Below are 57,671 nucleotides of genomic sequence, written 5' to 3'. Positions count from 1 at the left end.
GCAGCACGCAGGTGATGGGGTGCGTGGCGAGGGCGTGGAATGGCGGTTCACGCGTGCTGCCGCTGTCGTGGAAGCTCGGCGCAGGGCTGCCGTGGCGGATGGGGGGCGCATGCCGTTGCCATGCTCCGCAGCACACCGCAGGCTCATGCCTCCACTGCGCCGGCCTTGCCGTCTTCGACCACGAAGCGTTTCAACGTCGAGACCGTTGCATCGCGGTCGCGGCGGTCGGAGATGCCTTGCAGGCGGGTTTCCATCCGCCCCGGGGTCAGCGTCACCGAGACATAGCCGCGGGTTTCGCCTTCGGCGTAGTGCACATGCGGATTGAGCGCCATGGTGGCGTGCAGTTCGGCGTTGCTCTGGCCGTCGGAGGTGATCGAGGTGCCGACGAATTCGGTGGCCAGCGTCGCCGAGTCCGGGTCGGCCGGATCTTTCTTCAGGTCGTTCACCCAGTACGAGTGGATGTCGCCGCCCCAGAACACCGGATTGCGCAGCCGGGTCTTGGCGATTGCGTCGAGCATGCGGGTGCGCGTGGCGGGGTAGCCGTCCCAGCCGTCGGTCCAGTGGCCGAATACGCCGTCGCGGCCATGCTGGTTCAGCGGTGCCACCAGCAGATCCTGCGCGATCACGTTCCAGCGCGCCGGCGATCGTGCGAAGGCGCCATGCAGCCAGCGCTCCTGTTCCCAGCCCAGCATGCTGCGGCGTGGGTCGGTGCGTTCGCGGCAGCTGGCGTCCACCACGTGGCCGCCGCGCCAGCCGTTGGCCCGCGGGCAGGGTTGTTCGCTGCGGTACTGGCGCCCATCGAGCACGTAGAAGCGCGCCAGCTGGCCGTAGTCCAGCGCCCGGTAGATGCGCATGTTGGCGCCATGCGGGCGGCTGGCTGCGCGCAGCGGGAAGTGTTCGTAAAAGGCACGGTAGGCGGCCGCGCGTCGGGCCAGGAAGCTGTCGACCGCAATCGAAGGGTCCTGCGACCAGCGATTGGCGTAATCGTTCTGCACCTCGTGGTCGTCCCAGGTCGCCACGCAGGCGCTGCCGGCGTGCAGCGCCTGCAGGTCGGGGTCGGTGCGGTACAGCGCGTAGCGGTTGCGGTAGCCGGCCAGATCCAGGCACTCGCCGCTGCCGTGCGGGCGCACGATCTTCTTCGCCGCCTCGCCGCGGTTGCTGTATTCGTAGATGTAATCGCCGAGGAAGAACACCAGGTCCGGCTGTTCGGCGGCCAGGTGGCGGTAGGCGCTGAAATAGCCCTGCTCCCAGTGCGAACACGACACAAAGCCCAGTCGCGCCGCATCCGGCAACTGGTGCGGCGCCGGCAAGGTGCGCGCGCTGCCGACGGGGCTACGCGCGCCCAGCGCCTGGAAGCAGTACCAGTACGGGCGATCGGCGGCCAGGCCGGCCAGCTCCACATGCACCGCGTGGCCCCAGGCCGGGCTGGCGACGGTCTGCCCCTGGCGCACGATGCGGCGCATGCCCGGGTCGCTGGCCACCTGCCAGCGCACCTGCACCGGGGCGCTCAATCCACCGCGTCCATCCGGCTCCAGCGGGCGCGGCGCCAGCCGGGTCCAGATGACGAAGCCGTCGGCCAGCGGGTCGCCCGCGGCCACGCCCAGGGTGAACGGGTCCGGGCTGCCGCCGGCACGTGCGAACGGGCTGAGCAGTCCGGCGGCCGCCAGCCCGGCGCCAGCGATAAGAAGACGGCGCCGGCCGTGATCCACGGCGGCAGGGGCGTCGCCGGGGCCGGGCAGGGACGATGCGGAGGATGGGGCGATCAAGGACATGGACACAACACGCAATCAGGCGGACGCGACCATGGTGCGACGGGCGGATGTCCGTTCGATGGCAGCGGCACTGCCGTGGCTGACGGCGGCTCGTGCGCCCATATCGACCATCGACCATCGACAGATGGCGGATGGCGGATGGCGGACGGCAGATGACGGGCACGGGGTGTGCCACCGCGGTGGTTGATCCTGCCCACCGCGATGCGCATGCGCCGGTGCAGCCGCCGCTGGCGTGGCTGCAGGCCCTGCGGCATCGCCAGACCTGGACATGTGTGCTGGGCAGGTTCAAGTACGCCAGCTTCCTGCCCACGCGCCGCGTATCGCCACCATGCGCGGTACGCGTGCACCTGCACGCCGGCCAGCTGCGATAATCGCGGCATGAACGATGCCGCACTTGCCCCCGATGTAGCCGCCGCACTGGCGCATGGCCTGCAGGCCCAATCCCTGGATGCGGACTTTGCCGCGCCGTTGTTGCGCTATCTGACGCTGCTGGTGCGTTGGAACAAGACCTACAACCTCACCGCCGTGCGCGACCCGCGCGAGATGGTCACCCGCCATCTGCTCGATTCGCTGGCCATGCAGCCCTACATCGCCAGCGGCACCTTGGCCGACCTGGGCACCGGCCCCGGCCTGCCCGGCATCCCGCTGGCGATCACCCGCCCGCAGCTGCAGGTCACCCTGGTGGAAAGCAACGGCAAGAAGGCGCGCTTCATGCGCGAGGCGCTGCGCCAGCTGGCGCTGGGCAACGCACGCGTGGCCGAGTCGCGCGCCGAAGCGCTGGACGAACCGGCCGCTTACGACCACCTCACCGCGCGGGCACTGGATACGCTGGCCGGCATCATTGAGGTCGGCGGTCACCTGCTGCGCCCGGGCGGCAGCCTGCTGGCGATGAAGGGCATCTATCCGCACGACGAGATCGCCGCGCTGCCCCCCGGCTGGACGCTGGCCGAGGTGCATCCGCTGCAGGTGCCCGGCCTGGAGGGCGAGCGGCATCTGGTGGTGGTGCGCAAGGCAGGCTGAAACGGCCGGCCCGTCCGGCCGCGTGCATTCACTCCCCACTCCCCACTCCCCGCGCTGGGACTTCCGGCCCATGGCAGCTGCCGCCCGGGCTGCCATGATCGAACGTTCGATCCGAACGCAGGCCGCCCGCACGTGACATCTCCTCTCGCCGCCGCACTTTCGCTCGCCCTGCTGGGCGCAAGCTTCGCCGCCACCTCGGCGCAGGCCGCCGCACCGGCACCAGTGGCGCCCGCCACGCTGACCACCGAGCGCCCCGCCGATGCGCGCTTCCGCGCCATCTACGAAAAAGAGTGGCGCTGGCGCCAGGCCGAGACCGGCCAGGCCGACGAAGACAGCGACACCACCGGCGACAACACCCATCTGCCCGATGTCGGCCCGGCCGCGCAGCAGGCGCGCCTGGCGGTATGGGACGGCGTGCTCAAGCAGCTCGACGGCATCGACCCGAAACAGCTCTCGCCCAGCAACCAGGTCAACTACGCCATCTACCGCCCGCAGGTGGAAAACCTCGCCGCCGAAGTGCGCCTGCGCCTGTACGAGATGCCGTTCAACTCGGACAGCTCATTCTGGTCCAACCTGGGCTTCATGGCGCAGCGGCCGATGAAGACTGCCGCCGAGTACCGCGCCTATATCGCGCGCCTGAACGATGTGCCGCGCTACTTCGACCAGCAGACCGCCAACATGCGCGCCGGCCTGGCGCGCGGGTTCAGCGTGCCGCGCGCGGTGCTGGATGGCCGCGACGTTTCCATCGCCACCGTGGCCGAGGTCAAGGATCCCACCGCATCCAGCTTCTACGCCCCGTTCAAGCAGCTGCCGGCGCAGATCCCCGCCGCCGAACAGGCGCAGTTGCGCGAGCAGGCCAAGGCCGCGCTCAGCACGGCGGTACTGCCGGCCTACGCCAAGCTGCTGGGCTTTTTCCGCAACGAGTACATGCCCAAGGCGCGCACCACGCTGGCGGCCGAAGCGCTGCCCGACGGCAAGGCGTTCTATCGCCAACAGATCCGCGAATACACCACGCTGGAACTGACCCCGGAGCAGATCCACCAGATCGGCCTGGACGAGGTGGCGCGCATCCAGGCGCAGATGGACGCGATCATCCGGCAGGTCGGCTTCAAGGGCAGCTTTGCGCAGTTCCTGAGCTTCCTGCGCACCGACCCGCAGTTCTACGCCAAGACCCCGCAGGAGCTGCTCGATCGCGCCGCGTGGATCTCCAAGCGCGTGGACGGGCAGGTCGGCAGGTTCATCGGCACGCTGCCGCGCGGGCGCTTCACCATCAAGCCGGTGCCGGACGATATCGCCCCGTTCTGGACCGCCGGCCGCGGCGGTGCCACCACCTACTGGGTGAACACCTACAACCTGCCGTCGCGGCCGTTGTACAACCTGCCGGCGCTGACCCTGCACGAATCCTCGCCGGGGCATTCGCTGCAGGGCTCGCTGGCGCTGGAGCAGGGCGACCAGCCGGCGTTCCGCCGCGAAAACTACATCTCCGCCTACGGCGAAGGCTGGGCGCTGTACACCGAAAAGCTCGGCCAGGAGATGGGCATCTACGAGACCCCTTACGAGGAATTCGGCCGGCTCACCTACGAAATGTGGCGTGCCTGCCGGTTGGTGATCGACACCGGCGTGCACCACGACGGCTGGAGCCGCGAGCAGGCGCTGGCCTACCTGCGCGACCGCACCGCGCTGAGCGAGCACGAGGTCACCACCGAGGTGGACCGCTACATCTCCTGGCCCGGCCAGGCGCTGAGCTACAAGCTGGGCGAGATCAGCATCGTCAAGCTGCGTGCCGAGGCCGAACAGGAACTGGGCGACCGCTTCGACATCAAGGCCTTCCACGACGCGGTGCTGAAGCAGGGTTCGGTCACCTTGCCGGTGCTGGAACAGCAGGTGCGTGCGTTTATCGCCGAGAGCAAGTCACGCCCGGACGCCGCCAGGCCAAACGCCGCCGCCCCCTGATCCGGCACAACGGTCTGCTCCACGTAGGAGCGGACCCGGCCGCGACGCCCGTCCCGACCCTGGCACCGCCGCGGCCTGGAACATCCAGGTGACCGCTGCCGGCGACCGGCCATCCACACGCTGTGTGCGTGCAGCCGGCATCCCGGCGTGATGCCATTGGTCCGACCCCGACCCCGACCCCGACCCGACCCGACCCGACCCGACCCGACCCGACCCGACCCGACCCGACCGCGTCGCGGCCAGGTCCGCTCCTACCGCGCTGCCGTGCCGGTGCGTGCCCGCCCGCCCATGCGATTGTGTAACTGCCCCGGCCCCGATACGCTGCGCCCATGCTGCTTCGCCGCGCCCGCCTGTTGCACCCCTTGCTGCGCCTGATGGCGTTGGCGGTGCTGGTCATGGGCGTGCTGGTGGCACCGGTGGCTTGCGCGCTGGGCGATGTGCATGCACTGGCGCACGACCAGATGCACCTGGAAGACACCGCGCCGCATGGCCATGACGGCGCCGACGAAGGCGATGCCGGCGAGCGCGACGGGGCCGGCCTGATGCACGCCCTGATGCATAGCGGCTACTGCCACGGCCAGAATCCGGCGGTATTGCCGGCGCTGGCCTGGCTGCCGCTATCCACGCACGCGCAGGCCCAACCCGTGGCCGTGTTCGCGTACTACCGCTCGCACCTGAGCGAGACCGGATTGCGTCCCCCGATCGCGGCCTGATGCATCGCCGGCGGCTGCCGGCCTGTCCATCGATCCCGATTCCGGAGACACCCTCATGTGGTTGCGACTGACGGCACTGGCCGTCTTCGCGGTCGTGCCGTGCGCCATGGCGCAGGGCGCACCGCCCAAACCCGTGCTGACCCTGGACGACGCCATCGCGCGCGTCGCCCGGCAGCACCCCGACCTGCGCCTGGCCGATGGTCAGCGCGCGGTCCTCACCGCCGAGGCCGAGCGCGACGCGCTGCGTCCGCCGTTGCGCATCGGCGCCGAACTGGAAAACGTGTTCGGCACCGGCCCGACCCGCGCGCTGGACCAGGCCGAACTCACCGTCACCCTGGCTGGCGTGCTGGAACGCGGCGGCAAGCTGGACGCACGCCGCACCCTGGCCCAGGCACGCATCGACGCACTGGCCCCGCAACGTGCGCTGGCGCGCCTGGATGTGCTGGCCGAAGTGGCGCGGCGCTATCTGGCCATCGGCATGGCCGCACAACGGCAGGCAGTTGCGCTGGAAACGCTGGCGCAGCGGCAGCGCACCGTCAGTGCCGCGCGCCAGCGGCTGCAGGCCGGCGCCTCGCCCGAATCGGTGCTGCTGACCGCCCAGGCCCTGCAGGCGCGCGCGGAACTGGAACGCGATCGCGCGCAGCAGGAGCTGCTGGCCGCGCGCCGCCAGCTGGCGGTGTTGTGGGGGCAGCGCACGCCGGACTTCGGCGAGGTCACCGGCGACCCGCTGCAGCTGCCGGCGATTCCCGACTTCGAGGTGCTGGCGCAGCTGCTCGATGCCACTCCCGAACTGGCGCGCTTGAACGGCGAGCAGCGCGTGCGCGAGGCGCGGGTGCGGCTGGCACGCAGCCAGGCGCGCCCGGACCTGGACTGGCAGGTGGGCGTGCGCCGGCTCCAGGCCAACGACGCCACCGCAGTGCTCGGCAGCGTTTCGCTGGCCCTGGGCAGCGAAACGCGCGCACAACCGGAGATCCGCGCCGCCGAGGCGGAGCTGTCGTTGCTGGAGATCGAACGCCAATCGCAGGCACTGACGCTCTACGCCACACTGGCCGACGCGCATGGCCGCTACCGCGCCGCGCAGCTGGAAGTGGCGCGGATGCGCAGCGATGTGCTGCCCGCACTCGCGCGTGCCGATGCCGCGGCCGAGCGCGCCTACCGCGCCGGCGCCACCAGTTATCTGGACTGGGCGCAGTTGCAGGCGCAGCGCAGCGATGCACGCCAGCAGCAGCTAGCGGCGGCGCTGGACGCGCAGAGCGCATTGATCGAGATCCAGCGCCTGACCGGGCAGCCATTCGTGGTCGACAACGCTGCGCAGGTGCGGCCATGAGCGCGACGTCCGCTGTGCGCTTTCGCCCTGCCTGCCCGTGTGCGCCGGGATCTGCTGCGCCGGTATCGGTATCGACGTTCGCAATCGCGCCGGCATCCAGCAGTCGCCAGGCGATGCCCGCGCCTACCGCGCAGCCAGAGCGTCCGGCGTACCCCTTCTTCGTTCGTTCGCCCGGCGCAGCGCGTCGGCGCCCACCAGGATGTTCTTCGATGACACGTTTTCTGATCGCGCCGCTGTTGCTGGCGCTGCTGCTGGGCGGCTGCGGCCGCAACGGCGAAGAATCGCATGACCACGCAACGCCCGGTGCCGACGGCGAGGCCGACGCACATGGCGAAGACGCCGAAAAAGGCGCGCACGGCGGGCGCCTGCTGCGCCAGGACGGCGACAGCGTGGAGCTGGCGATTGCCGAAGACGGCACGCCGCCGACCTATCGCGCCTGGCTGTACCGCGACGGCAAGCCCTTGCCGCCCGGCGCCGGCACTGTCGAAGTGCGCTCGACCCGGCTCGGCGGCGTCCACGAAGTGCATCGATTGCGCGCGCGCGACGACGGCAGCCTGCTGGCCGACAGCACGGTCGGCGAGCCGCATTCGTTCGACGTGGAAGTGCGCGCCACCGTGCAGGGCAGGCCGCGTCGCTGGGCCTATCCCAGCTATGAAGGCCGCACCACCATCGTGGCAAAGATCGCGCAGGACGCCGGCATCCGGGTTGCGCCGGTCGGTCCCGGCAGCATCGCCGACCAGCACGAGGTGCAGGGCCTGCTGACGCCGGCAGAAGGTGCGCAGGCGCAGGCCACCGCGCGCTTTCCCGGGCCGGTGCGCAGCCTGCGCGTCAACGTCGGCGACCAGGTGCGCGCCGGCCAGGTCCTGGCCACGGTGGAGAGCAATCTGAGCCTGACCACGTATCCGGTCAGTGCGCCGATCAGCGGCACCGTGCTCGCCCGCAACGCCAGCCTGGGCAGCAACGCCAGCGAAGGCCAGGCGCTGTTCGAAATCGCCGACCTGTCGAGCCTGTGGGTGGATCTGCACATCTTCGGCGCCGATGCCGGGCACATCACTGCCGGCGCACCGGTGACGGTGACGCGCATCAGCGATGGCGTGGTGGCGCAGACCACGCTGGAGCGCGTGTTGCCGGGCACGGCCACGGCCAGTCAGAGCACGGTGGCGCGCGCGGTGCTGCGCAACAGCGATGGCCTGTGGCGGCCGGGTTCTGCAGTGAAGGCGCGGGTGACGGTGGCGCAGCAGCCAGCGGCGATGGTGGTGCCGGTCGGGGCCTTGCAGCAGTTTCGCGACTGGGAGGTGGTGTTCGTGCGGGTGGGGGATGTGTACGAGGTGCGGCCGGTGACACTGGGCGCGCGCGATGCGCAGCAGGTGCAGGTGGTGTCGGGTCTGGCGTTGGGGGATGCGGTGGTGGTGGAGCAGAGCTATCTGGTCAAGGCCGACATCGAAAAGTCGGGGGCCTCGCATGATCATTGATCGCTGCGTTTACGGCTTGCTTCTTCCTCGGCCGCACGCATGTGCGTGCGAACAGCCCTTCCATGCTTCAGTGACACGTGTTCTACGGCATCGACGCGGTCGCGGCGCGGGCGATCACACCAGCAACAGCGTCACAGTCTGCGCGGCAGAGGCCGGGGGCGATCGCGATATTGGCGGAGGTCGGGATCCTGGCTGCAGTGCCGCCGGCCGATGGCAGCCCGCTGCGATTGCACAGGCGTCGTGCGTGCGTACGCATGCACTGATCGGCGTGGCTGCGCACGCCGTTGCGCCGAGTGTGCGCGGAGGTGCGCGCCATGCTCACTGACATCATCCGGTTCGCGATCGCGCAGCGCTGGCTGATGCTGGCGTTGACGGGGGTGTTGATTGCGATCGGCGCGTGGAGTTTTTCGCGCTTGCCGATCGATGCCACGCCCGACATCACCAATGTGCAGGTGCAGGTCAATACGGCCGCGCCGGGGTATTCGCCGTTGGAGTCGGAGCAGCGGGTGACGTTCCCGCTGGAGACGGTGCTGGCGGGATTGCCGGGGCTGGAGTCCACGCGCTCGTTGTCGCGCTACGGCTTGTCGCAGGTCACCGCCGTGTTTGCCGATGGCACGGACCTGTACTTTGCGCGGCAGCAGGTGGCCGAGCGGTTGCAGCAGGTCAAGTCGCAACTGCCGGCCGACCTGGAGCCGCAGCTGGGGCCGATCGCCACCGGCCTGGGCGAGATATTCATGTACACGGTCGAAGCCAAACCGAATGCGCGCAAACCCGATGGCAGTGCGTGGACGGCCACCGATTTGCGCACCCTGCAGGATTGGGTGGTGCGCCCGCAGTTGCGCAACGTACCCGGCGTGACCGAGGTCAACACCATCGGCGGCTATGCGCGGCAGATCCATATCACTCCGGATCCGGCACGCCTGGTCGCACTGGGCTTCACGCTGGACGACGTGGCGCGCGCGGTGGACGCGAACAATCGCAACATCGGCGCCGGCTATATCGAACGCAACGGCCAGCAGTTCCTGGTGCGGGTGCCGGGGCAGGTGGATGACATCGCCCAGATCGGCGCGATCGTGCTGGATCGACGCGAGGGTGTGCCGATCCGGGTGCGCGATGTGGCGCAGGTCGGCGAGGGCCGCGAGTTGCGTACCGGTGCGGCCACCCAGGACGGCAGCGAAGTGGTGCTCGGCACGGTGTTCATGCTGGTCGGTGCCAATAGCCGCACCGTGGCGCAGGCCGCAGCGCAGCGGCTGGAAGTGGCCAATGCCAGTCTGCCGGCCGGCGTGCAGGCGGTGCCGGTCTACGATCGCACCGCACTGGTGGACCGCACCATCGTCACCGTCGCCAAGAACCTGATCGAAGGCGCGTTGCTGGTGATCGTGGTGCTGTTCCTGCTGCTGGGCAACGTGCGCGCGGCCCTGATCACCGCGGCGGTGATTCCGCTGGCGATGTTGTTCACCCTCACCGGCATGGTGCGCGGTGGCGTGTCCGGCAACCTGATGAGCCTGGGCGCGCTGGATTTCGGCTTGATCGTCGATGGCGCGGTGATCATCGTGGAGAACTGCCTGCGCCGCTTCGGCCAGGCGCAGCTGCGCCTGGGGCGGGTGCTTGAGCGCGATGAGCGTTTCGAACTGACCGCCGAGGCCACTGCCGAGGTGATCCGTCCCAGCCTGTTCGGTCTGGGCATCATCACCGCGGTGTACCTGCCGGTGTTCGCGCTGACCGGTATCGAAGGCAAGATGTTCCACCCGATGGCGATCACCGTGGTGCTGGCGCTGACCGGCGCGATGCTGCTGTCGTTGACCTTCGTGCCGGCGGCGATCGCCTTGTTGCTCGGCGGCAAGGTGGCCGAGCACGAAAACCGCGCGATGCGCTGGGCGCGCGGCGTGTATGCGCCGTTGCTGGATCGCGCGCTGCGTCACGGCCGTTGGGTCGGTCTCGGTGCGTTGGCGGCGGTGGCGCTGTGCGCGGTCCTGGCCACGCGCCTGGGCAGCGAGTTCATCCCGAACCTGGACGAGGGCGATATCGCGCTGCATGCCTTGCGCATTCCCGGCACCAGCCTGGAACAGGCCATCACCATGCAATCCACGCTGGAAAAACGCATCAAGCAGTTTCCGGAAGTGGCGCATGTGTTCGGCAAGCTCGGCACCGCCGAAGTGGCCACCGATCCGATGCCGCCGTCGGTGGCCGATACGTTCCTGATCATGCATCCGCGCGAACGATGGCCGGACCCACGCAAGCCCAAGGCGCAACTGGTGGCCGAGATCGAGCAGGCGGTGAAGCAGCTGCCCGGCAACAACTACGAGTTCACCCAGCCGATCCAGATGCGCATGAACGAGCTGATTTCCGGCGTGCGTGCGGACGTGGCGATCAAGGTCTACGGCGATGACCTGGACACGCTGGTCACCCTGGGGCAACGCGTACAGGAAGTCGCCAGCACGGTGCCGGGTGCGGCCGACGTGAGCCTGGAGCAGGCCACCGGCCTGCCGATGCTGGCAGTGGTGCCCGATCGCGCCGCGCTGGCCGGGTACGGGCTCAATCCCGGCGTGGTGCAGGACACGGTGGCGGCGGCGGTGGGTGGGCAGGCGGCCGGGCAGCTGTTCGAAGGCGACCGCCGTTTCGACATCGTGGTACGCCTGCCGGAAGGCCTGCGGCAGGACCCGACGGCGTTGGCCGATCTGCCGATTCCGCTGCGCGGCGATGGCGAGCGTGCCGATGCCGACGAGTCCAGTCGCGCGGCCGGTTGGCGCAGTGGCGAACCGACCACGGTGCCGCTGCGCGAGGTCGCCAGGGTCGACACCGTGCTCGGGCCCAGCCAGATCAACCGCGAGGACGGCAAGCGCCGCATCGTGATCACCGCCAACGTGCGCGACCGCGACCTGGGTGGATTCGTCGCCGAGGTGCAGCAGCGCGTGCGGGCCGAGGTGGTGCTGCCCACCGGCTACTGGATCGGCTACGGCGGTACCTTCGAGCAACTGATCTCCGCCGGCCAGCGCCTGGCCTGGGTGGTGCCGGGGACCTTGCTGCTGATCTTCGCGCTGCTGTACTGGTCATTCGGCTCGCTGCGCGATGCGCTGGTGGTGTTCAGCGGCGTGCCGCTGGCGCTGACCGGCGGTGTGGTGGCCTTGGCGCTGCGCGGCCTGGCCTTGTCGATCTCCGCCGGCGTCGGCTTCATCGCGCTGTCGGGGGTGGCGGTGCTCAACGGCCTGGTGATGATCGCCTTCGTGCGCAGCCTGCGGGCCGAGGGCCTGTCGCTGGAGCAGGCACTGCGCGAAGGCGCGCTGAGCCGTCTGCGCCCGGTGCTGATGACCGCGCTGGTGGCCGCGCTGGGCTTCGTGCCGATGGCCTTCAACGTCGGCGCCGGGGCCGAGGTGCAGCGCCCGCTGGCCACGGTGGTGATCGGCGGCATCGTCTCGTCCACCCTGCTGACCTTGCTGGTGCTGCCGGTGCTGTACCGCTGGCTGCACCGCGAGCGGCCGGGGCGGCTTGCACCGAAGGCGGTTGGTTGAGACGTGACACGATCCCGGCAGGCGCGTCTGCCGGGATCCGATGGCCGCAGCCTCAGTCGGCGGTGGATAGGCAAGGGGTGCCGGGCGCCAGGCGGCACACAACGGTGGTGCAGGCTAAGTGCTTGCGGCACAAGGAATTGCCGTGCATAATGCGCGGCTCGCTGTGCCCGGATCGCTCCGGATGGCGGCACCCAGCGCGATGGGGTTGCCGGCTTGTTCCCAGCGTAAGTTCTTGATTCCCAACGTTGCGTGGCAGCTTGATGCTGTCGGGGCCGCCGCTCCCCAGGCTATGGGTGGCAATTCATTTATCGAGGTGCGTAATGTCCCGCGTATGCCAAGTGTCCGGCAAGCGTGTGCAGACGGGTAACAACGTCTCCCACGCAAACAACAGAACCCGTCGTCGCTTCCTGCCCAACCTGCATGAGCGCCGCTTCTGGGTCGCCAGCGAGAACCGTTGGGTGAAGCTCCGTGTCTCCGCGCATGCATTGCGCACCATCGACAAGAACGGGATTGATGCCGTTCTGAAAGAGCTGCGTGCGCGCGGCGAAAAGGTCTGAGGAGTAAGCAGTCATGGCAAAAGGCAAGCGTGACAAGATTCGTATGATTTCCTCGGCCGCTACCGGCCACTTCTACACCACGGACAAGAACAAGAAGAACACTCCGGGGAAGATGGAAATGATGAAATACGACCCGGTCGTGCGTAAGCACGTGATGTACAAGGAAGGCAAGATCAAGTAATCCACCGATTACCGATCTGCATCCAGCAAACACCCGCCGCAAGGCGGGTGTTTGCGTTTGTGGAGTGTTGCGGGGGTTGATCGCAACACTGGTGTAAATCCGCACACGTCCTGGGCCACTCCACCTCGGCGGACTGCATCCCCTCTCCTGCGGGAGAGGGGTAGGGGTAAGGGTATGGGGCGAAGCCACCCGCAGTGGTCGCAGTAGCACAGGCTTCGCACGCACACGCATCCGCCACTTCGGGGCACCTTCTCCCGATGGGAGAAGGGAACACCGCTACAGCCCGCGTGCGCGCAACTGCGCATCCAGCCGCGGATACACCCGCCGCGCATTGCCTTCGAACACCTTGCGCCTGTCGGCGTCGGACATCGCCAAGGCATCGATATAGCGCTTGGTGTCGTCGAAATACTGGCCGGTCTGCGGGTCGATGCCGCGCACCGCGCCCACCATCTCCGAGCCGAACAGGATGTTGTCGATGTCGATGACCTCGAACAGCAGGTCGATGCCGGGCTGGTGATACACGCAGGTATCGAAGAACACATTGCGCATCACATGCGTGGACAGTGGCGGCTTGCCGAGCATGTCGGCCAGGCCGCGGAAGCGGCCCCAGTGATACGGCACCGCGCCGCCACCGTGCGGGATGATGAAGCGCAGGTCCGGGAAATCGGCGAACAGATCGCCTTCGAGAAACTGCATGAACGCGGTGGTATCGGCGTTGAGATAATGCGCACCGGTGGCGTGAAAGTTGGCATTGCAGCTGCCCGACACATGCACCATCGCCGGCACGTCGAGCTCGACCATTTTCTCGAAGAACGGATACCACGCGCGATCGGTCAATGGCATGCCGTTCCAGTGGCCGCCGGACGGGTCGGGGTTGAGGTTGCAGCCGACAAACCCAAGCTCGGTGACGCAACGTTCCAGCTCGGTGATCGATTGGGCGATCGGCACGCCCGGCGACTGCGGCAGCTGGCACACGCCGATGAAGGTGTGCGGATACAGCTGCACCACCCGCGCGATCAGGTCGTTGCAGTGACGCGTCCACACCTGGCTGACCGCCTCATTGCCGATATGGTGCGCCATGGTGCTGGCGCGTGGCGAGAAAATCGTCATGTCCGCACCGCGCTCGCGCAGCAGGCGCAGCTGGTGCTGCTCGATGCTTTCGCGCAATGCGTCGTCGGAGATGGACGGATACACCGGCGCGGGCAGGGCCGGGTCGTCGTAGTGCGCGATCTGCGCCTTGCGGAAGGCGTCATGCGCCGCGGGCGCGGTGGTGTAGTGGCCGTGGCAGTCGATGATCATGGCAGGGGTCTTCTCGGGGCAGCGGGATCAGGGAGCAAACGACCACGTGCGCGGGAGGCTGACCCACACGGCGCGCGGAACCTGCAGGTGCCCACGTAGGTTGCGGTCCGCGCATGGATGCTCAGCCGCAGGTCGTTGTGGCAGGTGGTGCCGGCCACGCCGCAAGGCAGGCGCAGGGAGCGGGCCTGGCACTGGCGATGGCCATCGATCCAGCCCGCTGGCGCATCCATCCGTTCAGCCATACAGCTGCCCATCGAACAGTTTGCGTGCGGTGCGCAGCACCGCGGCACGCACCACCTCGCCGTGCGCGTCTACGGTGATGACGCAGCTGCTCGCACCGCTGGGATGTTCGACCTCCAGCTGCTGCGTGCTGCCGCCGGGCAGCTGCGCCAGCGCATGGGCGGGCGAACCGGGCAGCAGGCAGGCGGTGGCCACGGTGACGGCGCCGAGGACGCCGATCGAGGCATGGCAGCGGTGTGGAATGAACGAGCGCACGCTGATCGCGCCGCCGTGGCGCGGGGCGGCGACCAGCATCATCTTCGGCACGGTGGCCTCGGCGACATCGCCCAGCCGCATCAGCGGGCCGGCCTGTAGACGAAGCGATTGCAGGCGGCTTTTCAGCGCAGCGTCGGCATCGAGCGTGCTGCGGTCTTCGTAACCGCTGATGCCGAGATCGCTGGCGCGCAGCACCACGCAGGGCATGCCGTTGTCGATCAGCGTGGCCTCTACGCCATCCAGAAGATCGACACGGTTGCCGGTGGGCAGCAAGGCGCCACACGAGGAGCCGGCGATCCCGGCAAAGGCCAGTGCAATCGGCGCGGCGGTGCCGGGCACGCCGTCGATGCGGGCGTCGCCGTCGTAGCGCACCTGGCCGCCGGGCGTCTGCACGCTGGCGGTGGCCAGCGTGCCGGTGTTGCGCATGAAGATGCGCACCTCGGTCTCGCCATCGCGTGCCGGCAACAGGCCGCGTTCCAGTGCGAACGGCGCAACCCCGGCCAGCATGTTGCCGCAGTTCTGCGCGTCGCTGACCTGTGCCTGTTCCACCGACACCTGCAGGAACAGATACTCAACGTCGGCATCGGCGCGCGCCGAGCGCGACACCACCGCCACCTTGGAGGTCAGCGGGTCGGCGCCGCCCATGCCGTCGATCTGGCGGACATCCGGCGAGCCGTAGGCGCGCAGCAGGAAGGCATCGCGCGCGGCGCGCTCGCCCGGCAGCTCGTCGGCCAGGAAAAAGCCGCCCTTGGAGGTGCCGCCGCGCATCCACATCGCGCGTACGTGCTCAGACATAGCGCAGGCCCTTGGCCGCCAGGCGTTCGCGCATGGCGTAGATGTCCAGGCCCAGTTCGCCGCGTGCCAGGCGCTCGCGTTTGAGCAGCTCGCGCGCCTCGCGCGCCTGCGCTTCGGCCAGCACGGCGGCAGCGGTGGCGCGTGGCACCACGCAGACGCCATCGTCGTCGGCCACCACGACATCGCCCGGTTGCACCAGCGCGTCGGCGCAGACCAGCGGCACGTTGACCGAACCCAGCGTCTCCTTGATGGTGCCCTGCGCGCAGATCGCGCGGCTCCAGGCGGGAAACTGCATCCCCGTGAGGTCGCGTACATCGCGGACCCCGGCATCGATGACCAGCCCGCGGCAGCCACGCGCCTGCGCCGAGGTGGCCAGCAGATCGCCGAAGTAGCCGTCGCAACAGGCGCTGGTTGGCGCGACCACCAGCACGTCGCCAGGCTGCAGCTGCTCGATGGCCACATGCATCATCCAGTTGTCGCCGGGCGGGATCGATACGGTGACGGCGGTGCCGGCGATGCGGCAGCCGGTGTAGATCGGGCGCAGCCGATGATGCAGCAGGCCGCTGCGCCCCTGCGCCTCGTGCACGGTGGCCACGCCGGCCTGCGCAAGCCCGTCGACGATGGCCAGCGGGGTGCGCTCGATCCGGGTGACGACCTGGCTCATCCATCCATCCTCGTTAGGAGTGCGCCGAGTCTGTGCGGCGATCGCCTGCTGGCTCAAGATTCATTTGAGGTATGCATATTGGTTTTGCTTATAGTTAGAGCATGCCGCCGACTCCCGAGCCGAACCTTCGCCATCTGTACGCCCTGGCCGTGGTGCATCGGCTGGGCAGCATCAGCGCGGCCGCGCCGCAGGTGAACCTGTCGCAGCCGGCATTGACGCAGGCGGTGGCGCGGCTGGAACAGCAGCTCGGCGCGCGCCTGTTCGAGCGGCATCCGGGCGGCATGGTCGCCACCGAGGCCACGCAGCTGCTGGTGCCGCGCATCGAGCGGGCGTTGGCGCAACTGGGGCGCGGCATCCGGGTGGCACGGCGGGCGCTGCGGCTGCCGGCGCGCCCCGGCCTGGAGCGACGGGTTTCGCTGGGGCAGCTGCAGGCGTTGGTCGCGGTGGATGTGGCGGGGAGCTATTCGCTGGCGGCGGCGCGCGCCGGGGTCTCGCAGCCGGCGATCTACCGCGCGGTGCAGTCGCTGGCCGATGTGGTCGAGGTACCGCTGACGGTGCGTCGCGGCAAGACCGTGCAAGCCACGCCGGTGGCCACGCGGCTGTTGCGGCAGGTGCGCCTGGCGCTGGCCGAATTGCGCGCCGGCCTGGACGACGTTGTCGGGTTGCACTCGCAGCATGCCGGCCGGATCGCGCTGGGGGTGATGCCGTTGGCGCGGGCGATCCTGCTGCCGCAGGTCCTGGCGCGGTTTGCGCGCGCGCATCCCGGTGCCAGCGTCAACGTGGTCGAAGGCCCGTATGCCGAATTGCTGGCACATCTGCGCGAGGGCGGGCTGGATCTGCTGATCGGTGCGCTGCGCGAGCCGTTGCCGCTGCGCGATGTGCTGCAGGAGCCATTGTTCGACGACGAGCCGGTGATCGTGGCGCGTAGCGGGCACCCGCTGGCCGGGCGCACCTATGCGTTTGCGCAGCTGCTGGACTATCCCTGGGTGATCGCCACCACCGGCACGCCGGTGCGCGCGCGCTGGGAGCGCATGTTTCGTGATCAGCAGATCGAGCCACCGGCACTGCGCATCGAATGCGGCGCGGAACTGACCATCCGCGGGCTGCTGCTGGAAGGCGACTGGCTCACGCTGATGTCGCGCGACCAGTTCCTGTTCGAGCGCCGCGCCGGGTTGCTGTGCGAGATCGGCCGCGCCGGGCCGCAACTGCGCCGCCAGATCGGCATGACGCTTCGCAGCGACTGGCATCCCACCCGCGCGCAGTCGGCGTTCGTGCAGACGCTGCGGCAGGTCTGCGCCGAGCGCGTGCAGCCGGCCGATGCACAGGGCGGGCCGTTTCGCTATTGCGTGCCGATCGACGCGCCCGCCCCGTTGCGTTCACACACCGGGCGGTCAGAATCGGAACCTTCTTGAGAACGGATTGCTGATGCTGCCTGACTGGTTGCAAGGGACCTGGCTGCTGGCGCTGGACTGGGTGATTCGCCTGGCCGCGCTGTTGTGGATTCCGGCCCGCACCACGCCCGGTGCAGCGCGTAGCTGGTTGCTGCTGATCGGCTTCGTGCCGGTGGTCGGCCTGCCGCTGTATCTGCTGTTCGGGCATCCGTGGCTATCGCGGGTGCGGGTGGAACGCCAGGCCACCGCCTCGCAGGTGATCCGCGAGCAGCAACTGCCGCTGCATGCCTTGCGCTGGACCCCGCAGGCGGATACCAGCAGCGCCGAGGTGGTGCCGCTGATCGAACGCCAGGGCGATTTCATGCCCACGCTGGGCAATGCGGTGGAGTTGCTGGACGACTACGCGCAATCGCTGCAGGCCCTGGTCACGGCGATCGACACGGCGGAAAAGCGCGTGCACCTGCTGTATTACCTGATGTTCGACGATGCGGTGGGCGATGCGGTGGTCGCTGCGCTGCAACGCGCCAGTGTGCGCGGCGTGCGTTGCCGCGTGCTGCTGGATGCGGTGGGTGCCAAGCGCGGTCTGCGCCATTACCGCAAGCGGCTGCAGGATGCTGGCGTGGACGTGCTGGCGGTATTACCCGGCGGCCTGCGCTGGCGCCGCAGCGGGCGCATGGATCTGCGCAACCACCGCAAGATTGCGGTGATCGACAACCAGGTGGGTTTCGTCGGCTCGCAGAATCTGGCCGAGGCCGGCTTCATTGATGGCGTGCCCAATCGCGAGCTGGTGGCGCGCGTGCGCGGGCCGGTGGTCAATCATCTGGAAGCGGTGTTCGCCAGCGACTGGTTCACCGAAACCGGGCAGCGCCTGGACGTGTGGCCGGACGCACCGGTCTGCGAGGCCAACATCGCCACGCAGTTGCTGCCCAGCGGGCCGGCGTATCCGTTCGAGAATGCACGCGATGCGATCAACGCGGTGATCCATCTGGCGCGCCGCAAGGTGGTGCTGGTGACGCCGTACTTCGTTCCCGACGAAGCCTTGCTCAGCGCCTTGCGCATCGCTGCGGTGTCCGGCGTGGATGTGCAGCTGATCCTGTCGGAGAGCAACAACCAGGTCCTGGCGGCCTGGGCGCAGGAGGCGTATTTCGAGGAGCTGCTGCGCTGCGGGGTCAAGATCGCGCTGTACCGCCCGCACTTCCTGCATGCCAAGCACCTGAGCATGGATGAGGACATCGCACTGGTCGGCTCGATCAACCTGGACATCCGCTCGTTCGCGCTCAATGCCGAGATCGGCATGCTCTGCTACGACCGGGGCGTGGTGCAGCGGCTGCGTGCGATCGAGCAGGATTACCTGGCCAACGCCCGCCAGCTGGACCTGGAGCAGTGGCGCACGCGCCCGGCCTGGCGCCGCAGCCGCGAGGGCATTGCACGCCTGGCCGATGCGTTGATGTAGACCTTGCGTGTGTTGCCCGGTTCACGCGGTGCAGTGCCCGGTGGAGCGTGGGTGGTGCCTGCGATGGCAGGCGTCATGCTGGGTGCAAGCGTGGGCCAGCAAGGCCTTACCGGGTGCGGGCGTGCCCGCGCTGCAACTGATGCCTCAGGCGACCTCTATTGGACGGGCGCGGCAGTCGACCGGTCTGTCTGCACGGTGCTACCCCGGCCATTGCGGCGGGCATGGCCACTGTCATCGGTGCGACGCGACGCATCGCCTACAATTACCGGATGAATGAACTGCGTGATCCCGGCGATGCAGTGATCGCCATCGTTGGCGGTGGCGCATCCGGTGTGCTGGTGGCGCTGCAGCTGCTACGTCAGGCCGTGGCGCCGCTGCAGATCGTGCTGATCGAGCCGCACGCGGTGCTGGGCGAGGGCGTGGCCTACTCCACCACGCGGCCGGAACATCTGCTCAACGTGCCCGCCGCGCGGATGAGTGCGTTGGTGGAGGCACCGCAGGATTTCGTCGATTACCTGCGTGCGCACAGCTGCTGCCCGGAGCTGGAGGACGCGCAGCTGCCGCAGCACTTCGTCGGGCGTCGGCACTACGCGCCTTACCTGCGCAATCGCCTGCAGGCTGCGCGTGCGCAGGGTCCGGCGACGCTCACCGTGCACGGCGCCCGCGTACAGACATTGCAATGCGATGCCGATGGCGCGCTGTTGCAGCTCGACGATGGACAGACCCTGCAGGCCACCAGCGTGGTGCTGGCGGTAGGCAATGCGTTGCGGCCGTTGCCACTGCGCGGGGCCACCGGCCTGTCGGCAGCGCAGCGGGTGGAAGCCTGGGATACCGAGGCGGTCGCCGCGTTGCCGCAGGAGGCGGCGGTGTGCATCGTCGGCTCGGGACTGAGCATGGCCGACACGGTGGTAACGCTGGCCGCGCAGGCGCATCGCGGTGCGGTACACGTGGTATCGCGGCATGGGCTGCTGCCGTTGCCACAGGTGCACTGCGTTGCGGCGGACTTCGATCCGCAGCCGTTGCTGGCGCTGCCGCTGCGTGCGCGCATGCGCAGCGTGCGGCAGCATGCGCGGGTTGCGATGGCGCAAGGCCTGCCCTGGCAGAGCGTGATGGAGCGTCTGCGCCCGCTGAGCCAGGCACTGTGGCAAACGCTGTCGATCGCCGACCAACGCCGCTTCCTGCGCCATGTGGTGCGCTATTGGGATGTGCATCGCCACCGCATCGCTGCGCCGGTGCATGCGCAGTTGCAGGCGATGCGCGCGCGCGGGCAATTGCAGCTGCATCGCGCGCGGCTGGAGGTGGCGTACCAGGCCGGTGCCTGCGTGCGGCTCAGTGCCGGCGCCAGTGCCGGGCATCCGCTGCAGCTGGATGTGCAGACGCTGGTCAACGCCACCGGCGTGGAAATGCGCGTGCAGGCGATGCGCAACCCGCTGCTGCAGCAGCTGCTGGGGCAGGGCATTGCGGTCGCCGGGCGGCATGGCATCGGGGTGGATACCGATGCCGATGGCTGCCTGATCGATGCCGATGGGCGCGCCAATCCGCGGCTGCGGGTGATCGGCAGCCTGCGGATCGGTTCGTTGTGGGAGAGCCTGGCGGTACCGGAGCTGCGTGAGCAGGCAGCGGCGATTGCGCGGGATGTGTTGGGACTGCTTGGGCGGTGATTGATCGGCGTCGCTCCCTTCTCCCGCCGGGAGAAGGTGGCGCGTAGCGCCGGATGGGGGCGCCTCAGACATCTACCAGTGCCTGCAGTGACAAACGCGTCGCCACGCGCCTTCGGACGTGATGCACCGGCTGCTTTGCCTCGTACCCTCACCCCGACCCCCGCTCCGCTCCGCGCCCGGGCCCGGGTTCGGGCGCGGCCCACGTCTTGCGACGCGGGCGATCCAGGACACGCGCGCCAATGGCGCGCAAGCGGCGCCTCTTCGCCCCACCGGGAGAGGGGCCTTACGTCCTTCTCCCATTGGGAGAAGATGCCCCGCAGGGGCGGATGAGGGCAGGGCGCAGCCCCGCATTCCCAACCGCTTCATCGCAATCTCAGCCGCAGCGACGCCACAACCGGTAAAATACGGCGGTGGATGTCTCTCATTTGCTCGATCATTTAAACCCCGCCCAGCGCGAGGCCGTTTCCGCGCCGCCGGGGCATTACCTGGTGCTGGCCGGCGCCGGCTCCGGCAAGACGCGCGTGCTGATCCATCGCATCGCCTGGCTCAACGAAGTCCAGGGCGTGCCCAACCACGGCATCTTCGCGGTGACCTTCACCAACAAGGCTGCCGGTGAAATGCGCCACCGTACCGACCTGCAGCTGCGCAACGGCAGCCGCGGGATGTGGATCGGCACCTTCCATGGGCTGGCGCATCGGTTGCTGCGCCTGCACTGGCAGGACGCGCGGCTGCCGGAAGGCTTCCAGGTCATGGACAGCGACGACCAGCTGCGGCTGGTCAAGCGCGTGGTGCAGGCGCTGGAGCTGGACGAGGGCAAGTATCCGCCCAAGCAGATGAGCTGGTGGATCAACGAGCAGAAGGACGAAGGCCGCCGTCCGCAGCATATCCAGCCCGAGCCCAACGACGACTGGACCGAGGTGCGCCGGCAGGTGTACGCGGCCTACCAGGAGCGTTGCGACCGCTCCGGCCTGCTGGATTTTGCCGAGTTGCTGCTGCGCGCGCATGAACTGCTGCGCGACACCCCGGCCTTGCTGGCGCATTACCGTGCGCGCTTCCGCGAGATCCTGGTCGACGAGTTCCAGGACACCAACGCCATCCAGTATGCCTTCGTGCGCGTGCTGGCCGGCGAGACCGGGCATGTGTTCGTGGTCGGCGACGACGACCAGGCCATTTACGGCTGGCGTGGTGCCAAGGTCGAGAACGTCCAGCGCTTCCTGAAGGACTTCCCCGGCGCGCAGACCGTGCGGCTGGAGCAGAACTACCGTTCCAGCGCCAATATCCTGGGCGCGGCCAATGCGGTGATCGCGCACAACCCGGACCGCATCGGCAAGCAGCTGTGGACCGATTCCGGCGACGGCGATCCGATCGACCTGTATGCGGCCTACAACGAGGTCGACGAGGCGCGCTATGTGGTCGAGCGCGCCCGGCAGTGGGTGCGCGACGGCGGCAGTTACGGCGAAGTGGCGGTGCTGTATCGCAGCAACGCGCAGTCGCGCGCGCTGGAAGAAGCGCTGATTTCCGAGCAGCTGCCGTACCGCGTGTACGGCGGCATGCGCTTTTTCGAGCGCGCCGAAATCAAGGATGCATTGGCGTACCTGCGCCTGCTTACCAACCGCAGCGACGATGCCGCGTTCGAGCGCGCGGTCAACACGCCCACGCGCGGCATCGGCGATCGCACGCTGGATGAAGTGCGCCGGCTGGCACGCGCCAATGCGTTGTCGCTGTGGGAAGCGGCGATGTTGTGCACGCAGGAAAACACCCTGGCCGCGCGCGCGCGCAATGCGCTGGCCACGTTCCTGAGCCTGGTCGGCCAGCTGCATGCCGAAACCGGCGACATGGAACTGGCCGAACGTATCGACCATGTGCTGATGCGCTCGGGCCTGCGCGAGCACTGGGCCAAGGAAAGCCGCAGCGGGCTGGATTCGGAATCGCGCACCGAGAACCTGGACGAACTGGTGTCGGTGGCCTCGCGCTTCACCCGCCCGGACGATGAAGACAGCCAGGGCATGACCGAGCTGGTGGCCTTCCTGGCCTACGCCTCGCTGGAGGCCGGCGAAGGCCAGGCGCAGGCCGGCGAAGAAGGCGTGCAGCTGATGACGCTGCATTCGGCCAAGGGCCTGGAATTCCCCATCGTGTTCCTGGTCGGCCTGGAAGATGGCCTGTTCCCCAGCGCACGCTCGCTGGAAGAAAGCGGCCGGCTGGAAGAAGAGCGGCGCCTGGCCTATGTGGGCATCACCCGTGCGCGGCAGAAGCTGGTGCTGTGCTACGCCGAATCGCGGCGCATCCACGGCCAGGACAACTACAACGTGCCCTCGCGCTTCCTGCGCGAAATCCCGCGCGAGCTGCTGCACGAGGTACGCCCGAAAGTGCAGGTCTCACGCACCGCGTCGCTGGGCGCGACGCGCGGCGGCCCGGTACACGGCGTGGTCGAAGCCGCACCGATCAAGCTCGGTGCCAATGTCCAACACCCCAAGTTCGGCGGCGGCGTGGTCGTGGACTATGAAGGCGCCGGCGGGCATGCACGCGTGCAGGTGCAGTTCGACGACGTCGGCGCCAAGTGGCTGGTGATGGCCTACGCGAATCTGACGGTGGTGTAGGCGGGGCGTGCAATCGCTGCATTGCCGTGGTGTGCTCGTTAGGCGGCGGCCGCGTCCCGATCTGGCCGGACAGTGCCATCTGCACTGCCGGCAGCATTGGTGCATCGCCCGATGCATTCACTGCGGCATCCGTGACACCCTTGCGTTCGAATCGAACGCAGGCAGACCCACGGCCCGATGCGCACCGAAAAACACAAGATGCTGGCAGGCGAGCTCTACAACGCTGCCGATGACCAACTGCAGGCCGACCAGGCGGCCGCGGCCGACTGGATGGCGCGCTACAACGCCAGCGCCGCGCAGCCGTCTGCCCACCGGCACGCGCTGCTGGTCGAGCGCTTGGCCGAGGTGGGTGCAGGCGCGGTGATCCGCCCGCCGTTTCATTGCGACTACGGCTACAACATCCGCCTGGGCGCCGGCGTGTTCCTCAACTTCAACTGCGTGATCCTGGATGTCTGCGAGGTCAGCATCGGCGAGGGCACGCAGGTGGGCCCGGCGGTGCAGTTCTATGCCGCCGACCATCCGCGCGACGCGGCAGGACGCGCCAGCGGGCTGGAGTTCGGGCGACCGATCCGCATCGGGCGCAACGTGTGGATCGGTGGCGGTGCGATCATCCTGCCGGGCGTGTGCATCGGCGATGATGCGGTGATCGGCGCCGGCGCGGTGGTCACCCGCGATGTGCCGGCCGGCGCGACCGCGCTGGGCAATCCGGCGCGTATACGTGCACGCCGCGACGCTGCTGATGCAGCGCCAACCGATTGAATATTGCAGCAACCCGCGTGGCGGCATTGATGCGGATCAAGGCGTGTGCCGCAGCGGACTGTCAGGCTGATTCCACCGGCAGCCAGGCCGGTCATCCAAGGAGGTCACCATGTACAAACGTATCCTGATCGCCATCGATGCGTCCGAGTTGTCGCATCGCGGGTTGTTCCAAGGCCTGGAGTTGGCCAAGGCCACCGGTGCCAAGGTGGACATCGTCACCGTGTCCGAGCCGTGGGCGATGGGCATGTACGACGCGATGGGCTGGAGCGTGGGCTACGAGGCAAGTCCGGAGTACCGCAAGGAACGCGAAGCTGCCGCAGAGAAGATCCTGCGCCCGGCGCTGGAGCTGGCAGCCGCGGCCAATATCAAGGCCACCTCGCGCCACGTGCTGGACCGCTTCGCCGCCGAAGGCATCGTGCAGACCGCCAAGGAGTGCAACAGCGATCTGATCATCATGACCTCGCACGGCCGCCGCGGCATGCGCCGCGTGCTGCTCGGCAGCCAGACGGTGGAAGTGCTCACGCACAGTTCGATTCCGGTGCTGGTGATCCGCTGATCGCCGGACGTCTTGCTGCGCAGGACCACCTGCAGCGCATCGCGCGCTCAAATCGCACATCCTCTTGGCAGCACGTCTTTTCGTAGGAGCGCGCCCGAGCGCGACGAAGCGTTACCGGCAACATCCCATCGCGCGCAGGCACCGCTCCTACGCCGATTGAATCAGCGTTCCATCGGCTCCGGCCGAGCTGCGAGCCGTGTGGCGTGTGCAAGACGCCGTAGCGCCTCGGGATGCAGCAGGTCGCGATCCAGCAAGGCTGCGGAGCGCACCGGCGGCATGCCGGTACGCACCGGCGCGTCTTCCCGGAGCGGCTGCGGGCTCAGCTCGCGCATGAAGCGCCATAGCGGCATGGCGTGCCCGCGACGTGGCGCATGCGTCGGCCGCGCGGCACGGCACTGGCGGCGCCACTGCACCGGCGGCATGCCGAAACGCTGCTGGAAACAGCGTTGGAACTGGCGCTCCGATGCAAAGCCCACCTCGTACAGCAACCAGGTCAGGCTGCACTCCGGGTAGGCCTGCAGATAGCGGTGCGCGGTGCACAGGCGCCGCTCGCGGATATGGCGGGCCACCCCGCCACGCGACTGGAACAGCCGGTACAACGACGCACGCGACACCGCGAATGCCTGCTGCAGGGACTCGGTACCGAGCTCGGCTTCGCCGATATGCTGCTCGATATAGGCCAGCAGCTCGCTCATCAGCGGCGCGTGCGCCTCCACCGATGCGGGGGCCTGCGGGACGATGGCATTGTCATAGCCGGTGTTGCTCATGCGGGTGCTGCCTGCGGCCCGCTCCCCGGGGCCTGTCATCTGACCAACCGAGAAAAGCGGCGCCAGGCCATCACCGCGTTTCGTGAACCCGGCGCTGCGTCACCCATCGGTGCGATCGATGCCGATCCAGGCCAACCGGCCGGCCCCTTCCTCGATGCACCGCGGCGCTGGAAAGCTGCATGGACCCTGCCTGTGCCTTGGGTGGCGGCCAACGCAAAGCCAATCGCAACGGCATCGCATCGAGGTCAGGGTTGGGAAGGCGCTGGCTGGAGAAAATGCAGCATGGCAGGCTGGCCGTTGCGCGGGATGCTTGGGTACCAAGCCCCGGCTGATCGAGCGAGCTAAACCGTTTGGTTTTGAAATGCCCACCCGATCGCCAATGCGGGATACTGGGTTCTCACGCAGGCGAGATGGCCCGATGTCCGAGCTGCCGATCACCGAGTTGTTGCAGGCCTGGCAGCGCGACGAACCCGGCGCGGGCGATGCATTGGCGCGGCAGGTGTACACGGCGCTGCGCGAGACCGCGTTGCGGGCGCTGCGGCGCGATGCACGCGCGGGCTTGCAGGCGACCGAGCTGGTACATGAGGCGTGGATGCGGCTGGAGCAGGGCCAGCAGGGGTTTCAGTCGCGCGCGCATTTCTATTCGGTCGCCGCGCTGCAGATGCGCCATCTGTTGGTGGATCTGGCGCGGCGGCAGGCCAGCGCCAAGCGGCTCGGGCAGGCGGTAACGTTGACGATCAGCCTGTCCGATGGCGCGCCGCGGCCGGAGGCATTGCTGATGGTGGCCGACGCCTTCGACAAGCTGGCGCGCGTGGATGAGCGCAAGGCCAAGGCATTCGCGCTGACCGAACTGGTGGGTTTCAGCGTGGCCGAGGCGGCCGCGCAACTGGAGGTATCGGTGCCGACGCTGGAGCGCGATCTGCGCTTTGCGCGGGTGTGGCTGGCGGCGCAGCTATGAGCATTGCCGCCACCTCCTGGCAGCGATTGGAAGCCTTGTTCCATCAGGCCTGCCAGCTGCCGGTGGACGCGCGCCAGACGTTCGCGCGCGCGCAGGCCGGCGAGGACGTGGGGCTGCGCGATACATTGCTGGCAATGCTGGCAGTGGAATCGCAGGCCACGCTACGCGTCCGCGCACCGTTGAAACAGGCCGTGGCGGCGTTGCGCGCGCCATTGCCGGAACTGCCGGCCGGTACCCGCTTCGGTGCATGGGCGATCGACCGTCTGATCGGTGCCGGTGGCATGGGCCAGGTATACCTGGGCCATCGCGCCGACGGTGCGTACGAGCGCGAGGTGGCGATCAAGCTGGTCGGCGCCGACGCGTTGGATGTGCAGGGCCGCGCGTTGTTCGAGTTTGAATGTCGCTTGCTGGCGCAGATGGTGCACCCGGCGATCGCGCAGATCCACGACGTGGGCACCGACGCGCACGGCCGCCCGTACCTGGTGATGGAATACCTGCGCGGCGAGCCGATCACCTGGTGGTGCGATGCGCATCTGCTGTCGCTGCAGGCGCGTGTGCTGCTGATGCTGCGGGTCAGCGAAGCGGTGCAGCATGCGCACCAGAAAGGCGTGATCCATCGCGACCTCAAGCCCGGCAACGTCTTGGTCAGCGACATCGACGGGCGGCCGATGCCGGGCGTGATCGACTTCGGCATCGCGATCGATGCGGCCAACCCGGCCATGCGCTTCGCGCAGGGGCGCGGCACGCCCGGCTACATGAGTCCGGAACAGGCGCGCGGCGCGCAGGACATGGACGCACGTAGCGACATCTATGCACTGGGCGCGATGTTCTATGAGTTGAGCTGCGGGCTGGCGCCGGTGGCCGGGCGCGATGGGTTGCCGCAGCCACCATCGCAACGCGTGGCGGCGGTACCGGCCGACGCGCGTGCGCGGATCTGCGCGGCACGCGCGACCACGCATCCGCGACTGCAGCAGCAACTACGCGATGGCCTGGATGCGATCGTGTTGTGCGCGTTGGCGCCGGAGCCTGTTGCACGCTATGCGTCGGTATCGGCCTTGATGGACGACCTGCATCGCTGGCTGGACGGGTATCCGCCACGCGCCCTGCAGGCAGGCCATTGGTTGCGCGTGCGCAAGTTTGCCCAGCGCCACCGCAGTGGCGTGTTGGCTGCCGCCCTGGTGTCCACTGCGCTGATTGCCGGCCTGGGCGCAACGTTGTGGTCGCTGCAACATGCTGCGCGCGATGCGCAACGCGCGCAGGTCACCGGCGATTTCATGAGTTCGGTATTGTCCAGCGTGGATCCGGGCATTGCGCAGGGTCTGGACAAGACGCTGATGCTGCGCGTGTTGCAGCAGGCGTCGCAGCGTGCCGCGCGCGAGCTGGCCGACCAGCCTGACGCGCGTCTCCAGGTGGAGCTGACGCTGGGCCGCACGCTGATCGCGCTTGCCGACTATCCGCAGGCGGCGGCGCATCTGCGGACTGCGCATGCACTGGCGCAGCGCAGCAAGGGCGCTGCCAGCCTGCAGGCATTGCAGGCAGCGTCGATGCTCGGCCAGGCGCTGACTGGCGCCGGCAAGGCACGCGAGGCCGAACAGGCGCTACGCCAAGGCATGGCGCAGGCAGCGCACGGCAACGCGAGGCAGCAGGCGCTGGGCAATGAGATGCGTGCGTGGCTGGCGTGGACGCTGCGCGGCCAGGGCCGCATGCGCGATGCACTGATGGAGGGCCGGCATGCCTATGTCGCTGCCGTGGCCAACATGTCCACCACTGCCGACCAACGCATCGACGCGGGCAATGTTTATGCCGGCATTCTGGCCGACGTCGGGCAACTGACCCCGGCGATTGCGTTGCAGCGCAGCCTGCTGCGCGAGCGGGTTGCCGCACATGGTCCCGACCATCCGCTGGTCGTGCCGATGCGCAACAGCCTGGCCATGTTCCTGCTGATGCAGCGCGATTTTGCCGCAGCCGAAACCGAACTGGCCGCGCTGCTGCGCGTCACCGGCAAGCTCTATGGCGATAACGCCGCCGATACCTTGATGGTGGAAGGCAACCTGGCCCATGCATTGCGTCAGCAGGGCAAGCTGGCCGAGGCCGGCCCGCATTACCGCGCCGCGATGGAGCGTGCGCGCACCGTGTTCGGCGACGATGCGCAAGCCACCATCACCTACCGCAGCAACCATGCCCTCTGGCTGCTGGATGCCGGGCAGGTGGATGCCGCATTGGCCGAACAACGCGCATTGCTGGCCTCGTCCCTGCGTGTGTTGGGCCGGGGGCATCCACAGACCGCCGAGATCCTGCGCGGCATGTCCGAGGCCGAGCGCAGGCTCGGCCAGCGGGCTGCCGCGCGCGCTCACGCACAGCAGGCCTTGCAGATCCTGACCGGCATCTACGGCGATGCCAAGGAGCCGTTGCGTGCCGCACGCCTGACCTTGGCGCAGGTCACCCCGGCCAGTGCGCCTCCTGCCACTGCCAGCGCACCGCACACGGCCGCGGTTGCGCAACGCTGAGAGCCCGTGCCGGGTTGGCCGGGTGCCACCGGCCGAGCGTGGCTGCCACTGCAAAGGTTGAAGCGTGGCCCTGCATGTCGCGCGCCTGACAGGCCTGGACGCGTGCCCGATGATCGCCGGCGAGGCACCGCCTGTCGGCGTGTCGGAGGTCGGGCCTGAGTCCCAGGGCACTGACCGTACTGATCGGCGGCCTGCCCGCGACGCGCATCGTCGGCCTGGCGATGCACCTCGGCCCCCGTCTGGCAGCGTGGCCGGCGTGCCCATCGCATCAGCCGGCATCCGGACCGTCACCGCAGTCGGGCACGCCGCCGGCCTCCATCAACGCCACCAGTGCCGCTGCCGGCCTGCTCGATCCAGCCACGCCTCCGGCTCACCGTGCCGGCCTCCGCCGTTGCCGTCGGCGGGCAGCGCTCGGCCGGCCACAGCGTGGGGGTTGCAGATCTGTCCACCAGCGGCACCCGCCCCGGGCCTGACCCGCACCGACCCCGCGCACCAATTCGCCGCCGCAACGCCACAAGGTGCCGTCACCGGGACCAGCGACTGAAGAGCCAATGGACCGACAGCCTACGATTCCCGATTCCCGATTCGATCCCGAATCCCGAATCACCAGCTATACAGCTTCCAATACACCTTGTTGACCTTGTCCCTCTCGGCATCGGTATGCCCGTCGTGATCGCGGTCGTACAGGAAGTAGGGCGCCCCGCGTGCAGGCGTCACCCGCACCATTTCCAGCTGGCCGTTGACGCGGTACTCGTCGACCTTGTCGCCGTTGCCCATGGTCTTGCTGGTCACATCCGCGCCGGCCGGCACATCGCCGACCGCACCGCTGGTGGCGCAGCCGCCGAGCAGCAGTAACGGCAGCAGCAAAAGACTCGCTCTGATCATTGTCGTCATCCGTTCTAGGTCGTCGGCCAGTATGCGCTGGCAAGGTGTAGCGTGGGCGTGCAGCGTAGAATTGGCGCATGAGCAGATTAGTCCTGATCGACGGGTCCAGTTACCTGTACCGCGCGTTCCACGCGCTTCCGCCGCTGACCAATGCCCAGGGCGAGCCCACCGGCGCCTTGTTCGGCGTGGTCAACATGCTGCGCGCCACCCTGAAGGAGCGCCCGGCCTATGTCGCGTTCGTGGTGGATGCACCGGGCAAGACCTTCCGCGATGACTTGTATGCCGACTACAAGGCCAATCGTCCGTCGATGCCCGACGACCTGCGCGCGCAGGTGCAGCCGATGTGCGACATCGTGCATGCGCTGGGCATCGACATCCTGCGCATCGATGGCGTGGAAGCCGACGATGTGATCGGCACGCTGGCCCTGCAGGCCGCCGCCGATGGCCTGAGCGTGACCATCTCCACCGGCGACAAGGACTTCGCCCAGCTGGTCCGCCCGGGCATCGAGCTGGTCAACACCATGAGCGGCAGCCGCATGGATTCGGACGCGGCGGTGATCGCCAAGTTCGGCGTGCGCCCCGACCAGATCGTCGACCTGCTGGCGCTGATGGGCGACACCGTGGACAACGTGCCCGGCGTGGAAAAGTGCGGCCCCAAGACCGCCGCCAAATGGCTGGCCGAATACGAGTCGCTCGATGGCGTGATCGCCAACGCCGACAGGATCAAGGGCAAGATCGGCGAGAACCTGCGTGCCGCATTGCCGCGGCTGCCGCTCAACCGTGAGCTGGTCACCATCAAGACCGACGTGACGCTGGCCAGTGGCCCGCGCGCGCTGGACCTGCGCGAGCCCAACGCCGAGACGCTGGCGGTGCTGTACGCCCGCTACGGCTTCACCCAGGCGCTGCGCGAACTCGGCGGCGCCGCTGCCCAGGCCGGCCTGCCGACCGAGCCGATGGCGCTCGGCGCCGCCGCCAGCGCCCGCACCGAACCCGGCCGCGCCCGCGGCACCGGCTTCGTGTCCGGCCCGGTCAGCGCCCCGGTGGAGGTGGACCCGGCACTGTCGGCACCCGGCCAGTACGAGACCATCCTGACCCAGGAACAGCTCGACGGCTGGATCGCGCGCCTGCGCGCCGCCGGCCAGTTCGCTTTTGATACCGAAACCGACAGCCTGGATCCGCTGCGGGCCGACCTGATCGGCCTGAGCGTGGCCGCCGAGCCCGGCCAGGCGGCGTATCTGCCGTTCGGCCACAACTTTCCCGGTGCCCCGGCCCAGCTCGACCGCGCCCAGGCGCTGGCGCAGCTGGCGCCGCTGCTCACCGACCCTGCGGTACGCAAGCTCGGCCAGCACGGCAAGTACGACCTGCACGTGATGCGCCGCCACGGCATCGCCCTGGCCGGCTATAGCGACGACACCCTGCTGGAAAGCTTCGTGCTCAATTCCGGCAGCGCCCGCCACGACATGGACAGCCTGGCCAAGCGCTACCTGGGCTATGACACGGTCAAGTACGAGGACGTCTGCGGCAAGGGCGCCAAGCAGATCCCGTTCGCCCAGATCAGCCTGGAGGACGCCACCCGCTACGCCGCCGAAGACGCCGACATCACCCTGCGCCTGCACCAGGTGCTCGGCCCCAAGCTGGCCGCAGAACCCGGCCTGGAGCAGGTCTACCGCGACATCGAGATGCCGCTGGTGGAGGTTCTTGCACGCATCGAGGCCAACGGCGTGTGCGTGGACGCGGCCGAACTGCGCCGCCAGAGCGCGGACCTGTCCAAGCGCATGCTCGCCGCCCAGCAGAAAGCCACCGAGCTGGCCGGGCGCAGCTTCAACCTGGATTCGCCCAAGCAGCTGCAGGCACTGCTGTTCGACGAGCTCAAGCTCCCCGCGGTGGTCAAGACGCCCAAGGGCCAGCCCTCGACCAACGAAGAGGCGCTGGAGGCCATCGCCGACCAGCACGAGCTGCCACGGGTGATCCTGGAATACCGCGGCCTGACCAAGCTGCGCAGCACCTACACCGACAAGCTGCCAGAGATGATCCATCCGCAGTCCGGGCGCGTGCACACCAGCTACCACCAGGCCGGTGCGGCCACCGGGCGGCTGTCCTCGTCCGATCCGAACCTGCAGAACATCCCGATCCGCACCGAGGACGGCCGCCGCATCCGCCGCGCCTTTGTCGCCCCGGCCGGGCGCAAGCTGATCGCCTGCGACTATTCGCAGATCGAGCTGCGCATCATGGCGCACCTGTCCGGCGACCCCGGCCTGGTGGGCGCGTTCGAGTCCGGTGCCGACGTGCACCGCGCCACCGCCGCCGAGGTGTTCGGCCGCACCATCGACACCGTCAGCGGCGACGAGCGCCGCGCCGCCAAGGCGATCAACTTCGGCCTGATGTACGGCATGAGCGCCTTCGGCCTGGCCCGCCAGCTCGGCATCGGCCGAGGCGAGGCGCAGGACTACATCGCGCTGTACTTCAGCCGTTACCCGGGTGTACGCGACTTCATGGAGACCACCCGCCAGCAGGCGCGCGACAAGGGCTACGTGGAGACGGTGTTCGGCCGCCGGCTGTATCTGGACTTCATCAACGCCGGCAGCCAGGGCCAGCGTGCCGGCGCCGAGCGCGCCGCCATCAATGCGCCGATGCAGGGCACCGCCGCCGACATCATCAAGCGCGCCATGGTCAGCGTGGACGGCTGGATTGCCGACCACGCGCAGCGCGCGCTGATGATCCTGCAGGTGCACGACGAACTGGTGTTCGAAGCCGAGACCGATTTCGTCGACACGCTGCTGAGCGAAGTGACCGCGCGTATGTCGGCTGCTGCTGAATTACGCGTGCCGCTCGTGGTCGACTCGGGGGTTGGCGACAACTGGGATGAGGCGCATTGATGCAGTAGTGGCGCCGATATGCTGAACGCGCAGACCAGACATAATGCATATCGGACCTGCGCCGATGGAATGAATAACCGCTAAATTCTACATTTTTTTAACAGGTATCTTCACGATCCATCAATGTAGAAAATGGTGTTATATCCCTCGACGGGCGCAACGCCTGTCGTCAGATCTCTCCCATCCCCTGGAGCAGATCTCGGAACGGAAACTACTCCCCAAGTTTCCGTTCCCTGGCCCCGCCGACCTCCCCCTGGTCTGCGGGGCTTTTTATTTTCGGCGTCGAATTATTTTGCTACGCAACATAACCGGTTCAGCGCATTGCACATTGACCGGTACCGTTGGTAATCACAAATTTAAATGGGCTGTATTAATTCAATTAATCAACACAGCGTTTCATCAGTACCGTGTTCTTTATCTAGATTCAGCCCAGCCAGTCGCGCGGTACCAGATAGTCCATCAGCCGCGCCTCGGCGCTACCCGGTTCCGGCGTAAAGCCATATTCCCAGCGCACCCGTGGCGGCAGGCTCATCAGGATGCTTTCGGCACGCCCGCCACTTTGCAGGCCGAACAGCGTGCCGCGGTCGTAGACCAGGTTGAACTCCACGTAGCGGCCGCGGCGGTAGAGCTGGAACTGGCGTTCGCGTTCGCCGTAGGGCGTGTCCTTGCGGCGCGTGACGATCGGCAGGTAGGCATCCAGGAAGCCGTCGCCGACCGCGCGCTGGTAGGCGAAGTCGCGTTCGAAATCCTGACCCAGGTCGTCGAAGAACAGCCCGCCCACGCCACGGGTCTCGTTGCGGTGACGCAGGAAGAAGTACTCGTCGCACCAGCGCTTGTGCGCGGCATAGCGTTCCTCGCCGAACGGCACGCACAGTGCCTGCGCGGTGCGGTGCCAGTGCAGCACGTCCTCGTCGACCGGATAGAACGGGGTCAGGTCGAAGCCGCCACCGAACCAGGCCGCCACCACTTCGCCATCGCGCTCGGCGCGGAAGTAGCGCACGTTGGCGTGGGTGGTGGGAACATGCGGATTGTGCGGATGGAACACCAGCGACACGCCACAGGCGCGCCACGTCGCCCCGGCCAGCTCGGGCCGATGCGCACTGGCTGACGGCGGCAGGCGCGAGCCGGACACATCGGAAAACCCGATGCCGGCCTGCTCGAACACCGCGCCATTGCGCAGGATGCGGGTGCGTCCGCCTCCGCCTTCCTCGCGTTGCCATAGGTCTTCGGCAAAACGCGCGCTGCCATCGATGGCTTCCACGGCAGCGCAGATACGATCCTGCAGGCCGGTCAAATAATCGCGTACACGGTCGAATTCGTTCATGCCACGATTCTAAGCGCTGCGTCGCGCTTCTTGCAGTCGGGCAAACGCGCCCGTTTGTCGCAGGGCGAGGCGCTGCGTCGTGTGGGGATCGGGCGCATGAGCAGCCAGGCTTTGCTGCCTCGTCTCACACCAGGCTTCACGCCTGGCGTTTCCCGCTCGGACTGGGCGGTGTGGGCGAGGCAGAAGCACGAGCAAAAGCAAAAGCAAAAGCAAAAGCAAAAGCAAAAGCAAAAGCAAAAGCAGAAGCAGAAGCAGGGCGTTGATCTGCTGGTTTGCTGCAGGGCCCTTGCCCGCCTACCATCGCAGGACACGCCGCAAGTAAGTCCATGTAGGCTCTTACGCGGCCTCCATGCCGCGTAAGGTCCCGCGACGGTAGGCGGGCAAGGACCTGTCGAGATGGCCGGTGTACATGGAAAGAGCAGAAGCGGGGGTGGCGGTCGGGCCAAGGTCCCGCGGCGGCGGGCGGGCAAGGACCAGTCGGGATGGTCGGTGTGTATGGGCAAGAACAGAAGCGGGGTGGCGGTTGGCCAAGGTCCCGCTGCGGCGTGCACGGACCATCGGGGATGGTCGGTGTGCATGGCCGGGGGACGCAGGCCAACTTCAACCAGCGATCATGCCTTGCGCGAGGCCGTAAATTCGGCGCGCACCGCAGGCGTGCACAACCGCCATGCCAGCGCCGCGTGGAGACAGCCGATCGCCAGTACGCCCAGGCCCGTCAGCAGCAGCGCCGCCTGGCGTGTTGCCTGCAGGCGTGCCTGCAGCTCCGGCCACTCGGGGCTGTGCAGGACGTCGGCCGGCAGCATCGCCTGCACGCCCTCGAACACCGGCCCGATCAACGCCAGGCCGCCGACATTGAGCAGCCCGGTCACCAGCAACACCGCTACGAATCCGACCCGGGCCCACTCGCGTCGCTGCAGCAAGGCCCAGCTCAACCATGCGAAGGCGACCGACAGCACCACGCCTACGACCGACAATGACACGGCATGATCGATCAGCCACTGCAACGAGGCGGGCAGGGTGATCCCTTCGGGCAGGCCCAGCGTCGCCGTGTCGGGCATCAGCGCGATCATCACGATCTGCAACAGGTTGGACATCGCACTGACGACGCCCAGCAACAAGGACACCCACGCCAGCGGCGTGACGAAGCCGCCGCGTGGTCGGGAGGCCGGTGCCGGCGTGCTCATTGCAGCGAGGCGATATGGGCGGCCACGGCGGCCTGGCCCGGAGGATCCAGCGCTGGCTGCAGTTGCGCGTACCAGCCCGGCAGCGCGTCGGTCGGCAGGCACTGGCGCAACAACGGTGTGCTGCGCTCCAGGAAGGCGTCGAGGAAGGGCAGCCCGCGCACGTAGAGGAAGTGGCTGTCGGTGATCGACATTCCGGCGTAGGCCTCGCGCAACCACTCCAGATGCGGCAACGCGTGTGCGCCGTGACCGGCGCGGGTCAGCGCGGTGAGGAAACTGGTGCGTGCGGTAGCCGGCGAGGTGGAACGCTCCTGCGCGTTCAAATCATCGAAGGTCAGCAACCACTGCTCGCCACGATCGATCTCGTTGCACATCACCGAGGTGGTCGCCAACTGCAGTGCGTTGTGTGCGGTGGGTTCGAGCTCGTACAGCGCCAGCCAGTGCGGATACGCTTCGTGATAGCGGTCCAGCGCACTCAGCGCCAGTGCGCACAGGCGTTGCGCGTCGGCACCCAGGTGCAGCTGCGCCTGCGCAGCGTTGTAGGCGCCCAGCTGATCGCCGCGCTGGAACAGGGTCAGTGCGGGCTGCAGTGCCGGGTCGATCTCGACGTCGGTCGCGGTGTCGTCGGCTGCAGCCGCCGGCGCTGCGGTGGGTTCGGTTCGGGGCGTCGTGGCCACCGGGGTCTTGCGTCCAAACAAACGGTCCCACAGGCCCATCGCGATTACCTTCTGCACGCCGCGGAAGTGGAGACCGCTGCGGTGCCGGCGGCGCTCCGGTCGGGCGGCGGGCCGGCAGAGGGGAGCGCAATGCGCCAGCGATCTGCCGATCCTGCGCCAAGCTTAGAGCTAGTTGCGTACGTGGAGGTGAGTACCGACATGGTGTCGCGTGGCATGCGTAACGCAGTGGCGCATCACGCATGCGACGTGGCTGGCCTGCAGCTTGCTGCAGGATGCGGATGCTGCCGCTGCGACATGTCATCGGCCGGACGATGTACCACCCATCGCCCGGTCGCAGCGCCATGGGTTACGGCTTCACCTGCTCATTGAACAGCTTGAGGATGCGCTTGTATTCGTCCAGCCACGAATCGGCGCGGGTAAAGCTGTGGCGTTCCAGCGGATACGGCGCCACCTGCCAGTTGTCCTTGTGCAGCTCCATCAACTTCTGGGTCATGTCGACCGAGTCCTTGAAGAACACGTTGTCGTCGATCATGCCGTGCGCGATCAGCAGATGGTCGCGCAACCCGTCGGCGTAGTTGATCGGCGATGAGGTCTTGTACGCGTCGGGGTCGAGCTCGGGCGTGTTGAGGATGTTGGAGGTGTACTCGTGGTTGTACTGCATCCAGTCGCCGACCGGACGCAGCGCCGCGCCGGCCTTGAACGTGCCGGGGCTGCGGAACAGCGCCATGTAGGTCATGAAGCCGCCGTACGAGCCGCCGTAGATGCCGGCGCGCGCACGGTCGCCCTGCTTCTGCGTCACCAGCCACTCCAGCCCGTCCAGGTAGTCTTCCAGCTCCGGATGGCCCATGCTGCGGTAGATCGCGGTGCGCCAGTCGCGGCCGTAGCCTTCCGAGGCACGGTAGTCCAGGTCCAGCACGATGTAGCCCTGCTGCACTAGCAGGTTGTGGAACATCTGCTCGCGGAAATACGGCGTGTAGCGCTGCGAGACGTTCTGCAGGTAGCCGGCGCCATGCACGAACATCACGATCGGATACTGCTTGCCGGGCTCGGGGTTCTGCGGCCCGTAGTACTTGCCCCAGACCGTGCCGGCGCCATGCCGGGACGGCACCTGCACGTACTGCGGTGCGATCCACGGCTGCGCCTTGAAGGCGGGGGTGCGGGTGTCGGTCAGCAGCGTGGCCTGGCCGCCTGCGGCCGGCACCACCGCCAGCTGCGGTGGCAGGTAGCTGCCGGAATAGCGCACCAGCAATTGCTGCCCGTTCGGCGACAGACGGAAGCCTTCCACGCCATTCAAGGCGGTGACTTCGGTGAGCTGGTCGCTGCGCAGGTCCAGCTTGCACACCTCGTAGTCGCCCGGCCATGTCTGATTGCACAGAAAGAACATGCCGCTGCCGTCGGCGCTGGGTACCGGCATCGATACTTCCCACTTGCCGCGCGTGCGCTGGCGCGGCTTGCCGTTGCCTTCCACGGTGTACAGCTGCGAATAGCCGGATTCTTCCGACAGCAGCCACAGCGTGCGGTTGTCGGGCAGCCAGCCGAAATCGTTGAAATCCCAGTTGATCCAGGCGCTGTCGCTCAGGCGATGCCGCGGCTGCAAGGTGGCATTGGCCAGATCCACGCTGGCGATCCAGCGGTCCTTGTTGTCCACCGCGCGAATCTCCACCGCCACATTGCGCCCGTCATTGCTCCAATGCACCGCCGGCCCGCTGCCGTCGCCATCGCTTTCCACACGCACGGCGCGGTTGCCCTTGAGCGGATCTTTCCTGGCGGCCTTGCGCAGCGCGGCCAGCGGGTCGGTGGCAATGCCCGGCAGCGTGTCGAACGACAGCGCTCTGGCGGTGCCGGCGCTGACATCCACCAGCCACAGCGCATGCGCCACCGGTGCATTGCGACCGACGCGGGTGCGCACTTCCTGGAATTCCTCGTAACCGGATTCGGTCACGTACTTGGGCATCTTGCCGGCCTGGCCCTCTTCGGCGCCCTTGGCCTGGGTGACCACCAGCAGATGGCGGCCGTCCGGCGACAACGCGCTGTCGACGATCTCCACCTCATCGCCCAGATACACCGGTGCCGCCGCACGGGTGGCATCGGCGCGGCGCCAGGCGTCTTCCTGCGCGCGTAAGGCATCGCGCTGCTCACGATCGCGCCGCAGTGTGGCCAGCGTGGCCAGCTGCTGCTCGCGCAACACGTCGGCCTTGGGTGCAGCGTTGGGATCGCGCTCGGCCTTGACCACCGCAACCTGCGCGGTGCCGGCGTCGGCGCGCCAGTGGTACCAGTTGTTGCCCGCGCGCCAGATCGCACCGCCATCGCTGGCGAACTGCGGCCGCGATTCGACCTCGTTGCTGCGGGTCAGCTGGGTCAGCGCGCCGGAGCGCAGGTCGCGCAGGAAGATGTCGCCATTGCGCGCAAACAGCATGCGCTGACGGGTCGCATCGTAGCTCGGGTTATCCGCATCCAGGCCGGCACGGGCGTTGTCGGCCACGCGTTCGGCAGTGCCGCCGCCGGCGCCCTGGCGGTAGGTGTCGCGCACCGGCGAGCCATCGCGCTTGAGCAGGTATTGCACCTGCTTGCCGTCCCACTGCCACCAGGCCTGATCCACCGACGGCCCGATCCAGTCCGGATCGGCCATCACCTGTTCGATGGTGAGCGGTGTGGCGGACTGCGCGTGCGCGGTGACAGCCAGCAACAACAAGGACAGCGGCAACAATCTGGGCATCGGTAACGACTGGACGCAACAAGGAGCGGACAAGCCTAGCAGCTCGCTTCCATCGGAGGCTTGGGCCACAGGTCATGGACGTGGGGCGGTGCGTGCGTCATCGACGAGGCAAGGCATTCGCCGCTGGCGGACGCGACCAGCTGCGGTGCGCGCATGTCGGCCGACGCCAGCGCATCGTCGCGATGCACTCCACGCCGCGCGCCGCGCCAGCAGCGACGTGGAGCCTGGGTCATGTACGCCTTCGGCCAGCTTCGAACCGCCGCCACCGCCGCGTAGCGGGAAACCTCCCGACTTGCCAGCAGCGCAGGTGGCGGCCAAGCTAGCGCGCTTTTGCGATTGTCGGTTCCCATGTCCAGCCTGCCTGTTCCTGCCGTTTCCCACCCGATGGCCGTCGGCGCGCCCGGCCGGCCGCTGGCCTGGCGCGCGGGGCAGTCGGTCGACCTGGCCACCTTCATCGCGCACGTGCACGGCCTGGCGCAGCAGCTGCCGGACGGTCGCCACGTGGTGAACCTGTGCGAGGACCGCTATCGCTTCATGGTTGCGTTCTATGCGTGCGCGCTGCGCGGCCAGGTGTCACTGCTGCCGTCCTCGCGCGCACCGGCCGTGGTCGGCGAGGTGCAGGCGCGGCATGCTGATGCGTACTGCCTGGGCGATCTGGCGCTGGAGCTGGCGCCGCCGCGCTACTGGCAGTTGCCGGCCGAGTTGCCGCAGGCCGCGGGCCCAATCCCGCAACTGGCCGACGATGCCCTGGTGGCCATCGGCTTTACCTCCGGCAGCACCGGCAGCCCGCAACCCAACCCCAAGACCTGGGGCAGCTTCCTGACCAGCACGCGCCAGGACCTGGTCGCGCTGGAAAGCCTGTGGGCGCACACAGACGCGGTGCCGCACGTGGTCGCCACGGTGCCACCGCAGCACATGTACGGCATGGAATTGTCGGTCCTGCTGCCGATGGTGACCGCACTTGCGGTGCATGCGGGCCGCCCGTTCTTCCCGGACGATGTGGCGCGCGCGCTGGCCGATGTTCCCGCCCCGCGCGTGCTGGTGACCACGCCGGTGCATCTGCGCGCGCTGGTGGAATCGGGCGTGGCGTTGCCGCCGCTGGTCGGCATCGTCTCGGCCACCGCGCCGTTGGCGCAGGACGTGGCCGCTGCCGCCGAGGCGCGCTTTGGCGGCGAGGTGCGCGAGATGTTCGGTTCGACCGAAACCTGCGTGTTCGCCGTGCGCCGCACCGCGCTGGAAGCGGCATGGACACCGCTGCCCGGCGTCCGCCTGGAAACGCAGGCGGCAGGCACCTTGGTGCACGCACCGCATCTGGCCACGCCGGTGCTGCTGGCCGACATGATGGACGTGGCCGCCGACGGCCGTTTCCAGGTGCGCGGCCGGCAGGCTGATCTGCTGGAAATCGCCGGCAAACGCGCCTCGCTGGCCGATCTCACCCGTCGCCTGCTGGCCATTCCCGGCGTGATCGATGGCGTCATCGTGCAACTCGCACCCGACCCCGGCCAGGCGGTCGGGCGCATCGCCGCACTGGTGGTCGCCCCGACCCTGGACGAGGCGCAGATCCTCGACGCCCTGCGCGTCAGCGTCGACCCGGTGTTCCTCCCGCGCCGCCTGCGCAAACTCGCCGCACTGCCACGCAACGAAACCGGCAAGCTGCCACGCGATGTGGTGCTGGGTTTGCTCAACGGCTGAGCGATACTGCGCATAGTGCTCAGGAGAGGTCGAAGTGGAAAAAGGACGTCTGGCCGCCGCGCTCACAATTGCAGTCTGCCTGGGAGGCTTGTTTGTACTGCTGTCCAGCGGAATTGTCCCCAAAGACACCGCTAAATCGACGACTGTATCTACAGCCTCGCCCGCGCAACCGTCAGCACCGCCAAAACGCGATTGGACTTCAACGCCACTGCCGCCGCAGGGTACGCCGCTGCGCAGCGTTTTTGCCGATTTGCGCCGCCGCGCCGAGATGGGTGATCCTCGCGCGGCCTGCCGATTGGCAGCGGAGTCACAGAGGTGTGAGAATCTTCATGAGCAAGTCGCCTCGTACGACGAGCAATTGTGGAAGCTCAAGCAGGCTGGACGTACTGCGAGTGCATCCGCACGAGCCGGCCTGTCGTCCAATGAGACATCGCTAGAAGCGATTGGCGATAGTCTGCTGAATCAAGTAAAGGACTGCGAAGGCGCTCCGCAACTTTCGTCCGCAGAGCGTGTAGCCCTGTGGCGGCAGGGCGCTCTGGCAGGGCAGCCTGCGGCCTTGGCAAACTACTCAGTGGGCAACGCATTCAAATACCGCGAGCTGCTCGAAGTAGCTCCGCAGTTGGAGCGTTATCGTCGCGAGGCGGAAGGCATGGCATTGCAGGCTGCCGCAAAGGGAGATCTACGGACATCGCTCGTCTTGGCCGCGGCATACTCGCCTCGTCGCGACAGTGGAGATCGTGTTTTTCTGGCGCAAGTCGTAAAGCCGGATATCTCGCGTTCGCTGGCGCTTTATCGGCGTGGAGGGCAGCTGTTACCTGCCAACTCTCCTGCACAGACCCGCAGTGTCATCGACGACAACATAGCCTGGCTTCAGCAGCGGGCGAGTCCTGCGGAGCTGGCGCGTGCCGACGCACTGGCTGGGCAATGGTCACGCGAGTGGTCATCCGTAGTGGCAAACACGCCGACAGAGCTTATCGTGGAGGCCGATGGCGGCGTTGCGAGCATGGGGCCAGCGCGATGCAGCCAATGACTCACCCATGCACCCCGTCGATCTCCACCGCCAGCTCGTCGCGGCAGATCACCGCGTGCAGCAGCAGGCGCGGCACCGCATCGCCGAAGCGGGCGTCCAGTGCCTGGGCAACCTTGGGCAGGTCGTCCTGCTCGCGCACGTAGACCTTCAGGCGGGTGCCGGCGCCGAACTGCGTGGGCAGGGCCGGGGCGTGCTGGCGTGCGGCGCCGAGCAGGGCGTCGAAGTTGGCGAAGGTTTCTTCCAGCTGCGCCAGCAGCTGGCCGGTGTGCATCGAGGCATGCCCGACCACGGCGGCGGTGCCCGACAGCAGCAGCGGCATGTCGCTGCCGGCCGGCGGCAGCATGGCGCGCGCGAAACTCGGCGGCTGCGGGCCGTACTGGCGCGGGTAGTTGTAGGCGCTGACCTGGCGCGGATTCTCCAGCGGGGTGCCGGCATCGCTGGCGGCCAGCCAGTAGATCTGGATGATGCGCTCGGCATCGCAGCGGCCCACCGCGGTGGCGGCCGGCAGCTGCGCAGTGTCGAAGGCGCCCAGGCCGCGCGCACGGCCCACGCAGAACTGCCGGTAGCGTTCGCGGTCGCCACTGCCCAGGGTGATGGCGTCCAGATAGTTCCAGATACGCAGCAGGCGCGGCGTCTGGCTGCCGGTGACGAAGGCGGTGATTTCCGCATAGGCCTTGGCGGCGGCGGTTTCGATATCGACATCCTGCTCGTCGATTTCGATCACGCCGAACTGCAGGCGGCCGTCACTGGCCCAGGCGATGTTGCCATCGCGGCCGCTGTGCACGGCTGCATCGCTGCGCCACACCTCCAGCATCTCGGCCTGATACGGCTGCAGCGGCACGCGCAGGTAGCGCGGGTCGTCCAGGCGTGGCGCCGCGGTGCCGAAGCCGAACACGGCCAGCACCTGCGGGTCGGCCAGCAGTGCGGACGGGGCGGTCTGCTCGACATAGTCGACCTGCAGACGGGGATGGCGCACGCTGTGCGTGGTCTGGGCCTGGGAAGCGGTCATCGGGTGTCCCGTCGTTGCGTGTCGCGTTGCAAGGTCTCGCCGTCGAAGCCGAGCGTGGCCTGACGTCGGCGTTGGCGCCAGGACTGCCAGGCGCGCGGCATCATCGACAAGGTGGTCAAGGCATAGATGGCGCGGAACGCGCGCAGGCGCAGCCGCACCCTGGGGCTGTCGAACACGTCGCCGGCCAGCATCGCCACCACCGCTTCTTCGATCCGCCAGGTGTTCTGCGGTTGCGCGAACAGGGCGCGCATGGTCGGCGAGGTGAAGCGGTAGATGAACCACTTGAACTCGTCCACGCCGCGCCTGAGTTCGCGCTGCAAGGCGCGCTGCAGTTTCGCCTCGTGCTGCGGCATGCGCAGGGCCTGGTCCACCATCGCCGCACCGCGTTCGGCGCTGTGCATGGCCAGGAACACGCCCGACGAAAACATCGGGTCGACGAAGGTGTAGGCATCGCCCAGCATCAACCAGCGCGGGCCGGACATGCGCGTGCATTCGTAGGCGTAGTTGCCGGTGGCATGCACCGGGGCCACGCGTTCGGCGCCGAGCATGCGCGCGTTGAGCTCGGCATTGAGCGCGAGCGTGCGCATGAAAAAGCCCTCGCTGTCGCCCTTGCGGGTCTTCATGTATTCCGGGTAGCAGACCGCGCCCACGCTCATGATGTCGTCCGGCAACGGAATCAGCCACATCCAGCCATGTGCGTGGCGGTAGATGCTGATGTTGCCGGCATCCTCGCCCGGCCGGCGCGCCACGCCGCGGAAGTGGCTGAACAACGCGGCCGACTGATGTTTGGCATTGGCGCGTTTGAGCTTGAAGCGGGTGCCCAGGAAGGTATCGCGGCCGCTGGCATCGAGCAGATAGCGCGGGCGGAACCGCTGCACCCCGGCCACGCCTTGCGCCTGCAGCACCGGCTGCTGCCCGTCGAACTCCACCGCTTCGACCTTGACCTGATCGCGCGCATCCACGCCCACCGCCCGCGCGCGCTCGAACAGCACCTGGTCGAACTGCGCACGTGGCACCTGGAAGGCGAAATCGGCCTTGGCATCGAGCGCATGCGAAAAACGAAAGGTGTTGTAGCCGCCGCTGTCATTGGGAAAGTCCGCGCCGCGCTTGAGCACGCCGATGTCGCGCACGTCCTCCAGCACGCCCAGGCGTTCGAGAATCGGCACGTTCATCGGCAGCAGCGACTCGCCGATATGGAAGCGCGGATGCTGCGCCTTCTCCAGCAAGGTCACCTGCCAGCCCTGCTGGGCCAGCACGATCGCCGCCGTACAGCCCGCCGGCCCGCCGCCGATGATCAGGACATCCGGGCACTCGGGCCCGGGAGCCGGCCCGGCTGCCGGCATGGCGGTCGGGGTGGGGCGAACAGCAGTGGAAGTCATCCTGGAACGAACCTGCAGCGGGCGAGCGTCATGCAGTCATGATAGCCTGACCGGCGGCCCGGACAGGTATGCCGGCCGCCGAATCGCTGTTGCAGAACGATCGACGCCATCGACAATGCGGCCGCAAGGCAGCCGCGGCGAGTGCTCGGAATCGGCCGGCACGGCAACGTACACTGTGTTGCGCAATCGCCCACGCCGACCTGACGGTTGTCTGTGACGCTGCGGTGGTTGTGCTGAAGTCCCTCGCTCTGATCCTGTCGCCCGACCCTCACCTGGAAGCTCTCTGGATGTCCTCGCAAACCGCTGCCGAACGTGAACTGGCCGAACTCCTGGTCGAAAGCCTGAACCTGGAAGACGTCCAGCCCGCCGACATCGATCCGGAGGCGCCGTTGTTCAATACCGGGCTGGGGCTGGATTCGATCGACGCGCTGGAACTGGCGCTGGCGATCAGCAAGCGCTACGGCTTCCAGCTGCGCTCGGACAATGACGAGAACCGTCGCATCTTCGCGTCGCTGCGCGCATTGTCGGCGCATGTCCAAGCCAACAAGACCGTCTGACCTGCCAACTGCAGCGCCTGCCGATGCGCCCCCGTGGGTGCTGGGGCTGGGCGTGCTGCTGGCGGTGGCGTATTCGCCGCTGGCGCATTGGGCCAACGCCAGCCATCGCCCGGACCTGGCAGTCATCGCCGGGGCCTTGCTGGTGCTGATGGTGCTGATCGAACCGATGGTCGCGCGCCGCGCCTGGGCCTGGGCGCTGGCCGTGCTGACCTTGCTGGGCCTGAGCGCGTTGTGGCACTCGCCGTACGCGATGCTGGTGCTGGCCGCGCCGCCGGTGGTGTTCACCGGCTGGATCGCCTGGTTCTTCGGGCGCAGCCTGCGCCGCGGGCGCACGCCGCTGATCAGCCGCATTGTCGAAGGGCTGTATCGCCAGGCCGGCATGCCGATCAGCCCGGAGCAATACCGCTACACGCGCCGTCTCACCCTGGCCTGGGCGTTGCTGCTGTGCGCGCTGACCCTGGTCAACCTGGTGCTGGGCCTGTGCGCCGAACCCAGTGGCGTGCTGGCGCAACTGGGCTACGCCTCGCCGCTGCCGATCAGCGACGCGCGCGCGTCGTTGTTCGCCAATCTGCTGGCGTACGGGGTGGTTGGCGGGTTCTTCGTGGGCGAATATCTCTTGCGCGGCCGCTGGTTTCCACAGCGCCCCTATCGTAATCTGCCAGACTTCTTGCGCCAGATGGCGCGGCTCGGGCCGGAATTCTGGCGCGATCTGCTGCGCTGAGTGCGTGGCCAGGGCAGCGACGTACGTGCACATTTTCGGGGACAAGACAAAAATGCCGTTGGCAAGGATGCCGTCGCGCCTGGCGTGGGCCGTGTTCAATCTGCTGCAACTGGCCTTCACGCTGACGTTTACCGCTGGCGGAATCGTCTATGCCCTGGTGCTGCTGGCGATCACGCGCGATGCCGACCGCCTGCTGCGCATGGGCGCCTGGATGTGGTCGCCGGTGCTGTTTCGCGGCGCCGGCGCCAAGGTGATCGTGGAAGGCCGCGAGCGCGTGGACTGGTCTAGGAATTATCTGTTCGTCAGCAACCACCAGTCGGTCATCGATATCTGCGCGTTGTTCTACGCCTTGCCGGTGCCGCTGCGGTTCCTGCTCAAGGACGAGATGCTCAAGGTGCCGTTCGTGAACTGGTATGCGCGGGCCACCGGCATGCTGTTCCTGGACCGCGACAGCCGGCGTGCCGGGGCGATGGTGCGCCGGCAGGCAGCGGCGCTGCTGCGCGAGGGCAAGCAGTTGTGTCTGTTTCCCGAAGGTACCCGCAGCCGCAGCGGCGCATTGTTGCCGTTCAAGGCCGGGCTGTTGCAGGCCGCTATCGATGCTGGCGTGCCGGTGGTGCCGGTGGCGCTGGATGGCTGCGGCAAGGTGCTGCCGGTGGAGGGTGTGTTCAGGGTGCGCCCGGGCATCATCCGTGTGCGTATCGGCGATCCGATCCCGGTGACCGGGCCGGATGCGCCGGACCGCCAGCAATTGACCGAGCAGGCACATGACGCCGTGGCTGCGATGCTTCAACCCAGGATTTGAGTTGCCCGCTTATGGATTTTGTCGTGCCGCATGATCATCCCTGCCTGCCCGGGCACTTTCCGGGGCGTCCCGTGGTGCCTGGCGTGGTCGTGCTCGACCATGTACTGCAGGCGGTGGAAGCCGCCCATGGCCCACGCGCGGCGGCGCGCCTGCCGCAGGTGAAGTTCGTGCGGCCGTTGCTGCCGGGGCAGGTGGCATCGATCACGCTGGACGGCGTCGGCCCGCGCTGGCGCTTTCGCGTGCAGCGCGCCGACGAGCTGCTGGTCAGCGGCGAACTGGTGGCGGAGGCGGCGCAATGAGCAGCCAGTGGAAGCAACGTCCCGAAGGCGGCGGACGTTTCGCGCTGTGGCTGATCCGCGGCATCGCCCAGTACGGCGGGCGCGCGGTGGGACGCGCGCTGCTGTACCCGATCACGCTGTACTTCCTGCTGGTGCGTGCGCCCGAGCGCAGCGCCTCGCGTGCCTATCTGACCCACGTGCTGGACCGCCCGGCCACGCTGCGCGACGTGGCGCGGCATATCCACACCTTCGCCTCGACGATTCTGGACCGTGTGTACATGCTGTGCGGGCAGATGCAGCGCTTCCGAGTCGACATCACCGGGCTGGATCAGCTGCATACGCAGATGGACCGCGGCCGCGGCGTGCTGATCTTCGGCTCGCACCTGGGCAGCTTCGATGCGCTGCGCGTGCTGGCCACCGAGCGGCCGGACGTGCAGGTCAAGGTGGTGCTGGACAAGGCGCACAACCGCGCCATGACCGAGCTGCTGGGCGCGCTGAATCCGCAGCTGGCGGCCAACATCATCGATGCCGGCATGGACGCGACCTCGATCGTCATGGCGATCAAGGACGCCACCGATGCCGGCGCGCTGGTCGCGCTGCTGATCGACCGCCCGCGCGAGGGCGACCCGGCATTGCCGGCGATGTTCCTCGGCCGCAACGCGATGTTCCCGACCTCGCCGTGGCTGATCGCCGCAGCGCTCAAGGTGCCGGTGGTGCTGGCGTTCGGCCTGTATCGCGGCGGCAATCATTACGAGCTGGCGTTCGAGACCTTCAGCGAAGGCCTGGACGTGCCACGCCGCCAGCGTGCGCCGGTGCTGGCGGTACTCATGCGCGATTACGCGGCCAGGCTGGAACATTACACCCGCTACGCGCCGTACAACTGGTTCAACTTCTACGATTTCTGGAACACCCACCATGCCGATGTGCCGCACCCTGCCGTGGATGCTGATACTGCTGTTCAGCGCCGCACCGCTATGCGCCGCACCGCCTGAGACGCTGGACGTGGGCCAGGTGCTGCAGCGCCTGGCACGCCCCGCACCGGTCAGTACCGAGTTCGTCGAACTGCGTGGTTCGGCCCTGCTGAAGACGCCGCTGCGCGTGCAGGGCCACTACCGGCGTCCGGACGCACAGACGCTGGTGCGCGAGGTCAGCGCACCGTATCGCGAGACCACCACGTTGCAAGGCGACCAAGGCGTGCTGGAACGCGAAGGCAAGGCGCCGCGGCGTTTTGCGCTCAGCCGCGTGCCCGAGCTGGCCGGCTTGAAGTCCGGCTTCGGCGCATTGCTGGCCGGCGACCGCGCGCTGCTGGAGCAGCACTACCGCATCAGCGGGCAGGGCCAGCTGCAATCCTGGGCATTGACCCTGCAGCCCAAGGACGCCGCTGTCGCCAGGCAGGTCCGCGAGTTGCGGCTGTACGGGCGCAATGACGAGTTGCGCTGCATCGAAAGCCTGCCGGCCAAGGGCGAGGTGCAACGCACGCTGCTGGCCGGTGCCGCGCGCGAGGCCGCACGCGTGACCGATGCGGCGGCGCTGACCACGCTGTGCCACGGGTCGGGCGCGTGACGCAGCGCGCCTGCGGCGCCAGCAAGGCGCCCGCACAGCCCGATGCCGCGCGTGCGGCCGGTGGACGTTCCGCTGGCACCGCGAGGCTTGCGCATGGCGTTTAAATTGAATGCCAACCGCCGCATCGGCCTGGCGCTGCTGTGGCTGGCCTTGCTGGCGGTGGCCGGGTTCTGGTTGAGCGAGACGCTCAAGGTCACCGGCGACCTGCGCAAGTTCATGCCCGCCCCGCGCACGCCGGCGCAGAAACTGCTGATCGAGGAACTGGGCGAAGGCCCCGGCTCGCGCCTGTTGCTGATGGCGCTGTCCAACAGCGACCCGGCCACGCTGGCCGCGCAGTCGCAGGCACTGCAGCAGGCTCTGGCCGCGCAGCCGCAACTATTCGAGCTGGTCGGCAATGGCGGCAGCGCGGGCCTGGATGCGATCCCCGAGCGCCTGCTGCCGTATCGCTATCTGCTCAGCGACAGCTTCGACGCCGCGCCGCTGGATGCGCACACCCTGCAGGCAGCGTTGCAGTCGCGCGTGCAGGATCTGGGCTCACCTGCCGCTGCGATGGTGGAGCCGTTGTTGCCGCGCGACCCGACGCTGGAAGTACTGCATCTGGCCGAAACCCTGCAGCCGGCCGCGGCGCCGCAGACGCGCAACGCGGTGTGGTTCGACCGTGCCGGCACCTCGGCCTTGCTGATCGTGCAGACGCGCGCAGCCGGCTTCGATCCCACCGGCCAGCAGCTGGCCTACGACGCGGTACGGACGGCGTTTGCCAAGGTCAGCCAGGGCACCTCGACGCAGCTTGTCCTGACCGGCCCCGGCGCCTTTGCGGTGGAAATCACCGCGCGCACGCAGGGCGAGGCGCAATGGATCGGTACGCTGGATACGGTGGGGCTGGTGCTGTTGCTGCTGGTCGCCTACCGCAGCTGGAAGATCCCGGTGCTCGGCGTGCTGCCGTTGGCCAGTGCCGGCCTGGCCGGTCTGGGCGCGGTGGCCGTGTTGTTCGAGGGCGTGCACGGCATCACCGTGGCATTCGGCTTCACCCTGATCGGCGTGGTGCAGGATTACCCGATCCACCTGTTCAGCCATCAGCGTCCCGGCCTGGATCCACGCGACAACGCGCGCCATCTGTGGCCGACGCTGGCCACCGGCGTGGTGTCGACCTGCATTGCCTATGTGACCTTCCTGTTTTCCGGGGTGGACGGCTTGCGGCAGCTGGCGGTGTTCACCATCGCCGGGTTGGCGACCGCCGCGATCACCACCCGGTGGCTGTTGCCGGCGTTGATCGACCCGGCGCCGCGCGACTACGCCGATTCGCGCATCCTCGCCGCGCTGTGGCGTGGCATCGCGCGGCTGCCACGGCCGCGCATCAGTCTGGCGGTGATTGCGCTGATCGGCATCGCGGTGATCGCGTTTGCACCGGGGCAATTCTGGCAGAACGATCTGTCGAAGCTGACCCCGGTGCCGCCCAAGGCGTTGGCGCAGGACACGCAGCTGCGACAGGAACTGGGCGCCCCCGACGTGCGCTACGTGCTCGCATTGCCTGCCGCCAGCGACGAGGCAGCGCTGCAGGCCAGCGAGCAGTTGCGCCCGCGCCTGGATGCGCTGGTGCGCGACGGCGCGCTGACCGGTTACGACATGGCCGCGCGTTATCTGCCCAGCATCAAGACCCAGCGTGCGCGTCAGGCCGCGTTGCCGGATGCTGCGCAAGCGCGCGCATTGACCGACAGTGCGGTGGCCGCCACGCCGTTTCGCAGCGATGCGTTTGCGCCGTTCCTGCAGGACCTGGACGCTGCCAAGCGCGCCGCGCCGCTGTTGCCGAAGGACCTGGCCGGCTCGCCGCTGGCGACCTCGGTCGGCGGGCTGCTGCTGGGGCGCGGCGATCGCAGCACCGCGCTGGTGTCGTTGACCGGCCTGCGCGATCCGTCGGTGGTGGCTGCCGCCGTGCAAGGCAGCGGCGCGCAATTGCTGGATCTCAAGGATGCCTCCGAATCCCTGGTTGCCGCCTATCGTGGACGTGTGCTCGGCGCGCTGGGGCTGGCTGCGCTGCTGCTGGCGGTGACGGTGGCAATCGCGTTGCGCAGCCCGCGCCGGATCGTGCGCGTGTTGCTGCCGATGGCGCTGACCACGGTGCTGATCCTTGCGATCCTGCGCGGCATGGGGGTGGAGCTCAACCTGTTCCACCTGATCGCGCTGATCCTGGCGGCAGGCCTGGGCCTGGATTACGCGCTGTTCTTCGACCATGCCGGCGACGATCACGCCGACCAGTTGCGCACCTTGCATGCCTTGATCGTGTGCAGCCTGATGACCTTGCTGGTGTTCGCGTTGTTGGCTGCCTCCAGCATCCCGGTGTTGCGGGCGATCGGCAGCACGGTGGCGTTGGGGGTGTTGTTCAATTTCATCCTGGCCTTGCTGGTATCGCGCGAGCCCGCGCTGGAGCGCGCAAGAAGTGGAGGTGCACATGCAGGGACGTGACGCGATTGCCGCCTTGATTCCGCACCAGGGCAGCATGTGCCTGTGGGAAGAGGTGGTCGACTGGGATGCGCAGCGCATCGTGCTGCGCAGTCACGCGCATCGCAGCGACACGCATCCGTTGCGCGCCGATGGCCGCTTGCGTGCGCTGCACCTGTGCGAATACGGCGCGCAGGCGATGGCGGTGCATGGCGGTTTGCTGGGGCATGATCCCAGCCAGCCAGCGCGCCTGGGCATGCTGGTCGCCCTGCGAGGCGTGGAGTTGCATCTGGCCTATCTGGACGACCTTCCTGCTGCGATCGAATGCGAAGCAGTGGTATTGATGCAGGCCGACGACAGCCAGCAATACAGTTTTCGCCTGACCCACCAGGGGCAGTTGCTCGCCGAAGGCCGCGCCACGGTGATGCTGGTCGCCGGGCGGGCCCTGTAGGAGCGCGCTTGCGCGCGATGAAGCGTTACCGTTGAAGCCTCATCGCGCGCAAGCGCGCTCCTGCCGAATGTGGGCGATCGATGCGGGCGGTCTATTCCTGCACTTGCTGCCAGTCGTTAGGATGAGGCTCTTTCCGCCGTCATTTCTGCGGCTTCCATCGAGGCGTCCATGAGCACATCCATTCCACAGCGCCGCGCGCTGGTCACCGGCGGCAGCGGCGATCTCGGTGGTGCGATCAGCCGTCACCTGGCGGCGCAGGGTCGCCATGTGATCGTGCACGCCAATCGCAATCTCGCCCGCGCCGACGCCGTGGTCGCAGCGATCGTGGCCGACGGCGGCAGTGCCCAGGCGGTGGCGTTCGATGTGGCCGATGCGCAGGCCAGTGCAGCGGCGCTGGCAAGCCTGCTGGAGGTTGGCCCGATCCAGATCGTGGTCAACAATGCCGGCATCCACGACGATGCGCCGATGGCCGGCATGAACGCCGAACAGTGGCATCGGGTCATCGACGTGTCGTTGCACGGGTTCTTCAACGTCACCCAGCCGTTGCTGCTGCCGATGGCGCGTACGCGCTGGGGCCGTATCGTCAGCGTGTCGTCGGTGGCGGCAGTGCTGGGCAATCGCGGGCAGACCAACTACGCCGCGGCCAAGGCCGCCTTGCACGGCGCCAGCAAATCGCTGTCGCGCGAGATGGCCAGCCGCGGCATTGCCGTCAACGTGGTCGCGCCGGGCGTGATCGAAAGCGAGATGGTCGGCGAAAGCTTCGCGCCGGAGGTGATCAAGCAACTGGTGCCGGCCGGCCGCGTCGGCAAGCCCGACGAAGTGGCCGCATTGGTTGCGTTCCTGTGTTCGGAGGCAGCTGGCTATATCAACGGCCAGGTCATCGGCATCAATGGCGGCATGGGCTGAGAGCCGCTGATAGAACGACGATGCCTCCCCCCAGGTAGGCGCGGCTAGTGTGGTTCCCATCAGCGCACGACCAGGTTGGCAGGTGCGGTGTCCTCGCCGCTGTGAGCTTGCTGCAGGGCCCTTGCCCGCCCACCATCGCGGGACACGCCGTGAATCCGTCCATGGAGGCTCTTACGCGGCATCCCTGCCGCGTAAGGTCCCGCGACGGTGGGCGGGCAAGGACCGGGCGAGATGGGTGGTGTGCCTGTGCAAGCAATGCACCTCGCGCGGCCGTTCGATGCGTTGCGGTTTGATCGGCGTCCGGCATTTGAATCAAGCTGGCGCGGATCCAGAAAAAACGCGCCGTCGCCGGCGCGGTCTTCAAGCTCACGCTGCGTCGGCGTACCAGGCGGCGGTGAGGATGGGTTCGCCGACGGCATTGGCGGTCAAGGCGTCCAGTCCATGGTCCGGCAGTCCGGCATGGCGCTGACGCGCCTTGTGCAGGATCTCGCGCGCCAGCACCGCCATCTGCGCGACGTTGCGGTGGATGCGCGCGGCAAAGGCATCGTCGTCGAGGGTGTCGTGCAAGGCGCCGTTGAGTTCGTTGAACCAGCCGATCAGGTATTGATCGAGCAGGCGCCCATCGTCGCTGGCCAGGCCTTGTGCAGTGTTGTGCTGGCCCCAGTCGTGCAGCACGCGCTGCATCGCCAGATTCATGTCGCGCGCGTAGAAAAAATCCGCCTTCATGCGCGAGAGCAGGCTGAGGTCGGCGATCCGTCCGCTGCAGAACAGCGGCGCCAGCAGCGACCAATAGTAGGTGTAATCCCAGATCACCTTGACCGGCATCACCTGCGCATCGCCGAACAGGGCGTACTGATCCTGATACAGGGTCAGGGTGTTTTCGTAGAACGAGAAATACAGCTGCTGATACAGCTCGACATACGGGCTGAGCGATCTGCCGGCGCGGTCGCGGCCGATCAGTTCGCAGATGTAGGTATTGGAAATTGCGATGAAGTCGCTGCCGGGCGAATAGAACGGGTCCAGGAACAACCCCGCTTCGCCGGTCAGCGCCCAGCGCTGCGGCGAGAACACCTGCGTGCAGCCATAGGAGAAGTTGCGCAGGAACAGGAAGTCCTGCAGCCGGTAGTCGGCCTTGTCGAGCGTGGCGGCGACCTGCGGCTGATGCGTGCGCAGCCAGTTCATCGCCTTGTCGTGGGTGTTCATCGTCTCCAGCGGATGCATGGCCGCATCGCAGACGATGCCCAGCGAATGCGCGCCGGAGGAGAGCGGAATCAACCAGAACCAGTAGCCCGGCCCGCACATGTGGTTGGTCGAGCGCCAGCGATCCGGCGGCGTGCAGCGCTGCAGCCAGCTGCTGTCCTGCGACCAGCCATTGGGGTCAATCAGGCCTTCCACGCGCCACCACACTGCATTGGCGTCGTGCGCGTTGTCCTGCGCCAGGCCGAGCTTGCGCTTGAGCAGGCCGGCGCGGCCGCTGGCATCCACCACCCAGCGTGCGCGCAGCGTGCCGGCCTCGCCTGCGCGCTCGTAGCGCACGGCGTGGTCGGCATCGTCATCGGCCAGGTCCACGCCCTTGACGCTGCAGCCGTCGACAAACGTGATGCCCTGCGCGCGGGCGCGCTCGCCGAGGAAATTCTCGAAGCGGCCACGGTCGATCTGCCACGACGGCGTCGGCAGGATCTGGCTGACGCCCAGCTCGGTGCAGCGGTCGATGTCCTGGCGCCTGTCGGAAAAGAAGAAGCGGAAACCGAACTTGCGGATCTGCTCGGTCTCCAGGTGCTCGCGCAGGCCCAGCACGTCGGCGAAATAATGTGCGCCGATTTCCACCGTGGATTCGCCGACCTTGAACGCGGCCTCGCGCACCGGGTGCGCACGGCGCTCCAGCACGGTGATCGCCAGTTCGGGGTCGCGCTGGCGCAGCTGCAGCGCCAGGCTCAGGCCGGCCAGGCCACCACCGGTGATAACGACATCGGCACGCTGTGCATTCATGGGGATGGCTTGTTGGTGGTGACCGCAGGCACAGTAGCAAATTCGCCGTCGGCGTCGTCGATCAGCACCGGGTTGGCGCGCACGCGGCGGTATTCGCGCCAGATATGCCCATAGCTCCAGGCCTGCACGACCACGTGCGAGGTGATCTCCCACAGGTCGCGCACCAGCCGGAAATGGCTCTTGCGGAAGGTGCCCGGCGAGGTGCCGGCGTAGCGGGTTTCGATCGGCACCGCGACCACGCGCGCGCCGGCCTGGCGTGCGGCGGAAATCAGCAGCTGCGCTTCGAACACGAAGCCTTCGCCGGGCACGTCGGGCAGGGTGAACACCGAGGCCGGATACAGGCGCTGGCCGCTCTGGCTGTCGACCAGCTGGAAGCCGCAGGCCCAGGCGATGCCCCAGTCGCCGAAATCGTTGCCGATGCGGCGGATGGTGGGCTGGGTGGCGCGCTTGCGCATGCGTGCGCCGACGATGACACAGCCGGGGTGGCGGTTGGCCGCGGCCAACAGGCGCGGGAAATCGGCCGCCTTGTGCTGGCCGTCGCCGTCCATGGTCATCACGGCGCGCATGCCCATCCGCTGCGCCTGCGCAAACCCGCTGCGCAACGCGGCGCCCTTGCCCTTGCGCTGCGGATGCCGGATCAGGGTGATCGGCAGGTCGGCGATGCAGTCGGCGGTGCCGTCATCGGAGCCGTCGTCGATCACGATCACGTTCGAGCAATAGGTCAGCGCATCGTTGACCACTTCGCGGATGCGCAGCGACTCGTTCAGGGCCGGCACCAGGATCGCGGTGTCCTCGCGGGTCAGCGGCTGCCGGCTCACTGCTGGACCTCCAGCTGCAACACCCGGCCCGGGCCGGCGTACAGCGCCACGCGCTCGCCGCCAGCGGCGAGCAGGTCGAACAACGGCAGCATCGGCGCCATCGCATTGCCGGCGACCTGCCGCGACAACGGGCCCTCGCCCGATGTTGGCGTGCCGTCGTCCAGCCACGCCCGCAGCTGCGGCTTGCCGGCCTGGCCGGGGGCGCCCAGCACCAGCGCGCCGCCGAGCAGCCCCTGGCTGGGTGCGACCCGGCCCAGCGGCCCGACCGAGCGGGCGTCGTAGCCGGCCAGCAGCACCGCGTCCATGCCGGCGGCGCGTTGGACCAGCGCCTCCAGCAGGCCCTGCGCGAAGCTGCCCAGGCTGGCGCTGATCGCCGTGGCCGGGGTCATCGCCCCGGCGCCGATGGTCCAGTAGCCGGCCGCGGCGTTGTGCACCGAGTTGTGGAACTTGGTCGGCGAGATCGCCAACGGGTCGCTGGCCAGCGTGGTGCACATGTAGTCGGAGATGGCCAGATCGCCATAGGTGGAAGTAAAGATCGACGGCAGGCTGGCCGGCGCGCGGCCGGCGGCGTGACAGGCGGCCAGCGCCGCTTCCAGCGAGACCGCCACCGTGTCCGGTGCGCGGCGTCGTTCGTTGGCGGCCAGCAGCTGCGGTGCCGGGCGTGCCCCGGTGTCCTGCAGCGTGCCGTCACGGACGAAGGCCGCCGCGGCGTCCCAGCTCGGCAGGCCCTGGGTCCAGAAGCCGATTCCCTCGATGGTGGCAGCCAGCATCAGCGGGCCCGCCCGAACAGCAGCGAACAGTTGTTGCCGCCAAAGCCGAAGGAGTTGTTCATGGCGTAATCGATCTTGGAATGGGCATTGTCGAAACGGATCTGCGGGCCGCAGGCCGGGTCGGGCACGGCGCTGTTGAGCGTGCCCGGCAGCACGCCGTCGCGCAGCGCCAGCAGCGCGATCACCGATTCGACGATGCCGGCCGCGCCCAGGGTGTGGCCGGTCCAGGCCTTGGTCGAACTGGCGTGCAGGGTGGCGGGGAAGATCGCCGCCACCGCGACCGCCTCCACGCTGTCATTGGCCGGGGTGGCGGTGCCGTGCAGGTTCAGATAGCCCACCGCATCGGCGTCCAGGCCGGCGCGATCGAGCGCATCGCGCATCGCCAGCTGCGCGCCCAGGCCCTGCGGATGCGGGGCAGACATATGGTGCGCATCGCTGGATTCGCCATAGCCGTACAGCCACAGGGTGGCGTGCGGTGCGGCAGCGGTGCGTTCAAGCAGGGCAAAGCCGCCGGCCTCGCCCAGGCTCAGGCCGACCCGGCGCGCATCGAACGGCTGGCACAGCTCCGGCGCCACCACCTGCAGCGAGTTGAAGCCGAACAGCACGCTGCCGCACAAGGTATCCACGCCGCCGACCAGGGCGGCATCCACCACCCCGACATCGATCAGGCGCGCGGCCTGGGCGAACACCTTGGCGCTGGACGAACAGGCGGTGGCCACGGTCACGCTGGGGCCGCGCAGGCCGGTGGCGTGCTGCACGAAGTCGCCCAGCGAGTGCGGGGTATGCACGATCGGGCGATCCAGATCGTCGGGGAAGCGTGCGCCGTCGGCGTCTTCGACCAGGCGCGTATAGGCCTCCTCGCTGGCCCCGATGCTGGAGGTGGAGGTGCCGATGATCACCGCCACGCGCTCGGCGCCGTAGCGCTGCGCGGCAGCCTGCACGGCCTCGGCCATGCCGTCCTGCTGCAGGGCTAGCCAGGCCAGGCGGTTGTTGCGGCAGTCCCAGCCTTGCAGGGGGGGCGGCAGGACGACGTCTTCCACGCCCTCCACGCGGCCGATCCAGCAGGGCAGCGGCTGCGGGCCGAAATCGTTGCGACGCATGCCGCTGCGGCGAGCGGTCAGGGCAGCAGCCTGGGCATCGAGCCCGGCGCCGAGCGCGGTGGTGGAGGTAAAGGCGGTGACGGCGACCGGGGCCATCTGGGACGGATGCTGCGCTTGGCTCACGGTGGTCTGCTGGCAAAAAGTGGGCTCAGTATATCGATGGCGGGTCTGCCTCCCGTCGATGGCGCAACTGAACGTGCCGGTCATGTCGCTGACGGGGCAGGACTTTTCGCGTGCTGCCGCGCTTTCGCCATCGGCGCAATTGGGACACAATCCTGCGACACACTTGCCGATCGAGCGCGACCACGCGCGCATGCACGCCTACGTCTATAAAAGCCAACGCAAGCAGGACACCTTCGTCTATCTCGCCACGCGCGACGACTTCTCCGGTCTTCCCGCCGCCGTGCACGCGCAGCTGGCGCCGTTCGCGTTCGTGCTGGAGGTGGCGTTGACGCCCGAGCGCCGCCTGGCGCAGGCCGACGTGGCCACGGTGCGCGACGCACTTGGCAAGCATGGCTTCTATCTGCAGCTGCCCAAGACGGTGGTGCTGGCGGGCGAGTGCGACTATGACTGAGGCCGCACGGGCCGCACGCGTGCGGGCCGCAGCGCTGGCCGGGGCGGCCGGCGTGGCGTTGTCGTTGCTGGGCGGCATCGGCGGCGGCGTTGCCGCGGTGGCGCTGTGGCTGGCACAGCCGGCGTTCGCGCTGGCGGTGTCGTGGGCGCGCGGTACCCGCGCATTGCCCAGCCCGCCGCGCGCGGTTGCGCAGGCCCTGCCGCCGCTGCTGACGGTCTGGGGCGTGGGCCTGCTGGCGCTGGCCGCCCTGATCAGCTGGCCGCTGACCGCCCTGCGCGACAGCGGCAGCCTGGCTGCCGCGTTGGCCCTGAGTGTGGCGGTCAGCGCTGCGCTGCTCGGGCTGTGGCGGACCTGGCCGCTGTGGGGCGAGGTCGAGCGCGATGGCGGCGCCCTGGCCCCGCGCTGGCATGCGCTGGCGACGCAGGAGTTGCACGCCTGGCGCGGCCTGCTCGCCGCTGCCCTGGTGCTGGCGATGTGCACGCTGGTGGTGGCGCTGGCCTGGCCGGGCTGGCTGTCGAGCAGCTTGCGCTGGAGTCTGGCGATCGCCGCCAGCGTGCTGCTGCCGGCCGCCCATCTGCTGTTGCAGCGCACCGCCGCGCCGGGACGCAGCGACGCCCCGGCGGCGCTGCAGGCGGCCGATTTCTTTTCCGAAGCGGCGGCCGAGCCGCGTCCGCTGGAGCCGGTGGCCCAGCACCAACTGGTGCCCGAGCTGTTTGAGGCCGCGCGCAGCGGACGCGTGGACCGCGCGCTGCAGTTGCTCGATGCCGGCGCCGACCCGCAGGCGATGCCGCTGCCGGAGTGGCGCGACCAACGCAGCCTGCCTGCGCTAGCCGCGGTGCTGCCGGACCTGCGCCTGCTGCGCGAGCTGATCGTGCGCCGTGTCGACGTCAACCAGCCGCATCGCGGCATGACGCCATTGCTGGCCGCCACGCGCGACAGCTGGCACGGTCGCCCGGACGCGGTGATGACGCTGCTGGCCAACGGCGCGGACCCGCGCGCCAGCGACAACGACGGCAATACGCCGCTGCATCACGCGGTGCGCAGTTCCGACCCGGGCGTGGCCGCGCTGCTGCGCGATGCCGCCGCCGAGCTCGATGCGCTCAACCACGAAGGTCACTCGCCGCTGGCGATGGCCTGCCAGGTCGGCAACTGGCGGCTGGCCAAGTTCCTGCTGGAACGCGGCGCCCACTCCGAACCGGACGGCGGCGCGCCGGTGCTGCTGGCGGCGGCCGGCACCGAGGAAGACGACCCGGCCGGCGTGCAACTGCTGCTCAAGCACAAGGCGCGCGTGGATGCACGCGATCGTCAACGCCGCAGTGCCCTGCACGAAGCCGCACTGGCCGGGCACGGCGACATCGTCGAGGCGCTGCTGGCGGCCGGCGCCAATCTGGAAGCGCGCGACCTGCTCGGCCGCACGCCGTGGCTGGATGCGGCGCGGCAGGCACGGAGCGGCGTGCTCGAACGCCTGGTCGCACGCAAGGCCGATGTGCTGGCCGTCGATGGCGAGGGCCGCAACGCGGTGATGTTGGCC

At 68.3% G+C, this 57,671-nt stretch carries 47 protein-coding genes (1 of these 47 only partly in view); 31 read left to right on the top strand and 16 right to left on the bottom strand.

What is annotated here, in order from left to right; all coding sequences use genetic code 11:
* Positions 1–143 precede the first annotated feature (143 nt).
* Entirely contained in the window at positions 144–1,772 is a 1,629-nt protein-coding gene (locus H7A87_RS19600) for an alkaline phosphatase D family protein (RefSeq protein ID WP_119129870.1), read from the bottom strand.
* Positions 1,773–1,924: 152 nt separating this feature from the next.
* Here H7A87_RS19600 and H7A87_RS19595 point away from each other — a divergent pair, with 152 nt between their 5' ends.
* From H7A87_RS19595 to rpmG, 9 genes are all read left to right on the top strand, one after another.
* Entirely contained in the window at positions 1,925–2,143 is a 219-nt protein-coding gene (locus H7A87_RS19595) for a hypothetical protein (protein WP_147421130.1), read from the top strand.
* A gap of 7 nt (positions 2,144–2,150) precedes the next feature.
* Positions 2,151–2,792, top strand: coding sequence for a 16S rRNA (guanine(527)-N(7))-methyltransferase RsmG (rsmG, locus tag H7A87_RS19590; protein WP_104585644.1), 642 nt, complete (start codon positions 2,151–2,153; stop codon positions 2,790–2,792).
* Positions 2,793–2,924: 132 nt separating this feature from the next.
* Positions 2,925–4,745: a DUF885 family protein gene (locus H7A87_RS19585; RefSeq protein WP_119129868.1), complete on the top strand. Its 1,821-nt coding sequence runs from the start codon at positions 2,925–2,927 to the stop codon at positions 4,743–4,745.
* A 329-nt stretch (positions 4,746–5,074) separates the two neighbouring features.
* Entirely contained in the window at positions 5,075–5,458 is a 384-nt protein-coding gene (locus H7A87_RS19580) for a hypothetical protein (RefSeq protein WP_164739202.1), read from the top strand.
* A gap of 55 nt (positions 5,459–5,513) precedes the next feature.
* Positions 5,514–6,785 carry a TolC family protein gene (locus H7A87_RS19575; protein ID WP_119129867.1) on the top strand — a complete coding sequence of 424 codons (1,272 nt, stop codon included), beginning with the start codon at positions 5,514–5,516 and terminating at the stop codon, positions 6,783–6,785.
* 209 nt (positions 6,786–6,994) lie between these two features.
* Entirely contained in the window at positions 6,995–8,257 is a 1,263-nt protein-coding gene (locus H7A87_RS19570; RefSeq protein ID WP_119129866.1) for an efflux RND transporter periplasmic adaptor subunit, read from the top strand.
* Positions 8,258–8,571: 314 nt separating this feature from the next.
* On the top strand, positions 8,572–11,766 hold the full coding sequence (locus H7A87_RS19565) for a CusA/CzcA family heavy metal efflux RND transporter (protein WP_119129998.1): 3,195 nt from the start codon (positions 8,572–8,574) through the stop codon (positions 11,764–11,766).
* A 320-nt stretch (positions 11,767–12,086) separates the two neighbouring features.
* Entirely contained in the window at positions 12,087–12,323 is a 237-nt protein-coding gene (gene rpmB / locus H7A87_RS19560) for a 50S ribosomal protein L28 (RefSeq protein WP_002809459.1), read from the top strand.
* Between the two features lie 13 nt (positions 12,324–12,336).
* A complete protein-coding gene (gene rpmG / locus H7A87_RS19555; RefSeq protein ID WP_002809462.1) occupies positions 12,337–12,504 on the top strand; it encodes a 50S ribosomal protein L33 in 168 nt (55 codons plus the stop codon).
* A 276-nt stretch (positions 12,505–12,780) separates the two neighbouring features.
* Here the strand turns inward: rpmG and H7A87_RS19550 are convergent, their stop codons facing one another.
* The 3 genes from H7A87_RS19550 to H7A87_RS19540 form a co-directional block, all read right to left on the bottom strand.
* Positions 12,781–13,803 (bottom strand): amidohydrolase family protein, encoded by a 1,023-nt coding sequence (locus tag H7A87_RS19550; protein WP_119129864.1) that lies wholly within the window; start codon positions 13,801–13,803, stop codon positions 12,781–12,783.
* A 234-nt stretch (positions 13,804–14,037) separates the two neighbouring features.
* On the bottom strand, positions 14,038–15,093 hold the full coding sequence (locus tag H7A87_RS19545; protein ID WP_119129863.1) for a 4-oxalomesaconate tautomerase: 1,056 nt from the start codon (positions 15,091–15,093) through the stop codon (positions 14,038–14,040).
* The gene (locus H7A87_RS19540) at positions 15,086–15,757 is read right to left on the bottom strand and encodes a 4-carboxy-4-hydroxy-2-oxoadipate aldolase/oxaloacetate decarboxylase (protein ID WP_104650343.1); all 672 of its coding nucleotides are present in this window, start codon (positions 15,755–15,757) and stop codon (positions 15,086–15,088) included. The genes H7A87_RS19545 and H7A87_RS19540 overlap by 8 nt, the downstream gene beginning before the upstream one ends.
* A gap of 101 nt (positions 15,758–15,858) precedes the next feature.
* Here H7A87_RS19540 and H7A87_RS19535 point away from each other — a divergent pair, with 101 nt between their 5' ends.
* The 6 genes from H7A87_RS19535 to H7A87_RS19510 all read left to right on the top strand — a co-directional run bounded on the left by H7A87_RS19535 (position 15,859) and on the right by H7A87_RS19510 (position 24,174).
* Complete coding sequence (locus H7A87_RS19535) at positions 15,859–17,169, top strand: LysR substrate-binding domain-containing protein (protein WP_119129862.1); 1,311 nt, start codon at positions 15,859–15,861, stop codon at positions 17,167–17,169.
* 13 nt (positions 17,170–17,182) lie between these two features.
* Positions 17,183–18,601: a cardiolipin synthase gene (cls, locus tag H7A87_RS19530; protein WP_119129997.1), complete on the top strand. Its 1,419-nt coding sequence runs from the start codon at positions 17,183–17,185 to the stop codon at positions 18,599–18,601.
* A 269-nt stretch (positions 18,602–18,870) separates the two neighbouring features.
* On the top strand, positions 18,871–20,262 hold the full coding sequence (locus H7A87_RS19525; RefSeq protein WP_119129996.1) for an FAD/NAD(P)-binding protein: 1,392 nt from the start codon (positions 18,871–18,873) through the stop codon (positions 20,260–20,262).
* A gap of 410 nt (positions 20,263–20,672) precedes the next feature.
* A complete protein-coding gene (uvrD, locus tag H7A87_RS19520) occupies positions 20,673–22,859 on the top strand; it encodes a DNA helicase II (protein WP_104585164.1) in 2,187 nt (728 codons plus the stop codon).
* Positions 22,860–23,036: 177 nt separating this feature from the next.
* Positions 23,037–23,618 carry a sugar O-acetyltransferase gene (locus tag H7A87_RS19515; RefSeq protein ID WP_119129861.1) on the top strand — a complete coding sequence of 194 codons (582 nt, stop codon included), beginning with the start codon at positions 23,037–23,039 and terminating at the stop codon, positions 23,616–23,618.
* A gap of 109 nt (positions 23,619–23,727) precedes the next feature.
* Positions 23,728–24,174 carry a universal stress protein gene (locus tag H7A87_RS19510; RefSeq protein WP_104585166.1) on the top strand — a complete coding sequence of 149 codons (447 nt, stop codon included), beginning with the start codon at positions 23,728–23,730 and terminating at the stop codon, positions 24,172–24,174.
* Positions 24,175–24,335: 161 nt separating this feature from the next.
* Here the strand turns inward: H7A87_RS19510 and tagK are convergent, their stop codons facing one another.
* Complete coding sequence (gene tagK / locus H7A87_RS19505) at positions 24,336–25,007, bottom strand: transcriptional regulator TagK (RefSeq protein WP_119129860.1); 672 nt, start codon at positions 25,005–25,007, stop codon at positions 24,336–24,338.
* 352 nt (positions 25,008–25,359) lie between these two features.
* Here tagK and ecfK point away from each other — a divergent pair, with 352 nt between their 5' ends.
* The gene (gene ecfK / locus H7A87_RS19500) at positions 25,360–25,899 is read left to right on the top strand and encodes an ECF-type sigma factor EcfK (protein WP_104650338.1); all 540 of its coding nucleotides are present in this window, start codon (positions 25,360–25,362) and stop codon (positions 25,897–25,899) included.
* The gene (locus tag H7A87_RS19495) at positions 25,878–28,406 is read left to right on the top strand and encodes a serine/threonine-protein kinase (RefSeq protein ID WP_119129859.1); all 2,529 of its coding nucleotides are present in this window, start codon (positions 25,878–25,880) and stop codon (positions 28,404–28,406) included. The genes ecfK and H7A87_RS19495 overlap by 22 nt, the downstream gene beginning before the upstream one ends.
* Before the next feature lie 603 nt (positions 28,407–29,009).
* Here the strand turns inward: H7A87_RS19495 and H7A87_RS19490 are convergent.
* Positions 29,010–29,291, bottom strand: a complete 282-nt coding sequence (locus tag H7A87_RS19490; protein ID WP_104585172.1) for a DUF2782 domain-containing protein — start codon at positions 29,289–29,291, stop codon at positions 29,010–29,012.
* Positions 29,292–29,368: 77 nt separating this feature from the next.
* On the opposite strand from H7A87_RS19490, the gene polA reads away from it, so the two are divergent.
* Positions 29,369–32,167 carry a DNA polymerase I gene (polA, locus tag H7A87_RS19485; RefSeq protein WP_119129858.1) on the top strand — a complete coding sequence of 933 codons (2,799 nt, stop codon included), beginning with the start codon at positions 29,369–29,371 and terminating at the stop codon, positions 32,165–32,167.
* Between the two features lie 424 nt (positions 32,168–32,591).
* Here polA and hemF read toward each other — a convergent pair whose 3' ends face one another.
* The 4 genes from hemF to H7A87_RS19465 all read right to left on the bottom strand — a co-directional run bounded on the left by hemF (position 32,592) and on the right by H7A87_RS19465 (position 38,056).
* Entirely contained in the window at positions 32,592–33,491 is a 900-nt protein-coding gene (gene hemF / locus H7A87_RS19480; protein WP_119129857.1) for an oxygen-dependent coproporphyrinogen oxidase, read from the bottom strand.
* A gap of 611 nt (positions 33,492–34,102) precedes the next feature.
* Positions 34,103–34,675 carry a hypothetical protein gene (locus H7A87_RS19475; protein ID WP_119129855.1) on the bottom strand — a complete coding sequence of 191 codons (573 nt, stop codon included), beginning with the start codon at positions 34,673–34,675 and terminating at the stop codon, positions 34,103–34,105.
* Positions 34,672–35,388 (bottom strand): hypothetical protein, encoded by a 717-nt coding sequence (locus tag H7A87_RS19470; RefSeq protein ID WP_119129854.1) that lies wholly within the window; start codon positions 35,386–35,388, stop codon positions 34,672–34,674. The genes H7A87_RS19475 and H7A87_RS19470 overlap by 4 nt, the downstream gene beginning before the upstream one ends.
* A gap of 307 nt (positions 35,389–35,695) precedes the next feature.
* Positions 35,696–38,056 carry a S9 family peptidase gene (locus H7A87_RS19465; RefSeq protein ID WP_180497049.1) on the bottom strand — a complete coding sequence of 787 codons (2,361 nt, stop codon included), beginning with the start codon at positions 38,054–38,056 and terminating at the stop codon, positions 35,696–35,698.
* Positions 38,057–38,413: 357 nt separating this feature from the next.
* Between H7A87_RS19465 and H7A87_RS19460 the strand changes: the two genes are divergently transcribed.
* Together H7A87_RS19460 and H7A87_RS19455 are read left to right on the top strand one after the other, a co-directional pair.
* On the top strand, positions 38,414–39,757 hold the full coding sequence (locus tag H7A87_RS19460) for an AMP-binding protein (protein WP_180496809.1): 1,344 nt from the start codon (positions 38,414–38,416) through the stop codon (positions 39,755–39,757).
* A 34-nt stretch (positions 39,758–39,791) separates the two neighbouring features.
* The gene (locus H7A87_RS19455) at positions 39,792–40,787 is read left to right on the top strand and encodes a hypothetical protein (protein ID WP_147421128.1); all 996 of its coding nucleotides are present in this window, start codon (positions 39,792–39,794) and stop codon (positions 40,785–40,787) included.
* A gap of 1 nt (position 40,788) precedes the next feature.
* Here the strand turns inward: H7A87_RS19455 and H7A87_RS19450 are convergent, their stop codons facing one another.
* Positions 40,789–41,796 carry a pteridine-dependent deoxygenase gene (locus H7A87_RS19450; RefSeq protein ID WP_180496808.1) on the bottom strand — a complete coding sequence of 336 codons (1,008 nt, stop codon included), beginning with the start codon at positions 41,794–41,796 and terminating at the stop codon, positions 40,789–40,791.
* Positions 41,793–43,139: an NAD(P)/FAD-dependent oxidoreductase gene (locus H7A87_RS19445; protein WP_119129851.1), complete on the bottom strand. Its 1,347-nt coding sequence runs from the start codon at positions 43,137–43,139 to the stop codon at positions 41,793–41,795. Before H7A87_RS19445 ends, H7A87_RS19450 begins: the two co-directional genes overlap by 4 nt.
* Positions 43,140–43,462: 323 nt before the next feature.
* Here H7A87_RS19445 and xanC point away from each other — a divergent pair, with 323 nt between their 5' ends.
* The 9 genes from xanC to fabG all read left to right on the top strand — a co-directional run bounded on the left by xanC (position 43,463) and on the right by fabG (position 50,889).
* Positions 43,463–43,732, top strand: a complete 270-nt coding sequence (xanC, locus tag H7A87_RS19440) for a xanthomonadin biosynthesis acyl carrier protein XanC (protein ID WP_005914783.1) — start codon at positions 43,463–43,465, stop codon at positions 43,730–43,732.
* Positions 43,733–43,769: 37 nt separating this feature from the next.
* Positions 43,770–44,453, top strand: coding sequence for a ketosynthase (locus H7A87_RS19435; RefSeq protein ID WP_164739828.1), 684 nt, complete (start codon positions 43,770–43,772; stop codon positions 44,451–44,453).
* Between the two features lie 52 nt (positions 44,454–44,505).
* Positions 44,506–45,255: a lysophospholipid acyltransferase family protein gene (locus H7A87_RS19430; RefSeq protein WP_104585197.1), complete on the top strand. Its 750-nt coding sequence runs from the start codon at positions 44,506–44,508 to the stop codon at positions 45,253–45,255.
* A 71-nt stretch (positions 45,256–45,326) separates the two neighbouring features.
* Positions 45,327–45,554, top strand: a complete 228-nt coding sequence (locus H7A87_RS19425; RefSeq protein ID WP_232087889.1) for a hypothetical protein — start codon at positions 45,327–45,329, stop codon at positions 45,552–45,554.
* Complete coding sequence (locus tag H7A87_RS19420) at positions 45,551–46,525, top strand: acyltransferase (protein ID WP_119129849.1); 975 nt, start codon at positions 45,551–45,553, stop codon at positions 46,523–46,525. Before H7A87_RS19425 ends, H7A87_RS19420 begins: the two co-directional genes overlap by 4 nt.
* On the top strand, positions 46,449–47,096 hold the full coding sequence (locus tag H7A87_RS19415) for a LolA-related protein (RefSeq protein WP_104585237.1): 648 nt from the start codon (positions 46,449–46,451) through the stop codon (positions 47,094–47,096). The genes H7A87_RS19420 and H7A87_RS19415 overlap by 77 nt, the downstream gene beginning before the upstream one ends.
* Positions 47,097–47,189: 93 nt before the next feature.
* Positions 47,190–49,556 carry an MMPL family transporter gene (locus H7A87_RS19410; protein WP_119129995.1) on the top strand — a complete coding sequence of 789 codons (2,367 nt, stop codon included), beginning with the start codon at positions 47,190–47,192 and terminating at the stop codon, positions 49,554–49,556.
* Positions 49,543–49,983 carry a phosphotransferase gene (locus H7A87_RS19405; RefSeq protein ID WP_104585239.1) on the top strand — a complete coding sequence of 147 codons (441 nt, stop codon included), beginning with the start codon at positions 49,543–49,545 and terminating at the stop codon, positions 49,981–49,983. The genes H7A87_RS19410 and H7A87_RS19405 overlap by 14 nt, the downstream gene beginning before the upstream one ends.
* Positions 49,984–50,151: 168 nt before the next feature.
* Positions 50,152–50,889 (top strand): 3-oxoacyl-ACP reductase FabG, encoded by a 738-nt coding sequence (gene fabG / locus H7A87_RS19400; RefSeq protein WP_104585205.1) that lies wholly within the window; start codon positions 50,152–50,154, stop codon positions 50,887–50,889.
* 366 nt (positions 50,890–51,255) lie between these two features.
* Here fabG and H7A87_RS19395 read toward each other — a convergent pair whose 3' ends face one another.
* From H7A87_RS19395 to H7A87_RS19380, 4 genes are read right to left on the bottom strand one after another with little or no spacing between them, the layout of a single operon-like run.
* The gene (locus H7A87_RS19395) at positions 51,256–52,878 is read right to left on the bottom strand and encodes an NAD(P)/FAD-dependent oxidoreductase (RefSeq protein ID WP_119129847.1); all 1,623 of its coding nucleotides are present in this window, start codon (positions 52,876–52,878) and stop codon (positions 51,256–51,258) included.
* Positions 52,875–53,696: a glycosyltransferase family 2 protein gene (locus H7A87_RS19390; RefSeq protein ID WP_104585211.1), complete on the bottom strand. Its 822-nt coding sequence runs from the start codon at positions 53,694–53,696 to the stop codon at positions 52,875–52,877. The genes H7A87_RS19395 and H7A87_RS19390 overlap by 4 nt, the downstream gene beginning before the upstream one ends.
* Positions 53,693–54,466: a beta-ketoacyl synthase chain length factor gene (locus H7A87_RS19385; protein WP_119129846.1), complete on the bottom strand. Its 774-nt coding sequence runs from the start codon at positions 54,464–54,466 to the stop codon at positions 53,693–53,695. Before H7A87_RS19385 ends, H7A87_RS19390 begins: the two co-directional genes overlap by 4 nt.
* Complete coding sequence (locus H7A87_RS19380) at positions 54,466–55,662, bottom strand: beta-ketoacyl-[acyl-carrier-protein] synthase family protein (protein WP_119129845.1); 1,197 nt, start codon at positions 55,660–55,662, stop codon at positions 54,466–54,468. The genes H7A87_RS19385 and H7A87_RS19380 overlap by 1 nt, the downstream gene beginning before the upstream one ends.
* 217 nt (positions 55,663–55,879) lie before the next feature.
* Between H7A87_RS19380 and H7A87_RS19375 the strand changes: the two genes are divergently transcribed.
* Positions 55,880–56,140: a YcgL domain-containing protein gene (locus tag H7A87_RS19375; RefSeq protein WP_104585241.1), complete on the top strand. Its 261-nt coding sequence runs from the start codon at positions 55,880–55,882 to the stop codon at positions 56,138–56,140.
* Positions 56,133–57,671 carry the start of an ankyrin repeat domain-containing protein gene (locus H7A87_RS19370; RefSeq protein WP_119129844.1) on the top strand. It continues 1,782 nt past the right edge of the window, so the window shows 1,539 of its 3,321 coding nt (coding positions 1–1,539); the start codon lies at positions 56,133–56,135; its stop codon lies beyond the right edge, outside the window. Before H7A87_RS19375 ends, H7A87_RS19370 begins: the two co-directional genes overlap by 8 nt.

It is taken from the genome of Xanthomonas sp. CPBF 426, from assembly GCF_903989465.1.
In the GTDB taxonomy this organism is placed as follows: domain Bacteria; phylum Pseudomonadota; class Gammaproteobacteria; order Xanthomonadales; family Xanthomonadaceae; genus Xanthomonas; species Xanthomonas euroxanthea.
Note: the sequence above shows the minus strand (reverse complement) of the source record. Positions and strands in the feature narration are given on the sequence as shown.

Excerpts from the sequence above, each read along its gene's own strand:
- H7A87_RS19565 (WP_119129998.1), top strand. The coding sequence starts at position 8,572 with ATGCTCACTGACATCATCCGGTTCGCGATCGCGCAGCGCTGGCTGATG.
- rsmG (WP_104585644.1), top strand. The coding sequence starts at position 2,151 with ATGAACGATGCCGCACTTGCCCCCGATGTAGCCGCCGCACTGGCGCAT.
- H7A87_RS19570 (WP_119129866.1), top strand. The coding sequence starts at position 6,995 with ATGACACGTTTTCTGATCGCGCCGCTGTTGCTGGCGCTGCTGCTGGGC.
- H7A87_RS19450 (WP_180496808.1), bottom strand. The coding sequence starts at position 41,796 with ATGACCGCTTCCCAGGCCCAGACCACGCACAGCGTGCGCCATCCCCGT.
- H7A87_RS19515 (WP_119129861.1), top strand. The coding sequence starts at position 23,037 with ATGCGCACCGAAAAACACAAGATGCTGGCAGGCGAGCTCTACAACGCT.
- fabG (WP_104585205.1), top strand. The coding sequence starts at position 50,152 with ATGAGCACATCCATTCCACAGCGCCGCGCGCTGGTCACCGGCGGCAGC.
- H7A87_RS19575 (WP_119129867.1), top strand. The coding sequence starts at position 5,514 with ATGTGGTTGCGACTGACGGCACTGGCCGTCTTCGCGGTCGTGCCGTGC.
- xanC (WP_005914783.1), top strand. The coding sequence starts at position 43,463 with ATGTCCTCGCAAACCGCTGCCGAACGTGAACTGGCCGAACTCCTGGTC.
- polA (WP_119129858.1), top strand. The coding sequence starts at position 29,369 with ATGAGCAGATTAGTCCTGATCGACGGGTCCAGTTACCTGTACCGCGCG.
- H7A87_RS19535 (WP_119129862.1), top strand. The coding sequence starts at position 15,859 with ATGCCGCCGACTCCCGAGCCGAACCTTCGCCATCTGTACGCCCTGGCC.
- H7A87_RS19475 (WP_119129855.1), bottom strand. The coding sequence starts at position 34,675 with ATGAGCACGCCGGCACCGGCCTCCCGACCACGCGGCGGCTTCGTCACG.
- H7A87_RS19405 (WP_104585239.1), top strand. The coding sequence starts at position 49,543 with ATGCAGGGACGTGACGCGATTGCCGCCTTGATTCCGCACCAGGGCAGC.
- H7A87_RS19430 (WP_104585197.1), top strand. The coding sequence starts at position 44,506 with ATGCCGTTGGCAAGGATGCCGTCGCGCCTGGCGTGGGCCGTGTTCAAT.
- rpmB (WP_002809459.1), top strand. The coding sequence starts at position 12,087 with ATGTCCCGCGTATGCCAAGTGTCCGGCAAGCGTGTGCAGACGGGTAAC.
- H7A87_RS19600 (WP_119129870.1), bottom strand. The coding sequence starts at position 1,772 with ATGTCCTTGATCGCCCCATCCTCCGCATCGTCCCTGCCCGGCCCCGGC.
- H7A87_RS19380 (WP_119129845.1), bottom strand. The coding sequence starts at position 55,662 with ATGGCCCCGGTCGCCGTCACCGCCTTTACCTCCACCACCGCGCTCGGC.
- H7A87_RS19410 (WP_119129995.1), top strand. The coding sequence starts at position 47,190 with ATGGCGTTTAAATTGAATGCCAACCGCCGCATCGGCCTGGCGCTGCTG.
- cls (WP_119129997.1), top strand. The coding sequence starts at position 17,183 with ATGCTGCCTGACTGGTTGCAAGGGACCTGGCTGCTGGCGCTGGACTGG.
- hemF (WP_119129857.1), bottom strand. The coding sequence starts at position 33,491 with ATGAACGAATTCGACCGTGTACGCGATTATTTGACCGGCCTGCAGGAT.
- H7A87_RS19540 (WP_104650343.1), bottom strand. The coding sequence starts at position 15,757 with ATGAGCCAGGTCGTCACCCGGATCGAGCGCACCCCGCTGGCCATCGTC.
- H7A87_RS19470 (WP_119129854.1), bottom strand. The coding sequence starts at position 35,388 with ATGGGCCTGTGGGACCGTTTGTTTGGACGCAAGACCCCGGTGGCCACG.
- H7A87_RS19550 (WP_119129864.1), bottom strand. The coding sequence starts at position 13,803 with ATGATCATCGACTGCCACGGCCACTACACCACCGCGCCCGCGGCGCAT.
- H7A87_RS19415 (WP_104585237.1), top strand. The coding sequence starts at position 46,449 with ATGCCGATGTGCCGCACCCTGCCGTGGATGCTGATACTGCTGTTCAGC.
- H7A87_RS19490 (WP_104585172.1), bottom strand. The coding sequence starts at position 29,291 with ATGATCAGAGCGAGTCTTTTGCTGCTGCCGTTACTGCTGCTCGGCGGC.
- H7A87_RS19420 (WP_119129849.1), top strand. The coding sequence starts at position 45,551 with ATGAGCAGCCAGTGGAAGCAACGTCCCGAAGGCGGCGGACGTTTCGCG.
- ecfK (WP_104650338.1), top strand. The coding sequence starts at position 25,360 with ATGTCCGAGCTGCCGATCACCGAGTTGTTGCAGGCCTGGCAGCGCGAC.
- H7A87_RS19595 (WP_147421130.1), top strand. The coding sequence starts at position 1,925 with ATGACGGGCACGGGGTGTGCCACCGCGGTGGTTGATCCTGCCCACCGC.
- H7A87_RS19460 (WP_180496809.1), top strand. The coding sequence starts at position 38,414 with ATGTCCAGCCTGCCTGTTCCTGCCGTTTCCCACCCGATGGCCGTCGGC.
- H7A87_RS19545 (WP_119129863.1), bottom strand. The coding sequence starts at position 15,093 with ATGTCTGAGCACGTACGCGCGATGTGGATGCGCGGCGGCACCTCCAAG.
- H7A87_RS19510 (WP_104585166.1), top strand. The coding sequence starts at position 23,728 with ATGTACAAACGTATCCTGATCGCCATCGATGCGTCCGAGTTGTCGCAT.
- H7A87_RS19525 (WP_119129996.1), top strand. The coding sequence starts at position 18,871 with ATGAATGAACTGCGTGATCCCGGCGATGCAGTGATCGCCATCGTTGGC.
- H7A87_RS19375 (WP_104585241.1), top strand. The coding sequence starts at position 55,880 with ATGCACGCCTACGTCTATAAAAGCCAACGCAAGCAGGACACCTTCGTC.
- rpmG (WP_002809462.1), top strand. The coding sequence starts at position 12,337 with ATGGCAAAAGGCAAGCGTGACAAGATTCGTATGATTTCCTCGGCCGCT.
- H7A87_RS19445 (WP_119129851.1), bottom strand. The coding sequence starts at position 43,139 with ATGCCGGCAGCCGGGCCGGCTCCCGGGCCCGAGTGCCCGGATGTCCTG.
- H7A87_RS19385 (WP_119129846.1), bottom strand. The coding sequence starts at position 54,466 with ATGCTGGCTGCCACCATCGAGGGAATCGGCTTCTGGACCCAGGGCCTG.
- H7A87_RS19395 (WP_119129847.1), bottom strand. The coding sequence starts at position 52,878 with ATGAATGCACAGCGTGCCGATGTCGTTATCACCGGTGGTGGCCTGGCC.
- H7A87_RS19580 (WP_164739202.1), top strand. The coding sequence starts at position 5,075 with ATGCTGCTTCGCCGCGCCCGCCTGTTGCACCCCTTGCTGCGCCTGATG.